Annotated in this window: 56 protein-coding genes, 1 rRNA gene and 1 pseudogene (1 of these 58 cut by a window edge); 20 read left to right on the top strand and 38 right to left on the bottom strand. The window is 69.4% G+C overall.

Annotated elements, in window-relative coordinates; all coding sequences use genetic code 11:
- From resB to hemL, 6 genes are all read right to left on the bottom strand, one after another.
- Positions 1-689, bottom strand: the start of a protein-coding gene (gene resB, locus ACWDZ6_RS11740; RefSeq protein WP_451502732.1) for a cytochrome c biogenesis protein ResB. Its footprint begins 1,000 nt before the window's first position; only the first 689 of its 1,689 coding nucleotides appear in the window; it begins with the start codon at positions 687-689; the stop codon falls past the left edge of the window.
- Between the two features lie 5 nt (positions 690-694).
- Positions 695-1,432 carry a cytochrome c biogenesis CcdA family protein gene (locus tag ACWDZ6_RS11735; RefSeq protein ID WP_326651790.1) on the bottom strand — a complete coding sequence of 246 codons (738 nt, stop codon included), beginning with the start codon at positions 1,430-1,432 and terminating at the stop codon, positions 695-697.
- Between the two features lie 42 nt (positions 1,433-1,474).
- Positions 1,475-2,080: a TlpA family protein disulfide reductase gene (locus ACWDZ6_RS11730; RefSeq protein WP_366731076.1), complete on the bottom strand. Its 606-nt coding sequence runs from the start codon at positions 2,078-2,080 to the stop codon at positions 1,475-1,477.
- Positions 2,081-2,148: 68 nt separating this feature from the next.
- Positions 2,149-3,378, bottom strand: coding sequence for a hypothetical protein (locus ACWDZ6_RS11725; protein ID WP_451502731.1), 1,230 nt, complete (start codon positions 3,376-3,378; stop codon positions 2,149-2,151).
- 113 nt (positions 3,379-3,491) lie between these two features.
- A complete protein-coding gene (locus tag ACWDZ6_RS11720) occupies positions 3,492-4,166 on the bottom strand; it encodes a histidine phosphatase family protein (RefSeq protein ID WP_451502730.1) in 675 nt (224 codons plus the stop codon).
- Entirely contained in the window at positions 4,163-5,479 is a 1,317-nt protein-coding gene (gene hemL / locus ACWDZ6_RS11715) for a glutamate-1-semialdehyde 2,1-aminomutase (protein WP_451502729.1), read from the bottom strand. The genes ACWDZ6_RS11720 and hemL overlap by 4 nt, the downstream gene beginning before the upstream one ends.
- Positions 5,480-5,752: 273 nt before the next feature.
- On the opposite strand from hemL, the gene ACWDZ6_RS11710 reads away from it, so the two are divergent.
- On the top strand, positions 5,753-6,313 hold the full coding sequence (locus ACWDZ6_RS11710) for a hypothetical protein (RefSeq protein ID WP_326655335.1): 561 nt from the start codon (positions 5,753-5,755) through the stop codon (positions 6,311-6,313).
- A gap of 575 nt (positions 6,314-6,888) precedes the next feature.
- Positions 6,889-7,182 carry a hypothetical protein gene (locus tag ACWDZ6_RS11705; RefSeq protein WP_389173889.1) on the top strand — a complete coding sequence of 98 codons (294 nt, stop codon included), beginning with the start codon at positions 6,889-6,891 and terminating at the stop codon, positions 7,180-7,182.
- Positions 7,183-7,200: 18 nt separating this feature from the next.
- On the opposite strand, the gene ACWDZ6_RS11700 is transcribed toward ACWDZ6_RS11705, so the two are convergent.
- The gene (locus ACWDZ6_RS11700; RefSeq protein WP_351454729.1) at positions 7,201-7,773 is read right to left on the bottom strand and encodes a TIGR03086 family metal-binding protein; all 573 of its coding nucleotides are present in this window, start codon (positions 7,771-7,773) and stop codon (positions 7,201-7,203) included.
- A gap of 62 nt (positions 7,774-7,835) precedes the next feature.
- Here ACWDZ6_RS11700 and ACWDZ6_RS11695 point away from each other — a divergent pair, with 62 nt between their 5' ends.
- Positions 7,836-8,774, top strand: a complete 939-nt coding sequence (locus ACWDZ6_RS11695; RefSeq protein ID WP_451502728.1) for an AraC family transcriptional regulator — start codon at positions 7,836-7,838, stop codon at positions 8,772-8,774.
- Here ACWDZ6_RS11695 and ACWDZ6_RS11690 read toward each other — a convergent pair.
- Positions 8,768-9,400, bottom strand: coding sequence for a hypothetical protein (locus ACWDZ6_RS11690; RefSeq protein WP_451502727.1), 633 nt, complete (start codon positions 9,398-9,400; stop codon positions 8,768-8,770). The genes ACWDZ6_RS11695 and ACWDZ6_RS11690 overlap by 7 nt on opposite strands.
- Positions 9,401-9,444: 44 nt before the next feature.
- On the opposite strand from ACWDZ6_RS11690, the gene ACWDZ6_RS11685 reads away from it, so the two are divergent.
- The 3 genes from ACWDZ6_RS11685 to ACWDZ6_RS11675 all read left to right on the top strand — a co-directional run bounded on the left by ACWDZ6_RS11685 (position 9,445) and on the right by ACWDZ6_RS11675 (position 11,829).
- Complete coding sequence (locus ACWDZ6_RS11685; RefSeq protein WP_451502726.1) at positions 9,445-9,966, top strand: GNAT family N-acetyltransferase; 522 nt, start codon at positions 9,445-9,447, stop codon at positions 9,964-9,966.
- A gap of 125 nt (positions 9,967-10,091) precedes the next feature.
- Positions 10,092-10,931: an NmrA family NAD(P)-binding protein gene (locus ACWDZ6_RS11680; RefSeq protein ID WP_451502725.1), complete on the top strand. Its 840-nt coding sequence runs from the start codon at positions 10,092-10,094 to the stop codon at positions 10,929-10,931.
- Between the two features lie 163 nt (positions 10,932-11,094).
- Positions 11,095-11,829, top strand: a complete 735-nt coding sequence (locus ACWDZ6_RS11675; RefSeq protein ID WP_366731086.1) for a Mut7-C RNAse domain-containing protein — start codon at positions 11,095-11,097, stop codon at positions 11,827-11,829.
- Between the two features lie 55 nt (positions 11,830-11,884).
- On the opposite strand, the gene ACWDZ6_RS11670 is transcribed toward ACWDZ6_RS11675, so the two are convergent.
- Positions 11,885-12,367, bottom strand: a complete 483-nt coding sequence (locus tag ACWDZ6_RS11670) for a MarR family winged helix-turn-helix transcriptional regulator (protein WP_451502724.1) — start codon at positions 12,365-12,367, stop codon at positions 11,885-11,887.
- 69 nt (positions 12,368-12,436) lie between these two features.
- The gene (locus ACWDZ6_RS11665) at positions 12,437-13,012 is read right to left on the bottom strand and encodes a TetR/AcrR family transcriptional regulator (protein ID WP_326651777.1); all 576 of its coding nucleotides are present in this window, start codon (positions 13,010-13,012) and stop codon (positions 12,437-12,439) included.
- Between the two features lie 106 nt (positions 13,013-13,118).
- Here ACWDZ6_RS11665 and ACWDZ6_RS11660 point away from each other — a divergent pair, with 106 nt between their 5' ends.
- Entirely contained in the window at positions 13,119-14,627 is a 1,509-nt protein-coding gene (locus ACWDZ6_RS11660; protein WP_451502723.1) for an FAD-dependent monooxygenase, read from the top strand.
- Positions 14,628-14,807: 180 nt separating this feature from the next.
- On the opposite strand, the gene ACWDZ6_RS11655 is transcribed toward ACWDZ6_RS11660, so the two are convergent.
- On the bottom strand, positions 14,808-15,290 hold the full coding sequence (locus ACWDZ6_RS11655) for a hypothetical protein (RefSeq protein ID WP_451502722.1): 483 nt from the start codon (positions 15,288-15,290) through the stop codon (positions 14,808-14,810).
- A gap of 118 nt (positions 15,291-15,408) precedes the next feature.
- Between ACWDZ6_RS11655 and ACWDZ6_RS11650 the strand changes: the two genes are divergently transcribed.
- Together ACWDZ6_RS11650 and ACWDZ6_RS11645 are read left to right on the top strand one after the other, a co-directional pair.
- On the top strand, positions 15,409-15,744 hold the full coding sequence (locus tag ACWDZ6_RS11650; protein ID WP_451502721.1) for a YnfA family protein: 336 nt from the start codon (positions 15,409-15,411) through the stop codon (positions 15,742-15,744).
- Positions 15,745-15,810: 66 nt separating this feature from the next.
- Positions 15,811-16,575 carry an SDR family NAD(P)-dependent oxidoreductase gene (locus ACWDZ6_RS11645; RefSeq protein ID WP_389173858.1) on the top strand — a complete coding sequence of 255 codons (765 nt, stop codon included), beginning with the start codon at positions 15,811-15,813 and terminating at the stop codon, positions 16,573-16,575.
- Between the two features lie 29 nt (positions 16,576-16,604).
- Here the strand turns inward: ACWDZ6_RS11645 and ACWDZ6_RS11640 are convergent, their stop codons facing one another.
- The 8 genes and pseudogenes from ACWDZ6_RS11640 to ACWDZ6_RS11605 form a co-directional block, all read right to left on the bottom strand.
- Positions 16,605-18,638: a SpoIIE family protein phosphatase gene (locus ACWDZ6_RS11640; protein ID WP_451502720.1), complete on the bottom strand. Its 2,034-nt coding sequence runs from the start codon at positions 18,636-18,638 to the stop codon at positions 16,605-16,607.
- Positions 18,639-19,026: 388 nt separating this feature from the next.
- A complete protein-coding gene (locus ACWDZ6_RS11635; RefSeq protein ID WP_451502719.1) occupies positions 19,027-19,233 on the bottom strand; it encodes a hypothetical protein in 207 nt (68 codons plus the stop codon).
- Positions 19,234-19,280: 47 nt separating this feature from the next.
- On the bottom strand, positions 19,281-19,850 hold the full coding sequence (locus ACWDZ6_RS11630; RefSeq protein WP_451502718.1) for a DUF421 domain-containing protein: 570 nt from the start codon (positions 19,848-19,850) through the stop codon (positions 19,281-19,283).
- A 144-nt stretch (positions 19,851-19,994) separates the two neighbouring features.
- Complete coding sequence (locus tag ACWDZ6_RS11625; RefSeq protein WP_451502717.1) at positions 19,995-20,489, bottom strand: MepB family protein; 495 nt, start codon at positions 20,487-20,489, stop codon at positions 19,995-19,997.
- 151 nt (positions 20,490-20,640) lie between these two features.
- Positions 20,641-20,898, bottom strand: a pseudogene (locus tag ACWDZ6_RS11620) (MFS transporter); the annotation flags it as partial.
- 2 nt (positions 20,899-20,900) lie between these two features.
- Entirely contained in the window at positions 20,901-21,365 is a 465-nt protein-coding gene (locus ACWDZ6_RS11615; RefSeq protein ID WP_451502716.1) for an ArsI/CadI family heavy metal resistance metalloenzyme, read from the bottom strand.
- Positions 21,366-21,399: 34 nt separating this feature from the next.
- Positions 21,400-22,767: an NAD(P)-binding domain-containing protein gene (locus tag ACWDZ6_RS11610; protein ID WP_451502715.1), complete on the bottom strand. Its 1,368-nt coding sequence runs from the start codon at positions 22,765-22,767 to the stop codon at positions 21,400-21,402.
- A 32-nt stretch (positions 22,768-22,799) separates the two neighbouring features.
- A complete protein-coding gene (locus tag ACWDZ6_RS11605; RefSeq protein WP_451502714.1) occupies positions 22,800-22,964 on the bottom strand; it encodes a hypothetical protein in 165 nt (54 codons plus the stop codon).
- A 73-nt stretch (positions 22,965-23,037) separates the two neighbouring features.
- Between ACWDZ6_RS11605 and ACWDZ6_RS11600 the strand changes: the two genes are divergently transcribed.
- Positions 23,038-23,403, top strand: a complete 366-nt coding sequence (locus ACWDZ6_RS11600; RefSeq protein ID WP_451502713.1) for an ArsR/SmtB family transcription factor — start codon at positions 23,038-23,040, stop codon at positions 23,401-23,403.
- A gap of 648 nt (positions 23,404-24,051) precedes the next feature.
- Here ACWDZ6_RS11600 and ACWDZ6_RS11595 read toward each other — a convergent pair.
- Positions 24,052-25,245: an RtcB family protein gene (locus tag ACWDZ6_RS11595; protein ID WP_451502712.1), complete on the bottom strand. Its 1,194-nt coding sequence runs from the start codon at positions 25,243-25,245 to the stop codon at positions 24,052-24,054.
- Positions 25,246-25,408: 163 nt separating this feature from the next.
- Here ACWDZ6_RS11595 and ACWDZ6_RS11590 point away from each other — a divergent pair, with 163 nt between their 5' ends.
- From ACWDZ6_RS11590 to ACWDZ6_RS11580, 3 genes are all read left to right on the top strand, one after another.
- Complete coding sequence (locus tag ACWDZ6_RS11590; protein WP_451502711.1) at positions 25,409-26,239, top strand: DUF3558 domain-containing protein; 831 nt, start codon at positions 25,409-25,411, stop codon at positions 26,237-26,239.
- A 124-nt stretch (positions 26,240-26,363) separates the two neighbouring features.
- Entirely contained in the window at positions 26,364-27,083 is a 720-nt protein-coding gene (locus ACWDZ6_RS11585) for a DUF3558 family protein (RefSeq protein WP_451502710.1), read from the top strand.
- A gap of 108 nt (positions 27,084-27,191) precedes the next feature.
- The gene (locus tag ACWDZ6_RS11580; RefSeq protein WP_451502709.1) at positions 27,192-28,631 is read left to right on the top strand and encodes a DUF2637 domain-containing protein; all 1,440 of its coding nucleotides are present in this window, start codon (positions 27,192-27,194) and stop codon (positions 28,629-28,631) included.
- A 106-nt stretch (positions 28,632-28,737) separates the two neighbouring features.
- Here ACWDZ6_RS11580 and lysS read toward each other — a convergent pair whose 3' ends face one another.
- On the bottom strand, positions 28,738-30,471 hold the full coding sequence (lysS, locus tag ACWDZ6_RS11575; protein ID WP_451502708.1) for a lysine--tRNA ligase: 1,734 nt from the start codon (positions 30,469-30,471) through the stop codon (positions 28,738-28,740).
- Between the two features lie 198 nt (positions 30,472-30,669).
- On the opposite strand from lysS, the gene argS reads away from it, so the two are divergent.
- Entirely contained in the window at positions 30,670-32,436 is a 1,767-nt protein-coding gene (argS, locus tag ACWDZ6_RS11570) for an arginine--tRNA ligase (RefSeq protein WP_451502707.1), read from the top strand.
- 22 nt (positions 32,437-32,458) lie between these two features.
- Here argS and ACWDZ6_RS11565 read toward each other — a convergent pair whose 3' ends face one another.
- Entirely contained in the window at positions 32,459-33,796 is a 1,338-nt protein-coding gene (locus ACWDZ6_RS11565) for a helix-turn-helix domain-containing protein (RefSeq protein ID WP_451502706.1), read from the bottom strand.
- Positions 33,797-34,123: 327 nt separating this feature from the next.
- Between ACWDZ6_RS11565 and ACWDZ6_RS11560 the strand changes: the two genes are divergently transcribed.
- Positions 34,124-34,840: a DUF4232 domain-containing protein gene (locus ACWDZ6_RS11560; RefSeq protein WP_451502705.1), complete on the top strand. Its 717-nt coding sequence runs from the start codon at positions 34,124-34,126 to the stop codon at positions 34,838-34,840.
- Between the two features lie 90 nt (positions 34,841-34,930).
- On the opposite strand, the gene ACWDZ6_RS11555 is transcribed toward ACWDZ6_RS11560, so the two are convergent.
- Entirely contained in the window at positions 34,931-35,200 is a 270-nt protein-coding gene (locus ACWDZ6_RS11555) for a DUF1876 domain-containing protein (protein WP_326651744.1), read from the bottom strand.
- A gap of 175 nt (positions 35,201-35,375) precedes the next feature.
- Here ACWDZ6_RS11555 and ACWDZ6_RS11550 point away from each other — a divergent pair, with 175 nt between their 5' ends.
- Positions 35,376-36,128, top strand: coding sequence for a DUF4253 domain-containing protein (locus tag ACWDZ6_RS11550; protein WP_451502704.1), 753 nt, complete (start codon positions 35,376-35,378; stop codon positions 36,126-36,128).
- Positions 36,129-36,281: 153 nt separating this feature from the next.
- Positions 36,282-37,178 (top strand): glycoside hydrolase family 19 protein, encoded by an 897-nt coding sequence (locus ACWDZ6_RS11545; protein WP_389173812.1) that lies wholly within the window; start codon positions 36,282-36,284, stop codon positions 37,176-37,178.
- 70 nt (positions 37,179-37,248) lie between these two features.
- On the opposite strand, the gene hemB is transcribed toward ACWDZ6_RS11545, so the two are convergent.
- The 6 genes from hemB to ACWDZ6_RS11515 all read right to left on the bottom strand — a co-directional run bounded on the left by hemB (position 37,249) and on the right by ACWDZ6_RS11515 (position 44,158).
- Positions 37,249-38,238: a porphobilinogen synthase gene (gene hemB, locus ACWDZ6_RS11540; protein ID WP_366731107.1), complete on the bottom strand. Its 990-nt coding sequence runs from the start codon at positions 38,236-38,238 to the stop codon at positions 37,249-37,251.
- Between the two features lie 240 nt (positions 38,239-38,478).
- Positions 38,479-40,137: a uroporphyrinogen-III synthase gene (locus ACWDZ6_RS11535; protein ID WP_451502703.1), complete on the bottom strand. Its 1,659-nt coding sequence runs from the start codon at positions 40,135-40,137 to the stop codon at positions 38,479-38,481.
- Complete coding sequence (gene hemC, locus ACWDZ6_RS11530) at positions 40,134-41,093, bottom strand: hydroxymethylbilane synthase (protein WP_451502702.1); 960 nt, start codon at positions 41,091-41,093, stop codon at positions 40,134-40,136. The genes ACWDZ6_RS11535 and hemC overlap by 4 nt, the downstream gene beginning before the upstream one ends.
- On the bottom strand, positions 41,090-42,826 hold the full coding sequence (locus tag ACWDZ6_RS11525; RefSeq protein WP_451502701.1) for a glutamyl-tRNA reductase: 1,737 nt from the start codon (positions 42,824-42,826) through the stop codon (positions 41,090-41,092). The genes hemC and ACWDZ6_RS11525 overlap by 4 nt, the downstream gene beginning before the upstream one ends.
- Complete coding sequence (locus ACWDZ6_RS11520; protein WP_327325335.1) at positions 42,823-43,548, bottom strand: redox-sensing transcriptional repressor Rex; 726 nt, start codon at positions 43,546-43,548, stop codon at positions 42,823-42,825. Before ACWDZ6_RS11520 ends, ACWDZ6_RS11525 begins: the two co-directional genes overlap by 4 nt.
- Positions 43,549-43,879: 331 nt before the next feature.
- A complete protein-coding gene (locus ACWDZ6_RS11515) occupies positions 43,880-44,158 on the bottom strand; it encodes a glutaredoxin family protein (RefSeq protein ID WP_451502700.1) in 279 nt (92 codons plus the stop codon).
- Between the two features lie 145 nt (positions 44,159-44,303).
- Here ACWDZ6_RS11515 and ACWDZ6_RS11510 point away from each other — a divergent pair, with 145 nt between their 5' ends.
- From ACWDZ6_RS11510 to ACWDZ6_RS11500, 3 genes are all read left to right on the top strand, one after another.
- Positions 44,304-45,254 (top strand): HAD family hydrolase, encoded by a 951-nt coding sequence (locus ACWDZ6_RS11510; protein WP_326651733.1) that lies wholly within the window; start codon positions 44,304-44,306, stop codon positions 45,252-45,254.
- Between the two features lie 362 nt (positions 45,255-45,616).
- Positions 45,617-46,411, top strand: coding sequence for an ECF subfamily RNA polymerase sigma factor, BldN family (locus tag ACWDZ6_RS11505; protein WP_366731113.1), 795 nt, complete (start codon positions 45,617-45,619; stop codon positions 46,409-46,411).
- A 220-nt stretch (positions 46,412-46,631) separates the two neighbouring features.
- On the top strand, positions 46,632-47,810 hold the full coding sequence (locus ACWDZ6_RS11500) for a DUF5667 domain-containing protein (protein WP_451502699.1): 1,179 nt from the start codon (positions 46,632-46,634) through the stop codon (positions 47,808-47,810).
- A gap of 132 nt (positions 47,811-47,942) precedes the next feature.
- Here ACWDZ6_RS11500 and ACWDZ6_RS11495 read toward each other — a convergent pair whose 3' ends face one another.
- From ACWDZ6_RS11495 to rrf, 9 genes are all read right to left on the bottom strand, one after another.
- On the bottom strand, positions 47,943-49,016 hold the full coding sequence (locus ACWDZ6_RS11495) for a lysophospholipid acyltransferase family protein (RefSeq protein ID WP_451502698.1): 1,074 nt from the start codon (positions 49,014-49,016) through the stop codon (positions 47,943-47,945).
- Positions 49,017-49,108: 92 nt separating this feature from the next.
- Positions 49,109-50,191 carry an NAD-dependent epimerase/dehydratase family protein gene (locus ACWDZ6_RS11490; RefSeq protein WP_326651729.1) on the bottom strand — a complete coding sequence of 361 codons (1,083 nt, stop codon included), beginning with the start codon at positions 50,189-50,191 and terminating at the stop codon, positions 49,109-49,111.
- 183 nt (positions 50,192-50,374) lie between these two features.
- Positions 50,375-50,473 (bottom strand): 30S ribosomal protein bS22, encoded by a 99-nt coding sequence (locus ACWDZ6_RS11485; RefSeq protein ID WP_003948845.1) that lies wholly within the window; start codon positions 50,471-50,473, stop codon positions 50,375-50,377.
- Positions 50,474-50,595: 122 nt separating this feature from the next.
- Entirely contained in the window at positions 50,596-50,808 is a 213-nt protein-coding gene (locus ACWDZ6_RS11480) for a helix-turn-helix domain-containing protein (protein ID WP_014046653.1), read from the bottom strand.
- A 127-nt stretch (positions 50,809-50,935) separates the two neighbouring features.
- Positions 50,936-51,751 (bottom strand): phosphatase, encoded by an 816-nt coding sequence (locus ACWDZ6_RS11475; protein WP_451502697.1) that lies wholly within the window; start codon positions 51,749-51,751, stop codon positions 50,936-50,938.
- Positions 51,752-51,982: 231 nt separating this feature from the next.
- Positions 51,983-53,158 carry an acetoin utilization protein AcuC gene (locus ACWDZ6_RS11470; protein ID WP_366731118.1) on the bottom strand — a complete coding sequence of 392 codons (1,176 nt, stop codon included), beginning with the start codon at positions 53,156-53,158 and terminating at the stop codon, positions 51,983-51,985.
- Positions 53,109-54,350 (bottom strand): MFS transporter, encoded by a 1,242-nt coding sequence (locus ACWDZ6_RS11465; protein WP_451502696.1) that lies wholly within the window; start codon positions 54,348-54,350, stop codon positions 53,109-53,111. Before ACWDZ6_RS11465 ends, ACWDZ6_RS11470 begins: the two co-directional genes overlap by 50 nt.
- A 43-nt stretch (positions 54,351-54,393) precedes the next feature.
- A complete protein-coding gene (locus ACWDZ6_RS11460; RefSeq protein WP_451502695.1) occupies positions 54,394-55,038 on the bottom strand; it encodes an HAD family hydrolase in 645 nt (214 codons plus the stop codon).
- A 63-nt stretch (positions 55,039-55,101) separates the two neighbouring features.
- Positions 55,102-55,218, bottom strand: a 5S ribosomal RNA gene (gene rrf / locus ACWDZ6_RS11455).
- Positions 55,219-55,381: the final 163 nt, after the last annotated feature.

Here is a 55,381-nt window from a genome sequence, read left to right as displayed (position 1 = left end):
TCGACGATCAGCTTGCCGCCCTCGGACTTGAAGAGCTGTCCCGTGGCGAAGGCCACCAGCATCACGATCAGCGCGATGTGGAAGAGGAGATTTCCGGTCTCGCGCAGATACCCCTTCTCGGCGGCGACCGCGTCGCCGACCGTGTGGGCGCGGAAGCGGCGCTTCTTCAGTATCGCGAGCGCGGCCTCACGCACCTGCTCGGGCTCCGCCTGACTGCGCCACGTGGTGTACGCAGGCAGCCTGGTCAGCCGTCCGGGGGCACCCGGCGGCCGGCCGCGGAGCTGGCCGACGAACTGCCAGGAGCGCGGCACGATGCAGCCGATGAGGGAGACGAACAGCAGGATGTAGATCGCCGAGAACCACACCGAGCTGTAGACGTCGAAGAACTGCAGCTTCTCGTAGAGCGGCGAGACCGTCCTGTGGGCCTCCTTGAAGGTCTGCACCTTCAGCTCGTCCACGCTGTTCTGCGGGATGAGGGAGCCGGGGATCGCGCCGAGGGAGAGCAGGAACAGCAGGATGAGCGCGACCCGCATGGAGGTCAGCTGCCGCCAGAACCAGCGGACCCAGCCGATGACGGACAGGGAGGGCCCGGCGATGAGCTCTTCCCTGGGCGCGGTGGAGAGCTGGGCTCCGGCCGCTCCGAGGTCCTTGCCGTCGTCCCTCTGCTCGTCCGTCGCTGTCTTGCTCATGAAACTCAGATCCCCACCGTGAAGCCGTTGGTCCAGCCCTGCATGCCCTGCACCAGGCTGTCCCAGACACCGGTCAGCAGCAGCAGACCGGTCGCGATCATCATGATGCCGCCGATCCGCATCACCCAGGCGTAGTGCCGTTTGACCCAGCCGAAAGCGCCGAGCGCCTTGCGGAAGGCCACCGCCGCGAGGACGAAGGGCATTCCGAGGCCGATGCAGTAGGCGACCGTCAGTATGGCCCCCCGGCCCGCGCTCGCCTGCTCGGCGGCGAGGGCGTTCACGGACGCGAGCGTCGGGCCGATGCAGGGCGTCCAGCCGACGCCGAACAGCGCGCCCAGCAGCGGCGCGCCGGCCAGGCCGGTCACCGGCCGCTTGTGGAGGCGGAATTCGCGCTGCGTGAGCCAGGGCATCAGGCCCATGAAGAACACACCCAGCAGGATCATCAGCCCGCCGAGGACCTTGGAGAGAATCTCCTTCTCACCCTGGAGCGTCGCACCGAAGTAGCCGAAGAGCGCGCCGCCGGAGACGAAGACCGCGGTGAAGCCGAGGACGAAGAGGGAGGCTCCGGCGACCATCCGGCCGCGCTTGGCCTCGGCCAGGTCGCTGCCGCTGACCCCGGTGACGTACGAGAGATAGCCGGGTACGAGCGGCAGTACGCAGGGCGAGAAGAAGGAGACGAGGCCGCCGAGCACGGCGATGGGCAGCGCGACCAGCAGTGCCCCACTGAAGACCGTCTGGTTCACCGAGGCTCACCCCAGGAGGACGGCGTCAGAGCTTCCACAGGGTCACTTCTCCGCGATCAATGGGTCAATGATCTTGTGGAGCTGTGTGGCGTCGAGCGCCTGGAGAGAGCGGGCGGCGATCTTTCCCTCGCGGTCGAGCACGATCGTGGAGGGAATGGCCTGTGGATTGAGGCTCCCCTTGGGGAAGCCATTGACAATCAGCTTGCCCACCGGGTCGTACAGACTCGGGTAGCCGACCTCGAAATCCTTCTCGAAGGCGAGCGCCGGACCCTTGTTGGTGTCGCGGGTATTGATCCCCACGAACTCCACACCCTTCGCCTTCGTCTCCTTGGCGACCTTGGCGAAATGCGGGGCCTCGGCGCGGCAGGGCGGGCACCACGAACCCCAGACGTTCATCACGACGACCTTGCCCCTGAGGTCGGCGACGTCGAGCGGCTTGCCCTCGAGGGTCTCGCCGGTGAGCTCCTTGGTGCTGGTGCGCCGGCCCTTGGCGACGGTGGAGATGCCCCCGGTGTCGGTGACGAAGTTGGTGTCGCCGCCACCGCCGGACTTTCCGTTGTCCCCGCCGCTGCAGGCCGACAGGGCGAGAGCTCCGGCGGCGACCAGGGCGGTCAGCAGCGCGGCACGGGAGGCACGGCTAAGGCTCATGTGAAAAGTTTCGCATGGCCGTTCCGGGGATCTTTCCGCGCCCCCCTGGGTGCCCGGATAGCCCCTTGTCAGGCTGTCTTAAGGAATGTGTTCCAGCCGCCTGCCGGAGACTGACCGACCTCGAGCGAACGGAGCTTGGCGAGCACCTTCGGATCCTGGACGTCGAGCCAGTCGCAGAACTGCCGGAAGGAGACCAGCCGTACGTCCTTCTTGCCGGCCATGCCCTTGAGGGCCTCCTCGACGGCGTCCATGTAGATGCCGCCGTTCCACTGCTCGAAGTGGTTGCCTATGTAGAACGGCGCGCGATTCGACTCGTAGGCGCGCTTGAATCCGGCGAGATAGGCACCGGTGGCCTGCTTCTTCCAGCCTGGATAGCGCTCGGGCATGCCCTTGGTCGAATTCTGCGACTGATTGGCGAGGATGTTGTAGTCCATCGAGAGCACCTCGAAGGAGTGGCCGGGGAACGGCATCTGCTGCAGCGGCAGATCCCAGAGGCCGTGCCGCTTCTCGGGCCACATCTGACGGCCGCCGGGCGAGCTCGCGTCGTAGCGCCAGCCCAGCTTCTTCGCGGTGGGCAGCAGCTTGTCCTGGCCGAGCAGGCAGGGGGTGCGGGCTCCGACAAGTTCCTTGCGGTAGTCGAACGGCAGCGGGTCGATGTCGTTCCAGCCGGTGTTCGTACGCCACTCGGTGACGAACTTCACAGCCTGGTCTATCTCGTTCTGCCAGTCCGTGGGCGACCACTTGCCGACCGTTCCCGAACCGGCGCAGAAGTGCCCGTTGAAGTGCGTGCCTATCTCGTGACCGTCGAGCCATGCCTGGCGTATGTGCTTCAGCGTCGCCTTGATGTGGTCGTCGGTGAGATAACCGATGTCGGACGCGCCGATGCCATTGTTCGGCGGACGGTAGAGCGTCTTCTTCGACTCGGGGAGCAGATAGATCCCGGAGAGGAAGAAGGTCATCGCCGCATCGTGATTCCTGGCGAGTTCGAGGAAGCGCGGGAAGAGGCCGTTGCCGACCTCACCCGCCCCGTCCCAGGAAAAGATCACGAACTGCGGCGGCGTCTGGCCCGGTTCGAGAGGAACGGGCTTCAGCGGCTGATGCGGCTGCTTTCCCGTGTCGGACGTGGAACCGTCGCCGATCGGCCGGCCCTCGAGCCTGGAAGGGGTGCTGCCCCTGCCCTTGCCGGCCCCGGCCTGTCCCGATCTGTCCTGGCCGGTCGAGCCGCAGCCCGCGATCCCCATCGCGGCCGCCGTCCCAAGTCCCGCCCCGAGCAAACCCCTTCGACTGACGTCGCGCATATCGTCCCCATCCGCGCTCTCTTGGTCCAGAGAGCCCATCCACACCGGCACCGGCTTAGATGCCGGGTGGGAGGCGGAGGTTCCGAAGGGATGTCACTTATTTTCGTGAGCAACTAAGCACCGAATGCTTTGGCCTTGCCCTTCACGGGCTTGGCGCCCGCGAGAAGATGCGCCGGTACAAGATCGCGCGCCGGTTCGGTGTAGCCGACCGAGACGATCTTGTCGTCCTGATAGGTGAAGGTGGTCAGGGACGCGAGAGTGCACTGCCGGCGGCGCGGATCGTGCCAGAGCCGGCGCCGCTCGACGAAACTCCGCACGATCCAGATCGGCAGCTGATGGCTGACACAGACTGCCTCGTGCCCGCGGGCCGCGTCCCGCGCGGAGTTCAGCGCGCCCATCATCCGTACGACCTGATCGATGTACGGCTCACCCCAGGACGGGCGGAACGGGTTGGTCAGATGCTTCCAGTTGGCCGGCTTGCGCAGCGCTCCGTCGCCCACTCCGAAGGTCTTGCCCTCGAAGACATTGCCCGCCTCGATCAGCCGCTCGTCGGTGTCGAGGGTGAGGCTGTGGCTCTTGGCGACGGGCGTGGCGGTCTCCTGCGCGCGCTCCAGCGGCGATGAGACGACATGGGTGATGTCGCGGTCCGCGAGATGCTCGGCGACCCGGTCGGCCATCTGACGGCCGAGCTCGGAGAGGTGATAGCCCGAACGGCGGCCGTACAACACCCCGTCGGGGTTCTCGACCTCGCCGTGCCGCACCAGATGGACGACTGTGATCTCGCTCATGCGGACACCTCCGTCGCCTCGGCGGCGGCGCGGGCGGCGGAGGGCAGCGCGGCGGCGATCCGCTCGATCGCCCGCTCGTCGTGGGCCGTGGAGACGAACCAGGACTCGAAGGCGGACGGCGGCAGATAGACGCCCTGGGAGAGCATCGCGTGGAAGAACGCGTTGAAGCGGAAGGACTGCTGCTTCTTCGCGTCCTCGTAGTTCCTGACGTCCCTGTCCGTGAAGAAGACGGAGAACATGTTGCTCGCGGTCTGCAGCCGGTGGGCGACGCCCTCCTTGGCGAGCGCGTCCGTCAGCAGCGTCCGGATCGCCGCCGAGACGGCGTCGATCTTCTCGTACGCGGCGTCGTCGAGCAGCCGCAGCTGCGCGAGGCCCGCGGCGGTGGCGACGGGGTTTCCGGAGAGGGTGCCCGCCTGGTAGACGGGGCCGGCCGGGGCAAGGTACTCCATGACGTCCTTGCGGCCGCCGAACGCGGCGGCCGGGAAGCCGCCGCCCATGACCTTGCCGAAGGTCATCAGGTCGGGCGCGACGCCGTCGACGCCGTACCAGCCGGCCTTCGACGTACGGAAGCCGGTCATGACCTCGTCGGAGATGTACAGCGCGCCGTTCTTGGCGCAGGCCGCCCTGAGCCCCTCGTTGAAGCCCGGCAGTGGCGGCACGACGCCCATGTTGCCCGGCGAGGCCTCGGTGATCACGCAGGCGATCTCGCCCGGATGCGTGTGGAAGGCCTCGTTCACCGCTTCGAGATCGTTGTACGGCAGCACGATGGTGTCGCCGGCCTGCGCGCCGGTGACGCCCGGGGTGTCGGGCAGCCCGAGGGTCGCCACCCCGGAGCCGGCCGCGGCGAGCAGCGCGTCCACATGTCCGTGGTAGCAGCCGGCGAACTTCACGACCTTGGCCCGGCCGGTGAAACCACGGGCGAGGCGGATCGCGGACATCGTCGCTTCCGTACCGCTGGAAACAAGCCGTACCTGCTCCACCGGCTCGACCCGGGCCACGATCTCCTCGGCGAGGGCGACCTCGCCCTCGCCCGGCGTGCCGAAGGAGGTGCCGCGGGCGACCGCGGCCTGCACCGCCTCGATGACGGCCGGGTGGGAGTGCCCGAGGATCATCGGACCCCACGAGCAGACGAGGTCGACATATTCGCGCCCGTCCGCATCGGTGAGGTACGGGCCGGTACCGGACACCATGAACCGGGGCGTACCGCCCACGGCGCGGAAAGCACGGACGGGAGAGTTCACGCCGCCGGGCGTCACGAGTGACGCACGGTCGAAAAGCGTCTGCGAAACTGGGGCTTCGTATGAATACGACACTTTGGTCCTGATCTGCGATGCGGGCGGTCGGGGGGCCGGGACAGATGATCTCGGCCACCGGTGAGCGGACGGGGCGATCTCCTCGTATTACGAAAGGGCGTCATCCCTCTCGCGTCTGCGAAACTGGGGCGACATAGGGAATGCTCACGGAATCCATGGTGTCAGAGGCCCCTAAGTTCTTGCGGACGGGTGTTTCACAGCACTTTCGTGGGGGAGGTCACTGTCACGATGATCGGGTTGCGCGGCGGGGGCTGCGAGTGGTCGGGTGGAGATATGCATCGCGGTGGCGGACTGGGCGAGGGGACCGACGACCTGGGTCCTGAGCCTGCCCGGCGGGGTAAGCATCGGCGAGGCGATGCCGGCGCGGATGAACCCATGGGAAGCAGGAGCGGCCGAGTGGGGGTGACCTACAAATATTTCGGCGCACCTGACGGGGCCACTGCCGCCCGGGTGCCGATTTCGATGCGCCCCGAGGAGCTCGGCGGCGACGAGCTCGGCATGGGCGGAATGTTCGCCAAGATCAAACCGGAGACCATAGCCGCCATGGTGCTCACCGGAATCCAGGGCATGCCGCTGAACAAGGTGCCGCCGCTGGAGCTGGTCGTCCTCCACCCCGACTACGCGGTGGTCAAGCTTCCGATGACGGTGGTCGACCCGCTGCGCGGCATCGGCGAGGAGTCGGTGGGTGCGGCAGCCTTCATCTGGTCGACGGTTCCGGACCGGGGCGGTCCGCGCGACGCTTTCAATGTGTACCAATTGCTCCATGAATGGCAGGATTTCAGCCATCGTCTGCATGAGGCGGGTCACCAGCCATACTGCCTGGTGTGGCCCTGAGCCGACCGGGCTTCGACCGTGGCCGCGGTCGCACTCGTCGCAACGGACGCGGATGCGGATGCAACCGTTGGCTAAGGCTGCGACTGCGACTGCGACTGGATGAACGGCGGACGGCCCCAGCCGGGCCGTCCGCGTCGGCCGCTGCTTCCCGCACTGCGCGCGGACGCCTTCCGCGAAACCGCCGAACCGGCCCGCAGGCAGCCGGGCGCCGACCGGCCTGCGGTCATGCGCTGGCACTCGGCGCGTCGGAAGTCCCGTACGGCGGTGAGTTTGTCCGGATTTATACGATGCCCCGTCGCGTTCGGCCCAGCGCTCCCGCTCCATCGGCGCGTGCGATCCTCACGCCTTCAGGACGACAGAGGCGCATGCCTTCAGGACGCGTGAGCCGCTCGCCCACGACATCGGGGGGACGCCTGACGTCCGGCGACGCCGTCCGCTGCGCCGGACAGATCTTTGCTCGCGCGTGCTTCTCTGTCGCGTGTCTTCTCCGGGCGCCCGGGCAGGGCTAGGTTGGGCGGCGCGGCCGCCCGAGACCCCGGCAGCGTGAACTTCCTGTCCACGCACGGAGGTCCACCGTGAATCCAGTCTTCCTGCTCGTCGTCCTGGTCCTGATCGGCCTCGGGTTCATGGAGCCCGTCCTGTGGGTGGCCGCGGCTGTGCTGATCTTCGGCCAGGTCCGCTACGGCCGCGGCGTCAGCCGTCCCGGAAGCCGGGGCGACATGGAGTACCGGGAGTACCGCGACCGCCGGGACCACCAGGCCCACCTGGAGCGGCGCTACCAGCGGGAGAACCGGGGCCGCCTGGCCCGCCAGGCCCGTCGCCGGAGCACACAGCCGGGCGGCCGGGACGGGAGTCCGCCGGCGAGGTAGTACCACCGGTTCCTGCTGTTACGGCTGCCAGTGCGGGTCCCGGCCGGTCAGGGCGAGCACCCGGTCGAACTCCGAAGCCCGCTCCCCCTCAGCCAGCGGGAACGGCTCGCCGAACACGCCTCCCTTGCGCGCCATCGGCGCCATCTCCGCGAGCGAAGGCCCGAGTTCACCGACCACGACGGGGTCCGGTGTGAACTCCTGCCCCGTGGCGCGGGCCAAGTCCCAGGCGTGCACGGTCAGATCGCCCAGCACCATCTGCCCCACGGTCCTGGCCGGGAGGCCCAGTGTCCCCGCCGTGCCCTCCTCGGCTCCGGGAACCGCCCACGCCGCCACAAGCGCGGCGGTCTCGTCGGCGAACCGGCCTCGCCAGTCGCCGTCGGTGTAGTGCCGAACGGAAGCGAAATCGGCATCCTTCCGCGCCGCCAGGGCCTGGAAGTTGATCACCACCTGGAGGAGGTGATCGATCAGGTCCCGTACGTCGTACTCGGTGCACGGAGTCGGGTCGGCCAGTCGGTCGTCGGCAACGCCGCGCACCACCGGTACCGCACGTTCCACCGCCGATTCCAGCAGTTCACTGATGGTGTTCGTCATGCTTCGACGCTAGGCACGGCCGACGCCCTGCGTATTGAACAAACGCGACATAGGATCCGGGCATGACAGGTCCGCGACGCGACACCCGGGGCATCGTCGAAGCCCAGGAGCTCTTCGCGCGGGTGCGTTTCCGCCGCCGCGAGCCCGCCCCGGCGCTGCGTCCGTACCTCGAGCACTACTGGCTCATCGACTGGGACTTGACGGAGCCGTACGCCTCCCATGTGGTGCCGCATCCCTCGGTGAATGTCGTCTTCCAGCGGTACGGCGGAACGGCCGGCTGGGGCGAGGTGGCGGGCATCGGCCTGCGGCTCTTCACACAGAAACTGGAGGGTCGGGGCAGGGTGTGCGGGGTGCAGTTCCGCCCCGGCGGCTTCAGGCCGTTCGCGCCGGACCGGCCGGTGTCCGACTGGACGGGACAGCGGCTGCCGGTCGCGGACGTACTGCCGGGCGCGGGCCAGGACACCGTCCTCGGCATCCTCGGTCCTGAGGCGGCGGAGGACGGGCCGCCCGAGACCCATGCCCGGGCGCACGCGGAGGCGGAGGCGGAGGACGCGCGTGTCGCCGCGCTGGATGCCTTCCTGCTGGGGCTCGAGCCGGAAGCCGACCCGCAGGCGCTGCGCGCGATGGCACTGGTCGACCTGGTGCGTACGGACCGCTCGATCCGGCGCGTCGCCGAGCTGGCGGCCGCGGAAGGGGTGTCGGCGCGCTCGCTGCAGCGGCTGTTCGCCGCGTACGTGGGGGTCGGTCCCAAGTGGGTCATCCTGCGCTATCGCATCCACGAGGCGCTGGAGCGTGCCGAGTCGGGCGAAGGCCCGGCCGGTGGGGGGCCGGCGGGCGGGGGCCCGGGCGGCGACGAAGGTCCTGGAGCCGGCCTGGACTGGGCGGCGCTGGCCGCCGAGCTCGGGTACAGCGATCAGGCGCATCTCGTAAGGGACTTCACTGCGACGGTGGGCGTCCCGCCGACCGCGTACGCGCGCCCACCCCTTGGCGGCTCTCAATAGCTCTCGGTGACGCCGACCGCGCCCGCGCCGTTGGCCGCCGCGTACCGCAGCACCCGCAGCGGCCCCTCCAGCAGCGTGCTCGCGTCGAATTCCGGGCCGTCGCTCATGGCCGACATCCAGGCGTCGATGCGGGCGAGGACCTCGGTGCGGCGTGGCCCGGTGACGGCGAGTGCGGACTCGGTGTGCGGGAGGACGGCGCGCACCTCGGCGGCGGTCAGCAGAAAGTCACCGAACCAGCCCGGCAGCCGGGCCGTGGCTGCCGCCCCGAGCGCGTAGCAGAGGGCGATGGCCGGGTCGCCCTTGCGCGCCGAGGCAACGAACGCGGCGCTCCCTTCGGTATCGCGCAGCAGGTCCAGGCCGGCCTCTTTCATGGCGGCGACGGCCGGGGAGCTCGGGCCGCCGCTGCGGGCGAAGGCGGCGAAGCGGAGGGCGGCAGGCGTGGGTTCGGGCGTGAAGTAGGGCTCGCGGTCGCCGCCGCCGAGCCACCAGGCCAGATCCTCGGCGTAGCCGGGAGGCGTCGTCCACTCCCCCGCGAGGTCGCCCGCCGGATGGACGAACCGTCCGGGCAGAGCGGCGACTTCGGCGCCGGGAACGGCGCCGACCGCCCATACGCCGGTGAAGCTCATCGTCCGACCCCCGGTTGTCCGGCCCTCGCCCTACAGTGCGTGGCATGGAGATCAAAGCATCGACGGTACGGATCGAGCCATGGTCCGAGGACGACTTCGACCTTCTCCGCGCTGCGAACGCACCTGAGCTGATGGATCACCTGGGGGGCCCGGAAACGGAAGAACAGCTGGTCAAGCGACACCGGCGGTATGTGGATCTGAGCGCGGACCGGACGGGCAGGGGCCGGATGTTCCGCATCGTGCTGGAGGGCAGCGGGGTGGCCGCCGGCACGGTCGGCTTCTGGGAGCAGACGTGGGACGGGGGGCAGGTGTACGAGACGGGGTGGAGTGTCCTGCCCGCGTTCCAGGGGCGGGGCATCGCGACGGCGGGCACGGTGGCGGTCGTGGCGATGGCGCGGGCCGAGCAGAAGCACCGCCATCTGCATGCCTTCCCGTCCGTGGCCAACGGCCCCTCGAACGCGGTGTGCGGGAAGGCGGGCTTCGAGCTGGTGGGCGAGTGCGACTTCGAGTACCCGCCCGGCCGGATCCTGCGGTCCAACGACTGGCGCATCGACCTGATGGACTAGGCGGCAGGGCCCGCTTGACGAGCGGGCCCTTTTCGCGGATATTTATCTGCGTCACGCAGTTTCTGCGCAACGACGAGTGTTTTCGTTGCGGCTGCCCCCTCTCCGAGTCCCGAAGGAATCCCTCCATGCCCATCCTCGTCACCGGAAGCCGCGGTCAGGTCGGCTCCTCCCTCATAGCGCTCCTGCACGAGGCGGGAGTCGACGTCCGCGCCGCCTCCGGCAGCCCCGAGAAGCTCATCCTGCCGTCCGGCGTCAAGGCCGTGAAGTGCGCCCTCGACGACCCCGCGACCTTCCCGGCCGCCCTCGAATCGGTCACCTCCGTGTTCCTCTACGCCGAGCCGTCGCAGATCGGCGCGTTCCTCGAAGAGGCCACGGCTGCGGGCGTCGAGCACATCGTGCTGCTCTCCTCCAGCTCGGTCCTCGACCCCGACGCCGCCGGCAACCCGGTCGCCGCGTCCCATCTCGCGGTCGAGCAGGCCCTGGCGGCCTCACCCATCGAAACGACCGTCCTGCAGCCCGGCGCGTTCGCGAGCAACGCGCGCCCATGGCTCTGGGCACTGCGGTCCACAGGGGCGATCGACCTTCCGTACCCGGGCAGTTACGGCGATCCGATCCATGAGCAGGACATCGCCGAAGCCGCGCTCGCGGTTCTCACCCGGCCGCCGCTGCGCGGCGCGACGTACCACCTGACCGGTCCCGAGTCCCTCACCTTCACCGAGCAGATCGCGATCCTCGAGCAGGCCACGGGCCGCTCCATTCCCTTCAACACCGTGACGCGCGAGGCCTGGAAGGAATCCATGGCCGACTACATGCCCGGCGCCTTCGCGGACGGGCTGCTCGACTACTGGGCCTCGACGGACGGTTCACCCACTCCTCTCACCAGCAACGTCGAGGAGCTGACCGGGCACCCCGCCCGTACCTTCGCCGAATGGGCGACGGAGAACGCGGACTCCTTCCGCGCCTGACCGCAACCCACCGGCCCCGGCCGGGCCGACCCACCGCCGCGCCCACCGCCGCGCCCACCGCCGCGCCCACCGGACCCCGCGGATCCCGCCGGCCCCCGCCGGACCTGGTGGCCGGACCGGAAAGCCCTGGCTGACGCGTGCCGCCCAATGACATGCTTGCCGCGTGAACGGACCGGAAATCACCCTCAGCGTCGCCCCTGAGCTGCGTCTCTTCGTCCCATTGGAGCGCCGCGAGGGCCGTACGACCCTGGTCACCGACGGCTCCTCGACACTCGGCCATGCCATCGAGTCACTCGGCGTTCCGCTCACCGAGGCAGGCCGGCTGCTCGTCGACGGCCGCCAGGTCTCCGTGTCCCACATCCCGCGCGCCGGCGAGAGCGTCGAGGTCCGCGGCGTCGAGCGGCCGCAGCAGGTACCCGGAGCGCCGCTGCGCTTTCTGCTCGACGTCCACCTCGGCACACTGGCGCGGCGGCTCCGGCTCCTCGGCGTCGACGCGGCGTACGAGAACGAGGACATCGGCGACCCGGCCCTGGCGGCGCTCTCGGCGAAGGAGCGGCGGGTCCTGCTCTCCAGGGACCGCGGGCTGCTGCGGCGGCGGGAGATCTGGGCGGGGGCGTACATCTACAGCGACCGGCCCGATGACCAACTCCGGGACGTACTGGAGCGGTTCGCGCCGGCGCTCGCGCCATGGACTCGGTGCACGGCATGCAACGGCCGGCTGACCGACGCCGACAAGGAGTCGGTCCAGGAACATCTGGAGCAGGGGACACAGCGCTCGTACGACGTCTTCGCGCAGTGCACGGCCTGCGAGCGCGTCTACTGGCGGGGCGCGCACCACGCCCGGCTGGAGGCGATCGTCGAGGACGCGCTGCGCGAATTCGGCGGCGCTGCCGCGTAGTGCGGTAGCAGCGCAAGGGCGGTAGCGCCGTAGCTGTACCGCGGTGGTCGGTAGTTCAGAGCTGCCCGCCGCGCAGCCGCTCGACCTGCGCGGCGCTGAGCTCCACGGTCCGTCGCATATGAGCCGTGAGCAGGGCGATCTCGTCGTCGCTGTACGCGTCGAACATCGCGAACCAGGCGCCGTTCAGCTTCTGCCACACCGCACCGAAGTCCGCCATCCGCTCGGGCACGAGGGTCACGAGCACCCGTCGCCGGTCCGCGGTGTCGCGTTCGCGCGTGACATATCCGGCCCTCTCCAGCCGGTCGACGAGCCGCGTCGCGGACCCGGTGGTGAGTCCGGTCAGCTCAGCGACCCGGCCGGTGGTGACAGGCTCCGGCTCCAGGCTGAGCAGATTGAGGCACTGCAGATCGGTGGGGTGCAGCTGCAGATGGTCGGCGAGCGCCTGGTTGAAGAGGGCGTACGAGGCCATGTAGCGGCGTGACGCGGTGCCCAGCTCGTTCATCAGCCCATTGCGGTCGGCCGTGCTCTTCTGCGTCATGCAGAGATTGTACGGCGCAGGCTCGGCGCAACTCGGCCCAGGCTCGACCGCCAGACTCAGAGGCACCGGCTACGGCCGCGCGTCCGTCAGATAGCGCTGGACGGTCGGGGCCAGCCAGCTCACCACCTCCTCACGGGTCATCTCGACGGCGGGCGGGAAGCGGAGCACATAGCGGGCGAGCGCCATGCCCAGGATCTGCGAGGCGACGAGCGCGGCCCGGCGGGGCGCCTCCGCGGGGTCCGGGCAGACGCCGGCGGCGACGGGCCCGAGCTGCCCCTTGAAGATCTGGTGCGCGCGCTCGGCTGCCGCGGCATTGGTGACGCTGGCCCGCAGCAGAGCGGTCAGCACCTCGTCCTGCTCCCACCGGTCGAGGAAGTGGGAGACGAGGACCGCGCCTATGTGCTTGCCGGGCAGAGCGCCCAACTCCGGTAGTCGCAGGTCGAATTCGGAGGCGGCGGCGAACAGCCCCTCCTTGTTTCCGTAGTAGCGCATGACCATCGACGGGTCGATGCCGGCGTCGCGCGCGATGGCACGGATGGTGGCGCGCTCATAGCCGTCGGCCGCGAAGCGCTCGCGGGCGGCTTCGAGGATCGCGGCCTTGGTGGCATCGGAGCGGCGTGGACCGCCGGGGGCTTCCGTCGTCATGCCAACAACTGTAGGCCAACAAGTGTTGACACGCCAGTGTCGAGGGTTCTACATTTGCCAACAAGCGTTGACCAACGATCGTTGGCATCACTCAGGAGGCAAAGCCATGACCGGCAAGCCCAGCACCAGCGGAACATCCAGCACAGCCGATGCGGCGGGCGACATCACCGACGTCCTCGTCGTGGGCGCGGGCCCCACCGGGATGCTGCTCGCGGGCGACCTCGCCGCGGCGGGCATCTCGGTCACGGTCATAGAGCGCCGTGCGCACGAGACCAGCAACATGACGCGCGCCTTCGGGGTGCACGCCCGCACGCTGGAACTGCTCGACGCCCGGGGACTGGCCGACGAGCTGGTCAAGAAGGGCACTCCCATCACCGGCCTGCGGCTGTTCGGCCGGCTCTCGCTGGACCTGTCCAAGCTGCCGTCCCGCTTTCCCTATCTGCTGATCACCCCGCAGTACGAGGTGGAGCACCTGCTGGAGCGCCGGGCGCTGTCCACCGGCGTCGACTTCCGGTACGGGGCGGAGCTGCTCGGCCTGCACCAGTCCGCCGACGCGGGCTCCGGCTCGGGCTCGGGCTCGGCCTCGGGCTCCGACGCGGGCTCCGGGTCGGGCTTGGTCACCGCCGAGATCCAGGACGCCGAAGGCGTGCGTACCACCCTCCGGGCGCGCTATCTGGTCGGCACCGACGGAGTGCGCAGCGCCGTGCGCAAGTCCCTGGGCCTGCCCTTCCCGGGTGTCTCCGTGATCCGGTCCATCGTCCTCGCGGACGTCAAGCTCACCGATGAGCCCGCGGACCTGCTCACCGTCAATGGCACGGGCGACGCCTTCGCCTTCATCGCCCCCTTCGGCGACGGCTGGTACCGGGTCATGGGCTGGAACCGCAAGCGCCAGGTCCCCGACAGCGAGCCAGTCGACCTCGAGGAGGTACGCGAGATCGCCCGCCTCGCCCTCGGTACCGACCACGGCATGCACGACGCCCGCTGGATCTCCCGATTCCACAGCGACGAGCGCCAGGTCCCCTCCTACCGGACCGGCCGCGTCCTCCTCGCCGGCGACGCCGCGCACGTCCACTCCCCGGCCGGGGGCCAGGGCATGAACACCGGCCTCCAGGACGCGGCGAACCTCTCCTGGAAGCTCGCCTCGGTCCTCCGCGGCGATGCTCCCGACCCCGAGGCCCTGCTCGAGAGCTACCAGACAGAGCGGCACCGCGTCGGCGCGATGGTGCTGCGCAGCAGTGGCAGCATCGTCCGCCTCGCCATGGCCCACACCCCGCTTCAGCGCGCGGCCCGCTCCCTCGCCTCCCGGTTCCTGAACGCGGTCGGTCCCGCCGCCGACAAGGCGATGGGCATGATCTCCGGGATCGGCATCTCGTACGGCGCCACGCGCGGCGCCCATCGCCTCACGGGCAGGCGCGCACCGGACCTGGAGCTCGCCGAAGGCCGACTGTACGAACTACTGCGCACGGGAGAGTTCGTGCTGGTCGGCCCGACAGGTGAGACACCTGCCGCCCCGTCCGCCCCCGGCCGCGTCATGCGGGCACACTGGACGACGGACCGCCGCACCGCACTCCTGATCCGCCCCGACGGCTATATCGCCTGGGCAGCCGACCGCTGAACAGCCCGCCGACGCGGACCGCGAGCCGACGCAGACCGCGCCCACCGACGATGCGACGCAGCCGGCGTGAAGCGGCGAGACACCGGCGCGATATGCGATATCGGCACCATAGGGTCAACGGCACCGAGCACCTGTCACGCGGCCCGCCCCCGTTGTGCCGCCCACCGGGAAGGCACCCGCTCAGAAGACGTACGGGTCCCCGGTCGCCGGTACCAGCACCCGGTGCTCGTTGTTCTGCGTGTTCCGGTCGGTCACGCCGCCGTTCCACTGGGTACCGATGGTCACGACCACCTCGTCCGGAGTGCCCACCGTCCTCAGATCGAGCGCGGCCTGCCGTCCGACCCCGCCCGCCCGCAGCTCACCCGTGGCACAGAGCACCACCCGGTCCCCGGACCACAGGCACCCGGGCGGCAGTGCCTGCCCTCCGGCCAGGGGCACCGAGAAGGTCAGCCGCACGGTCGAGTCCGTAAGGCTCGAGGGACCGTAGCTCTCACTCAGCAGCCAGACCGCGAGCCGCCCGTCCGTCAGCGAGACCTGGCCGTGGTGCGCCACATCCGACTCCGGCGCGATATCCCGGTCACCCGCGGCCGCACTCGCCCCCGAGGCGATCACCATCACCGCCGCGGCGGACACCGCCCACAGCGCCTTACGCATCACACACATGGTCAGAAGATACCGATTACTCCCGATTGCACCGGATTAATCATCGGCTCCGGCGAGTCCCCGGCCTCGTGCATCAGCTCCGGCGAGTCCCCGGCCTCGTGGATGACAACCTGCATCCATGCTTGTCGCCCGTTCCGCCGCTCTCTTCCTCGTCGCCGCCCTCTTCGAGATCGGCGGAGCCTGGCTCGTCTGGCAAGGGCTCAGGGAGCACCGGGGCTGGATCTGGATCGGCGCGGGAGTCATCGCCCTCGGCGCGTACGGCTTCGTCGCCACCCTCCAGCCGGACGACGAGTTCGGCCGCATCCTCGCCGCGTACGGCGGAGTCTTCGTGGCGGGCTCGATCGCCTGGGGCATGGTCGCCGACGGCTACCGCCCCGACCGCTGGGACGTGATCGGAGCCCTGGTCTGCCTGGCAGGCATGGCCGTGATCATGTACGCCCCGCGCGGCCGCTGACTCCGCGACCCGCCACAGGGCCGCCTATCCTGGCCGCATATCGATCACACGCGCGAGGAGTACGTCATGACCGCCGCTGGGACCCCCGTCGCCGTCGTCACCGGAGCCAGCAGCGGCATCGGTGCCGCCACCGCACGGCAACTGGCCGCCGCCGGCCACCACGTCATCCTCACCGCCCGCCGCAAGGACCGCGTCGAGGCACTCGCCGCCGAACTCACCGGCGCGGGCTACCAGGCCACCGCATACGCCCTCGATGTCACCGACCGCCCGGCCGTCGACACCTTCGCCGCCTCCCTCGACCGCTGCGACGTCCTCGTCAACAACGCCGGCGGCGCACTCGGCGCCGACCCCGTCGCCACCGGCGACCCCGCCGACTGGCGCACGATGTACGAGGTCAATGTCATCGGCACGCTCCACGCCACCCAGGCTCTGCTCCCGGCGCTCACCAGGAGCGGCGACGGTACCGTCGTCATCCTCTCCTCCACGGCGGGCCACGCCACCTACGAGGGCGGCGCGGGCTATGTCGCCGCCAAGAACGGCGCCCGTGTCCTGGCCGAAACCCTTCGCCTGGAGATCGTCGGCACCCCGGTCCGCGTGATCGAGATCGCCCCGGGCATGGTCAAGACCGACGAGTTCGCCACGACCCGCTTCCGCGGTGACGAGGAGAAGGCGGCCAAGGTCTACGCGGGCGTGGCCCAGCCCCTCACCGCCGACGATGTCGCCGACACCATCACCTGGGCCGTCACCCGCCCCTCCCACGTCAACATCGATCTGCTGGTGGTCCGCCCCCGCGCCCAGGCCTCCAACTCCAAGGTGCACCGCGAGCTCTGACGGCTGCCGCACGCCCCTGCGTCCCGCCGTCAGAGGGGCGTCTGCTCGGTCCAGATGGTCTTGCCTCTCCCCGTGCGTCGGGTGCCCCAGGCCTGGCTGAACTGGGCGACCAGGTACAGGCCGCGGCCGCCCTCGTCGTCGTCCTCGGCATGTCGCAGATGGGGAGAGGCATTGCTGGAGTCCGCGACCTCACAGGTCAGAACAGCGTCACGGATCAGGCGGAGCCCGATCGGCCCTTCGGAGTAGCGGACGGCATTGGTCACCAGCTCGCTGGCGATGAGCCCGGTGGTGAAGTCGAGATCGGTGAGGCCCCATTCCGCGAGCCGACCGCTGACCAGACGGCGGGCCTCGGCGGCACTCTCCGGGGCGTTGGCCAGCGTCCAGGAGGCCAGCTTCTGAGGGCCGAGTGAGCGGGTGCGTGCGAGTAGCAGCAGGGCGTCTTCGTCGGGGGGCTCGGGGAGCAGTACGGCAGCCAGAGCGTCGCACGTGTCCTGCAGGGCTCCCGTAGGTCTGCCCAGGACTTTCCGGTAGAGGGGGAGCCGGCTTTCCGTGGTGCCCTGGATGAGCCCGGCGTTGTGGAGGGCGAGGATGCTGCCCTCGGGCACGTCCACGCGCGTGGTCGTGTACGAGGAGACCCCTCGTCCCAGGACGGGGCCGGTCGGGCAGTCAATGATCCGCACCGTGCCGTCGGGCAGGCCGAGGACGGGCGGAGGGTGGCCTGCACGGGAGAGGACACAGCTGCCGTCGGCGGGGTCGTAGACGGTGTAGAGGCAGGTCGCCGTCAGGGCCGGCCTCTGATCGGCCTGCGCGGGCGTGTAACCGTGTGAGAGTTCCTCGGTCAGGCTGTGCAAGCGCTCGAGAAGCTCGTCGGGCGGCAGGTCCATGGCGGCGAACGCCGTGACTGCGGTGCGCAGCCGTCCCATGGTGGTCACGGTCCCCATGCCCCGCCCGGACACATCGCCGGCCACGAGAGCGACCCGCGCGCCGGACAGCGGGATGACGTCGTACCAGGCTCCACTCGAGGCCACCGGCAAATAGGTGTACGCCGTCTCCACGGCCGTGTGCGTGGGCAGCCGGGTGGGCACCAATGACCGTTGAGTGAGTCGGGCGAGGGTGTGCTCGCGCTCGTAGCGGCGGGCGTTGTCGATGCATACCGCGGCACGGGCCACCAGGTCGACGGCGGCACTCAGGTCCGCTTCCTCGAAGGGCGGTGAACCCTTGGTGCGGAAGAAGGCCGCCAACCCGAGGACCACTCCACGCGCCGCCAGCGGCACGGCAATGAGCGAGTGCGCACCCGCGTCCCGCAGTATCTCGGCGGCAGCCGGATCGCCGGTCGGCCACCGTTCGTCCGCTCCGAGTCTGCGGATGAGACGGGGCCGCAGGTCTGTCAGGGACTGGGCATACGGGCTGCCGTACCGCATCACCCTGACATCACCGACCTCGTACGAGGTCCGGACCGCTTCCGGGGCGGTCGCCCGGAATCCCGCCCGTCGCAGGGTGACCGGGTTGAGCAGGGGCCCCGGAGCGGGGGCTTCGCCATGCAGCACGCTGTCGAGAACGTCCACCGCCACCACGTCGGCCACGCCGGGCGCGGCGATATCGGCGAGCTCCTGCGCCGTACGGAACACATCCAGGGTGGTCCCGATCTGTCCACCGGCGCGGTACATCAGTTCGAGCCGTCGCTGGGCGCGGTGCTGCTCGGTGATGTCGACCACCGTGCCGGCGACTCCCAGCGTGCGGCCGTCGGCGCTCTGGAGGCGGAATGCCGAGACGGTCAGTACCCGCACTCCATCGGGACCACGGGGCATCCGGCCTTCGTACCGGAAGTCGCTGAGCGGTTCCCCGGTGGCCAGCACTTCGCGGAGCATGCGGTCGACCTCGTCCACGACGAACCCGAGGTCCCGCAGGGTATGGCCCACGGCCTCACTCTCACTGAAGCGCTGCGCGCCCGGCGCGGCGGCATTGAACCGCACGATCCGTAGATCGGGGTCCAGTACGTACAGGCCGACAGGGGGCTGGGTGAACAACGCCCGGAGCAGTGCCGCGGCGTAGTCGGGGTGCATGCCGTAAGGGCCTCCTTCGCCACCGGTCGTCGGTCATCCACCGCGTGAGCGGCGCGGTCTCCCGCTCCCATTAGGTGAGCCGTCGGCGGTTCGCACCTCCCCTGAGTGCCGTTTGAGTGAGAGGCGAAGAGATCCCTTGATTGCGGTCTCCGGCCCGAGGATGTGACTGTCCCGGGACCGGGGTCCGGTCGACACGCAGCACGGCCGGCAGCACGGTCAGCATCTGGAGGTTTCCGCGGCGACGGCCGGAGCGCGGGGCCGCTCGGCCTCCAAAACTCCACGGCCGGCCGGGCAGGCGAGCTGTGACACCAGGCTCCGACAATCACCATCACAGCGCAAGGCCCCGGACCACTGCTGGTCCGGGGCCTGTCGATCACTGGCTCTGTCCTCAGGGCGCCGAGCGGGGAGGAAGAGTGTCCATGCCGGTGGCGAGCATGCCAAAGGCGCGATGCGCGTCGACCACTGCCTCCGGAGGGCGGCTCATGGTCAGTTCGATGAGCTGGGTCGAGAGCGCGCCGGCCTCATGGAACAGCAGACCGACCTCCCCCGACGCCTGAGGGCAGGCGAGGGTCAGCCGGGTTTCGCGGCTCCCCAACGAGCAGAACGAACCGATGTTCCGCGACATAGTTGTGGAGGGGCGCGTCAGCGTGGCCCCGTGCCGGATCCGGGCCCGGGGTGTGTGAGCTGCTGCCGCAACGCGGCGATCTCGGCTCTCAGAGCGGCGACGTCGTTCTTGTCGGCCGCCTGGTCGCCCTCGCGCAGGCTGACCAGCAGCGAACCGCTCGGCTCCAGGCTGACCGTGGTGGTCTCGGAGACATCGTCGCCGCCCTGCCGTTTGACCGCGACATCCAGGTCCGCGCGGCTCAGTCCGCTGCGCCTGATCTCGGAGGGCAGCCACTGCCCGTCGCGCGCGAGAACGACGGGCGATCCCTCGAGCAAACGGCCGAGCCGGCTGGACAGCGAGGCTGTCCGGACAACGAGTGCGTTCACCGCGAGCAGTACGGCAGCGCCGAAGACGGCTCCGGCCACGGAATTGTCGGGTCCGATGATGGCGTTCTGCACCACGTTGGCCAGCAGCAGCATGACCACCAGGTCAAAGGTGTTGAGCTGAGCGAGCTCCCGTTTCCCGCTCAACCGGAGCAGCACCAGGATCACCAGATAGACCAGCACGGTGCGCACCACCTTCTCGCCGTACGAGATGCCCGCACTCATCAGGTCATGCCACATCACGTCTCCCGCGTCTCTTCGGTCCGCTCACTTGCTCATCGGCGGCTTGCCCCAACCCTCTTGACCGGCCATCAGGCGGACGGCTCGACTGTCGCCCGCGGCTCATGAGGCAGACCACCCCCGTCTGTGTCAGAGGCGGCCATGGGGGTGAAACAGGGCGCGGGCCCGGGCCCTGTCGATGGGCTCGTCTTCAGGCAACTGCAGGAAGTGGTTCAGCTGCCAGATCTGTGAGTTGCGAGCCTGACGGTTGCTGGTCGTCACCCATGGCGGATAGACGCGGAATGCCCGTTTCCCGGAGGAACCGTTCTCCGACACGATGCCCCGCTTGCAGAGGACGTCTCGCGGGAATACGAACTGTCCGAACCGCCGGCCATCGCGGGTGCTGATGACGAACAGATCAACGGGATCCTCGGCGTCGAACGGCTGGATCGGCCCGCTCGCCGACCTCTTCCACACCGTGACGAACTGACCGACCTTCGTCGGGGTTGTCCTGGCCACACGGAACTTCACCGAGAAGCCGTCCAGGGTGAACTCGCACGCCCCGTACTCAGCGCTCTCCGCTTCAGGCACCGGCCGTGAGCACGTGAACCCACATGGGTCATACGCCAGCCCCTTCGCCGCCAACAGATCACTCGGGATCCCGACCCCGCGCGGCCAAGCCCCAGGGTCACGGGCGCAAGTCTCCGAAGGGACATCACGTTCCAACGCCATCCCACATCCTGTCGCCGCCGGTCATCGAACAAATTAACGAGCCTAGCCTGCGATCCTCGCCTCAAGGCACCCGGACGACGACACACCGGCCCACGGGTATTCCGGCGAGAGCCGAGACCAGCAGTGCGGCGGAGAACGCAGCTGTGGCTGCGGTCACGGACCAGCCGGTGTCCTCTGTCAGGCGCGGCAGCAGCACGGGGAATGCGTAGTAGACGATGCCCCAGCTGGTGACCTGTGTGGCGCAGAGGGCGGGAAGCACGGCGCGGGGCCGCGACCGGTCCCCTGTTCCGGTCGCGGCCCCGCTGGTGTGGAGGTCGGTCATGGTCAGCAACAGCCGCCGGACGCGGCCGGCTCGGGTGCCTCAAGGTCGATGGCTGCGTTTTCGGTGCAGCAGGTGCCGCCCGTCTGCTTGGCGAGGCTGTCGGCGTCGGCTTTGACGACGTAGACCTCCCAGGGTTCTTGGCCGGGTCCGTGGACCCAGACCTTGTCCTGGAGGGCATAGCAGCAGGTGGTGTCCCGTTCCACGTCGGTTTCGAGGCCGGATGCGCCGAGCCGGGCGGTGGCGGCGTTGACCGCCTCGGAGGAGTCGACTTCGACGCCGAGGTGGTCCATACGGGTGGCCTCACCCGGGCTGCCCTGGATGAGGACGAGCTTGAGCGGGGGTTCGGCGACGGCGAAGTTGGCGTAGCCGTCGCGGCGCTTGGCCGGTGCGGTGCCGAACAGCTTGGTGTAGAAGACGACGGACGCCTCAAGGTCGGGCACACGCAGGGCAAGTTGAACGCGGGACATGGTGATCCTCCTGCTGAGTTGGGCGGACCGGCTGTCAACAGCCGCCGGATGCGACCGGTGCGCCGATGCCGATCTGGAGAGTGGTGGGGGTCGCGCAGCAGCCTCCGCCGTCGCTCTCGTTCTTGGTGGTGTCGGGCTCGTCGAAGAGTCCGGCACCTCCGCACACTCCGGTTTCGGGGAGGGTGAGTTCGACCCGGTCGGCCGCTTCGACGTCGCCGGCGATGGCGGCGGCGACTGAGCGGACCTGCTCGTAGCCGGTCATGGCCAGGAACGTCGGGGCGCGGCCGTAGGACTTCATGCCGACCAGGTAGATGCCCTGCTCGGGGTGGGAGAGCTCGCGGTGGCCGTGCGGGTAGACAGTGCCGCAGGAGTGCTGGTTGGGGTCGATCAGTGGAGCGAGTTCGACCGGGGCCTGGAGACGCTCGTCGAGACCGAGGCGGAGCTCGTCGAGGAAGGTGAGGTCGGGGCGGAAGCCGGTGAGCACAATGACCTCGTCCACCGGGTCCAGGCGCTGTCCGTCCTCGCCGACGAGGATCAGTCGGCCGTCGGCGTCGCGCTCGATCGTGTCGGTGCGGAAGCCGGTAACCGCCTCGGCGTATCCGTTGTCGACGGCGGCCTTCGCCGCCAGGCCGAGGGCGCCGCGGGCGGGCAGTTGGTCCGCTTCGCCGCCGCCGAAGGTGGAGCCGGAGATGCCGCGGCGCAGGATCCACACGCCGTGCGTGCCGGTGCCGTCGTCGGCCTGGGCAAGGTCGGCCAGGTAGGCGAGAGCGGTGAACGCGGAGGCGCCGGAGCCGATGACGGCGGTGCGCTTTCCTGCGTAACGGGTGCGGACCGCGGAGTCCTTGAGTTCGGGGACGCGGTAGGCGATGCGGTCGGCTGCCGCCTTCTCGCCGAGGGCAGGAAGACCGCTGCCGCCGGCCGGGCTGGGGGTGGTCCACGTCCCGGAAGCATCGATCACGGCGCGAGCGAAGATACGCTCCTCGCCGCCGTCTGCCGTGCTGACGTGCACGACGAACGGCTGCTTGTCCCGGTCGGCGTCGACGATACGGTCACGGCCGACGCGGGAGACCCCGGTGACGGTGGCGCCCAGGCGCACGCGCTCGCCCAGGACGTCGGCCAGCGGCTGGAGGTACTGCTCGGCCCAGTCCCCGCCAGTCGGATACGTGGCGGCGTCGGGCTTGACCCAGCCGGTCGGGGCCAGCAGCTTCTCAGCGGCGGGGTCGGTGACCTCGCCCCAGGTGGAGAACAGGCGCACATGCGACCACTCGCGCACCGCGGACCCGGCCGTTTCGCCTGATTCCAGGACCAGGGGTTCGAGGCCCTGCTCGATGAGGTGGGCGGCGGCTGCCAGGCCGGCCGGTCCGGCTCCGATGACGATGACGGGGAGCTGCTGCTCGGTCATGGTGGTCAGTCTCCAGAAGTGGGTGCGAGGAATCAGCGGGCAGAGAGGACTCTCAGCTGGGTGCGCTGCTGGTGAACGGCGGCCCAGTAGGTGCTGTCGCACACCTGCCCGCGGCCGTCGCAGAAGCTGACGCCGGCCAGGTGACGGGCCGCGCGGCGAGCCCGGGTGGTGAGCACGGTCCGCATCAGTCCTGCCATGACAACCTCTTATATAGATACCTGTCGATGCCTGGAGCTTGTCACTTGCATCGACAAGTGTCAACATAGACGCATGTCGAAGTCTGAAATTGCGGAGCTGCCACTCCTGGACACCGAGGCCGCAGTGCCGTGCTGCCCGCCGATCACCGCCGGGGAGCTCTCCCAGGGCGACGCGGAGAAGATGGCGGCCATGTTCAAGGCGCTGTCCGACCCGGTGCGGCTGCGCCTGTTCTCGCGTATCGCCTCATACCCGGGCGGGGAGGCATGTGTGTGCGACATCTCCGACGTCGGCGTCTCGCAGCCGACCGTTTCGCATCACCTGAAGAAGCTGCGCGAGGCGGGACTCCTGACCTCCCAGCGGCGCGGGACGTGGGTCTACTACCAGGTGGCCCCGTCCGTGGTGGCGGCCATGGCCGCCATGCTGGACCTGCGCACCTGACCGCCTGCCAGCGTTGAAGACATGGGTCCTGGCGTTCGGCGCCGGTGCTCGGAGGTCTGAACGAATCTTGAGCGGGAGCCCAGTGCCTCGCCCGGCTCAGCCGGCGGCGCGGCTGTCCCGGCCAGCAGGTTGACCGCAACAGGCACGTTCTTCGGCGTCCGGCTTGGGCGCGACGGTGCGTGCCTTGACCTGGATGACCGCGCCGCGTTGGCCGGCGAGGAGCAGCCTGTCGCCCAGTTCGCCCCGATCCCTTGCTGGCGTGTTCGGCCTGCTGGAAGACGAAGTCGGGCATGCCCCAGGTGGCTGCGGCGGTGTGGGCGGCCGCCTCGGCGCCGGGTCCGTGCTCAACATTGGCAGGCAGCGGCAGGGCGGGCGCTATGCGGCGCATGTACGGCCCGTTGGAGGTGTCCACGACGAGCGTGAAGGCGCTCGAATCGTCGTCCTCGATGAAGCGCCACAACGTGGATGAAGGCTGTTCGGTCACGATGCCATGAGACGCGCCGATCGGCTGTCAGTGCTCCGGCTTTTCGGTGTCAGCGCAGGTCGAAGATCTGCCGTGCAGCATCCCGGGCAGCCGGCCGACTCCGATGAGGGGCCGCGGACGCCGCACATTGTGCGGCGTCCACGGCCCCTCGACGGTAGGCGCCCTCAGCCCTTCACGCAGATGACCTGCTTGAGCTTCGCGACGACCTGGACCAGGTCCCGCTGCTGCTCCATCACCTTCTCGATCGGCTTGTACGCACCCGGGATCTCATCCACGACGCCGGAGTCCTTACGGCACTCCACACCCCGCGTCTGCTCCTCCAGATCCTTCGTCGAGAACCGCCGCTTCGCCGCGCTACGGCTCATCTTCCGACCCGCCCCGTGCGACGCCGAGTTGAAGGACTCGGCGTTCCCGAGCCCCTTCACGATGTACGAACCGGTGCCCATCGACCCCGGAATGATGCCGAACTCCCCGCTGCCGGCGCGGATGGCGCCCTTCCGGGTGACCAGCAGGTCCATCCCCTCGTACCGCTCCTCCGCCACATAGTTGTGGTGGCAGGAGATCACCGGCTCGAAGGTCACCTTCGCCTTCTTGAATTCCTTGCGGACCACGTCCTGGAAGAGCCCCATCATGATCGCGCGGTTGTACTTCGCGTACTCCTGCGCCCAGAACAGGTCGTTCCGGTACGCCGCCATCTGCGGGGTGTCCGAGATGAAGACCGCCAGGTCGCGGTCGACCAGGCCCTGGTTGTGCGGCAGTTTCTGTGCCTCGCCGATATGGAAGTCGGCCAGTTCCTTGCCGATGTTCCGTGATCCGGAGTGCAGCATCAGCCAGACCGAACCCGATTCGTCGAGACAGAACTCGACAAAGTGGTTCCCGGATCCAAGCGTTCCCATCTGCTTCGTCGCCCGGTCCTGACGGAACTTGACCGCATCGGCCACCCCGTCGAACCGGCTCCAGAAGTCGTCCCATCCCGCCGTCGGGAAACCGTGCACGCGGCCCGGGTCCACCGGATCGTCGTGCATCCCCCGGCCGACCGGAATCGCCTGCTCGATCTTGGTGCGGAGCCGGGAAAGGTCACCCGGCAGATCGTTCGCGGTGAGCGAGGTCTTCACGGCCGACATACCGCAGCCGATATCGACTCCGACCGCCGCCGGGCAGACCGCGCCGTGCATCGCGATCACCGAGCCGACCGTGGCGCCCTTGCCGTAGTGGACGTCCGGCATGACGGCCAGGCCCTTGATCCAGGGCAGGGTGGCGACGTTCCGCAGCTGCTGCATCGCACCGCCCTCAACCGTCGAAGGGTCGGCCCACATCCGGATCGGGACCTTGGCGCCCGGCACCTCTACATACGACATAACTCCTCGATTCCCCCGTAAAAGCCTAAAACACAAAATCCGGTGCCAAGGACCGCAAAAGACTCAACGGACCGGCATCCACGGCAGCGTGTGCGATAGACATTGTGTCCATCGGCCGCCATCGGGCGGCAACCGCTTTTCCTCCCGAAAGGAGCCTGGGACCGTGCAACGAAAGGCGTACGTACCCGGCCTGGCGGCGCTCCTCGTCGCGCTCGTCGCCGGCTGCACCGCCGGCACCGGCACCGACGGCTCCACCACCGACTCCAAGGCGGGCGGAGCCAAGTCCTCCGCCGCTCCCCCGGGCAAGTACCGCACTCTCCTCGAGCCCTGCCGCTCCGTCGAGCGCTCCACCCTCAAGGACTTGCTGCCCGGCGCCGCCGAGCTCCCCGAGGACCAGCAGCAGAACGTGTACCGCGGTACGGCCGCCGTCACCTACGACACCGACCGCCGCGTCGGCTGCAGCTGGAAGGCCGACGCCCCGGACGCCTCCCATCACCTCACGCTCGACTTCGAGCGCGTCGTCTCCTACGACGGGGCGGTGAGCGACGAGGACCGGGCTCAGGAGGTCTTCGCGAAGAAGCAGGCCGCGGCCTCGCTGCCGGTTGCCGTCGACCCCCGTGGCGGGAAGGGACAGGAATCCACGGCCCCCGCACAGTCCACGGCACCCGCGACTCCGCCGACCACTCCGACCACGCCGTCCACGCCGACCGGCACAGGAACGCCATCGGGCACCGGCACCCCCGACGGACTTGCGCCGCGGGTCCTCGAGAGCCTCGGCGACGCCGCCTTCCTCGACGACGTCCTCACCGGGGCCGGGGCCGGTTCCACCGCCCAGCGCCGCACCGTGAGCGTGGTCTTCCGCACATCGAACGTCATCGTGACCATCGTCTACGCCGAGCAGGCCGCCGTGACGACAGAGGTCCCGGACAGCAAGGAACTGCAGGAAAAGGCACAAGGGCTGGCCCGTGGACTGGTCGAGCAGTTCACCGACTGAGCGGGCCCGAGGACGAACGTACGTATCCGGAGACACACCCGTGGACGGGCCATGTCCGCGTACCGTGGCCTCGCCGACCGGACCCTACGACAACCGGACCGTACGACAATCGACTGAAGGAACCATGCACCGTTCAGCCCCGCGACTCACCCGCATACTCGCCTGCGCAGCCGTCCCGGTGATGCTTGTCGTCGCCGGCTGCTCGTCCGACTCCGCCGGTGACAGCAAGAAGGACTCTTCCTCCTCCTCCGCCTCCTCGTCGGACGTGCAGAAGCCGGCGACCGTCGCACCCGCGAAGTACTCGAGGCTTCCCGAGCCCTGCAAGACGATCTCCGCGAAGACGATCGAGCAGCTGGTGCCGAAGACCAAGGTCAAGTCGGGCACCGCCGGCAAGTCCACGGACATCGCCAACCGCGGCAGTTGCTCCTGGAACGGTCTGGACGACAACGGCGTCAAGGGCTCGCAGTACCGCTGGCTCGATGTCTCCTTCCTCCGGTACGAGTCCGAGTCGTCCCTCGGTATCAGCGGCGAGAAGCGCGCCGAGGACAGCTACGCCAAGGAGATCTCCAAGGCGAAGTCCGTGGAGGGCGCCAAGAAGGTGCGGAGCTCGCCCGCGGCCGGCCTCGGCGAAGCGGCCACGGCCGTCGGCTACGACCTGGAGAAGACCGGCGAGGACTTCACGTATGCGACGGTCGTGGCGCGCACCGGCAATGTCGTGATCACGCTCACCTACAACGGCACCGGCTACGCGGGCGCGAAGAGCCCGTCCGCCTCCGACCTGATGAAGGACGCCATGACGGCGTCGAAGGAGGCTGTGGCCTCGGTCACCGCCGCCAACAAGTAGGTTCCGCACCCGGCCTGTTCACGGGGCCCGTCGCTCCCCGGAGGGACGGGCTCCGCAAGCATGTGCCAGGCTGTGCCCGCTGGATTCGAAAACGGGAGGGGATCGCGGGTGGCCGCGATGCAGCTGACACGCACGCACCGCATACTCATCGGGCTCGTCGTCACGGGCGCGGTCATCATCGCCGCGATCGGTTTCGCGGGGTCGTACGCCGCCGTACGCGAGCTCGCCCTGAAGAAGGGCTTCGGCGACTTCTCCATCGTCTTCCCGATCGGCATCGACGCGGGTATCTGCGTCCTGCTCGCCCTGGATCTGCTGCTGACCTGGCTGCGCATCCCCTTCCCGCTGCTCCGCCAGACCGCCTGGCTGCTCACCGTCGCCACCATCGCCTTCAACGGCGCGGCGTCCTGGCCCGACCCGCTCGGCGTCGGCATGCACGCGGTCATTCCGATCCTGTTCGTCGTCTCGGTCGAGGCGGCGCGGCACGCGGTGGGCCGGATCGCGGACATCACGGCCGACAAGCACATGGAAGGTGTACGCCTCACCCGCTGGCTGCTGTCCCCGATACCCACGTTCAAACTGTGGCGCCGGATGAAGCTGTGGGAGCTGCGCAGTTACGAGCAGGTCATCAAGCTCGAGCAGGACCGGCTGATCTACCAGGCCCGCCTCCAGGCCCGCTTCGGACGGTCGTGGCGCCGCAAGGCCCCGGTGGAGTCGCTGATGCCGCTGCGCCTCGCGAAGTACGGCGTACCGCTGGCGGAGACGGCTCCGGCGGGGCTGGCAGCGGCGGGCGTCGAGCCGGCACTGCTCCCGCCGGCACCGGCACCCCAGCCCCAGCCCCAGTTGCCGCGGGCGCAGGCTCAGGGCCGGGCCCAGGTCCAGGAGCCCGGCGGGCCGGAGTGGCCCCAGGAGCACGAGGAATTCGAGCAGGACGAGCAGTACGCGCAGTACGAGCAGCACGACGGCCAGATGCAGGGCCAGGGCCGGATCCAGGCCCAGGCCCAGGGAGACCAGCAGTACGCGGAGCAGCAGTACCAGCAGGAGAACCTCGAGAGCCCCTGGTTCGCGGCTCCACAGGTCCCGCAGGACGCGTACGAGAGTGCGTTCAACCCGACGTACGTCGAGGGTCTGGAGCCCACCCCGGTACGCGTCCCGGCGGGCCCCGGCCGCACCCGGCCCCTCGGTGGCGTCGTCCCCGGCCAGCGCACAGACGCCCCGGCCCAGTACGCCGAGCCCGGCCCCGCCGCCGGGCAGCAGCAGCCGGCCGAGGAGTACGCCGACCCGGAGTCGGAGGTCGAGGAGCTTCCGACTCCGGGTCTGCCCGACGACCTCACGCGCGAGGAGGCGTACTTCAACGCCTTCCGCAAGTACGTCAGCGAGCACGGCGACTTCCCCAACGCCCGGCAGTTCGGCCTCTATCTGATGGACCTCTACGGCATCACGGGCCGCACCGGCGGCCCGCTGAGCGAGAGCTCGCTCAGGGGCTATCTGCGGGACTTCCGCTACCGCTACCAGACCGAACTGGACGCGGACGCCGAACACATCGCATAACCAGGACGCACCCGACCAGAACCCGAGAACTCGCGTAACCAAGACTCGGGGCAACGCCACAGGGCCCTCGTCCGATCCCGGACGAGGGCCCTGTGTACAGGGGCAGCTACGCGCCGAGCAGCTTCCGCACCCGCTCGGCCCCCACCGCCAGCAGCAGCGTCGGCAGCCGCGGCCCGGTGTCCTTACCGACCAGCAGGTGGTAGAGCAGCGCGAAGAAGGACCGCTGCGCGGCCTTCAGCTCCGGCGTCGGCTTGGCGTCGGGCTCCAGGCCCGCCAGCACCTTCGGCACGCCGTAGACGAGCGTCGTCAGACCGTCCAGCGACCAGTGCGTGTCCAGCCCCTCCAGGAGCAGCCGCAGCGACTCGCGCGCCTGGTCGTCCAGCGAGCCGAGCAGCTCGGTGTCCGGCTCCTCTCGGACCAGGGTGCGCTGGTCGGCCGGGACCTGGGTGGTGATCCAGTTCTCGGCGCGGTCCAGCCGGGGCCGTGCCTCGTCCAGCGAGGACAGCGGGTTCGCCGGGTCGAGATCACTCAGGATCCGGATCGTCTGCTCGTCGTGACCCGCCGTGATGTCGACGACCGAGGCGAGCGTCCGGTACGAGAGCGGGCGCGGCGTACGCGGCAGCTCACGCGCGGCCGTCCGCGCGGCCCGTGAGTGCGCCGCGGCATCCGCCGGCAGCGCGGTCCCGTCCGCGACCTTGGCCTCCAGCTTGTCCCACTCGTCGTACAGCCGCTGGATCTCCTGGTCGAAGGCGATCTTGAAGGACTGGTTCGGCTTGCGGCGCGCGTACAGCCAGCGAAGCAGCGGCGCCTCCATGATCTTCAGCGCGTCGGCCGGCGTCGGCACGCCGCCACGGGACGACGACATCTTCGCCATCCCGGAGATTCCCACGAACGCGTACATCGGACCGATCGGCTGCACGCCGTCGAAGATCTCGCGCACGATCTGCCCGCCGACGACGAACGACGATCCCGGCGAGGAGTGGTCGACACCGCTCGGCTCGAAGATCACGCCCTCGTACGCCCAGCGCATCGGCCAGTCGACCTTCCAGACCAGCTTGCCGCGGTTGAACTCGCTCAGCCGCACGGTCTCGCCGAAGCCGCACGCCGTGCAGGTGTACACGAGCTCGGTCGTCTCGTCGTCGTACGAGGTGACGGTCGTCAGGTCCTTCTCGCACCGGCCGCAGTACGGCTTGTACGGGAAGTACCCGGCGGCGCCCCCGCTGCCGTCGTCCTCGGCGGCCGCGCCGGAACCCTCCGCCGCCTCCAGCTCCGCCTCGTCCACCGGCTTCTGCGACTTCTTGGCGGGCGCCTTCTTGGTCCGGTACTGGTCGAGGATCGCGTCGATCTTGCCGCGGTTCTTCATCGCGTGCAGGATCTGCTCGCGGTAGACACCCGAGGTGTACTGCTCGGTCTGGCTGATGCCGTCGTACTCGACACCCAGCTCGGCCAGCGCCTCGACCATCGCGGCCTTGAAGTGCTCGGCCCAGTTCGGGGAGGCCGACCCGGCCGGTGCGGGCACCGAGGTGAGCGGCTTGCCGATGTGCTCGCCCCACGAGTCGTCCACGCCGGGGACCCCGGCAGGCACCTTGCGGTACCGGTCGTAGTCGTCCCACGAGATCAGATGACGGACCTCGTGACCGCGCCGCCGGATCTCGTCCGCGACCAGGTGCGGGGTCATCACCTCACGGAGATTGCCCAGGTGAATCGGGCCTGACGGCGACAGACCGGACGCGACGACGACCGGTTTGCCAGGCGCACGTCGCTCCGACTCGGCGATGACCTCGTCCGCGAAACGGGAGACCCAGTCGGTCTCGGTGCTGCTCTGAGCCACGATCGGCACGTCCTTGAATGCTTGGGGGTTCTCTTGCGGGTTCTCGACAGGCGTCGTACGCCATTGTCCCAGACGGAACGCCCCACTCGGAGGTTGCTCGTCCCGGACGGAAACCGGACAGAACTCGGGAGAAAGAGGCTGCCGCCCCATGGGACACTTGACAACCGAAATAGACCTCTCGACGAGACTCGACAAGAACGGAAGCTCATGGCCTCGGTCCCTTCCCTCGCTTCGACCGTGCAGCAGCGCCTCGCGGACGCCCTTTCGGCAGCTCTGCCGGAAGCCGGCTCCGCCGACCCCTTGCTGCGACGTAGCGACCGGGCCGACTTCCAGGCCAACGGCATCCTGGCGCTCGCCAAGAAGCTGAAGGGCAACCCGCGCGAGCTGGCGGCCAAGGTCGTCGAGGGCCTGCCCACCGGTGACCTGCTCAAGGAGATCGAGGTCTCGGGCCCCGGCTTCCTCAACATCACGCTCACCGACGAGGCGATCGTGAAGACCCTCGCCGCACGCGCCGCCGACGAGCGGCTCGGTGTCCCGTACGCCGAGAACCCGGGCACCACGGTCATCGACTACGCCCAGCCGAACGTGGCCAAGGAGATGCACGTCGGGCACCTCCGCTCCGCGGTGATCGGCGCCGCGATGGTCGAGATCCTGGAGTTCACCGGCGAGACGGTGGTCCGGCGCCATCACATCGGCGACTGGGGCACCCAGTACGGCATGCTCATCCAGTACCTGATCGAGCACCCGCACGAGCTGGACCACGAGGGCGGCGAGGAGGTCACCGGCGAGGAGGCGATGTCCTCGCTGAACCGCATCTACAAGGCTTCGCGCGCGCTCTTCGACTCCGACGAGGCGTTCAAGGACCGCGCCCGTAACCGGGTGGTGGACCTTCAGGCCGGAGACCCCGAGACGCGCGCCCACTGGCAGCGGTTCGTCGACGAGTCGAAGATCTACTTCTACTCGGTCTTCAACAAGCTCGACATGGAGATCCGCGACCCCGACATCGTCGGCGAGTCCGGCTACAACGACATGCTCGACGAGACCTGCCGCCTCCTGGAGGAGTCGGGCGTGGCGGTCCGCTCGGAGGGTGCGCTGTGCGTGTTCTTCGACGATGTGAAGGGACCGGACGGCAACCCGACCCCGCTCATCGTCAGGAAGAGCAACGGCGGCTACGGCTACGCGGCCACCGACCTCTCCGCCATCCGCGACCGGGTGCAGAACCTCAAGGCGAACACGCTCATCTACGTCGTGGATGCCCGGCAGTCCCTGCACTTCAAGATGGTCTTCGAGACCGCGCGCCGGGCGGGCTGGCTGAACGACGAGGTCAAGGCCGTCCAGCTGGCGTTCGGCACGGTGCTCGGCAAGGACGGCAAGCCGTTCAAGACCCGTGAGGGCGAGACGGTACGGCTGGTGGACCTGCTGAACGAGGCGATCGAACGGGCGACGGCGGTCGTGCGGGAGAAGGACGAGGAGAACCAGCTCACCGAGGAGGAGATCGCGGAGCGCGGTACGCAGGTGGGCATCGGCGCGATCAAGTACGCCGACCTGTCGACGTCGGCGGCGCGGGACTACAAGTTCGACCTCGACCAGATGGTCTCGCTCAACGGCGACACGTCGGTGTACCTGCAATACGCGTACGCCCGTATCCAGTCGATCCTGCGCAAGTCGGGCGACGCCAAGCCGGGCGCACACCCGGAGCTCGAACTGGCCGCGGCGGAGCGGGCATTGGGTCTGCACCTGGACCAGTTCGGCGAGACGCTGGCGGAGGTCGCGGGCTCGTACGAGCCGCACAAGCTGGCCGCGTACCTCTACCAGCTGGCCTCGCTGTACACCACGTTCTACGCGCTGTGCCCGGTCCTGAAGGCCGAGACCCCGGCCCAGGTCGAGAACCGCCTCTTCCTGTGCGACATCACCGCCCGTACGCTCCACCAGGGCATGGCGCTCCTCGGCATCCACACCCCCGACCGTCTCTGAACTCAACGCCCCTCGGAGACTCTCAGGGACCCTCAGGACGCTCCTGCGCGACCCAAGCGCTCTTGTCCGGCCAGTACCCGTACTCGGTCCGTCCCTTGATCGCGCTCGTACGGAACGGCTTCCCGTCGTCGTCGACACGCACCGTCCCCCGCCGGTCCCCGCTGCTCCAGTCGAGCTCGAGGTACCAGCTGACATCGTGTCCCTCGGTGTGGAGGTCGAGGTTGAGCACCTGCGGATCGTTGGACGCGACCTTGTACGGGAAGTCCTTGGCGGGCACGACGGTGTCGCCGTCCTGCCCCGCCACGGGCTTCACCAGCGGCTGCCCGGCATCCAGGTCGATGTCGAAGGCCTGCGGGGTGATGCCACCGCCGCAGCCGTAGGACATCGAGTACGCCTTCCAGTCGAGGGGTGCGCTGCGCGCAACGACCCGTACATGCACGGCGTTCAGCACCACCGAGTCCGCCGTCTTGCCCGTCGCGGTCAGCTGAAGCAGCAGGTGGCCGCCGTCCACCCCGCCCAGCGCACGGGCCCAGCTCCGGTTGTCCTGCGGCGCGGGCGGGGGCGGAACGGCGTCGGGCGCCTGGTCGAGGAGGTAGTACTGACCGCAGGGCTCCTCCCAGTTGTACGAGCTGACGCCCACCCGCAGCGGTACGCCGCCGGACTGGGCCGGAGGCGTGGGGGCCACGCCCGCGGCCGGTGTCGCCGCCCGGCTCCCGCTGGGCGAGGCACTCTTGGCCGGGCTGCCGCTCGGCGAGGCGCTCGGTGACGCGGAACCGGGCGCGGCGGTGCCGGGCGGGGCACTGGCCCCGGCTACGGCGGGGGACTTCTGCTTGTCGTCCTGGTCCTGCGTTGCCGCGTGGCTCGCGATGAAGGCGGCGGGCACGGCCAGGGCGACAACGGCGCCTGCGGCGAGCGCGATCCGCAGCCTCTTGGGGTCGCGGGTGCGACGCCCGGCCCCACCCTCGGGCACCGCTCCCCGCTCGGACGCCACCTCCGGCACGGCCACCTCCGGCACGAGGTCCGGCTCAGGCACAGGGCCCGGCTCAGGCACGGGGCGCGGCTCAGACACCTCCGGCACAGGTTCCACCGCCGCGCCCTCGACCCGCGCACGCCGACGCGCGCCGTCCGCCAGGATCCATCGCCGGTGCAGCTCCACAAGCTCGTCCGGCGTCGCCGCGCAGAGCCGGGCCATCCGCTCCACGGGGGCGTAATCGGTGGGGACGGCGTCGCCGTTGCAGTACCGGTGGAGCGTGGACGTACTGACGTGCAGCTTGCCCGCGAGGATGCCGTAGCTGCGTCCCGAGCGATCCTTCAGTTGCCTGAGCAGGGCCGCGAACTCCTCGGCCTCCAGTGTCGCCACGTGCGGTGTTCCCCCTCGTAAGCGCTGCCGACTGTCCCGGAAAGCCGTTCCAGGGACGGGGTATCCCCCCAGGTCACCGTACGCGCAAGCGTTCCAGCATCCCCAATGGTTCAGGGGCTGTTGCGGCCGGAATCGGCCGCCACGCAGTCTGTGATCACACCGCACAGCCCACCGGGAAGCAGCCGAAGAAGCCATGCCAACCCGCATACGCAATTGCCTCATCGATGTGGTGGCCGTGCTTGTGGTGATCGCAGCGACTGCTGTCGTCACGGCCCTCATCTGCCAGTTCTGATCCACAGACGATCCACACGGGGAGAACCGAACACCATGCGCAACGCCCGTATCCGCACCACCGCCGTCGCCGCCACCGCTCTGCTGGCCGCCTTCTCTCTGACGGCCTGCCAGTCCGGCGACGACAGCGACGCCGACGCAAAGAAGTCGGGCGCGGCGGCCGCGTCCACGAGTACCCCGTCCACGGGCGCCAAGCCCGCGCCCAACCCCACGAACACCCCCGCGGGCAGCGACAACCGCACCGGCAACGGCGGCCGTTCGACGGGCGGCGGCAAGAACAGCAGCAGCGGCGGCAAGGGCACCGGCAAGGCGGACGGCTCCGGCCCCGTCACCGCCGCCTGCATCGGCGAGAACACCAAGGTCACCGTCAGCAAGGTGAGCCGCCCCGTCAACCACCTGCTGCTCACCATGACCAACACCGGCTCGAAGGCGTGCAACGCCTACCACGCCCCGCTCCTGCGCTTCGACGACGCCCAGGCCGTCACGCAGATCATGGACTCCAGCAAGCCGCAGGCGGTCGTCACCATCGCTCCAGGGGAGTCCGCGTACGCCTCGCTCCTCCTGGAGGCCGACGACAGCGGCGAGAACGGACAAACGGTAGAGAAGCTCACCGTCCACTTCGCCCCGCGCAGTGGCTCCGGCTCAACCGAAACGGCCCCCGACGTGCTCACCCTCCCCGCCGGCACGTACGCCGACTCGAACGCCGCCGTCAGCTACTGGCAGAGCACCATGGCGGACGCGCTCACCTACTGAGGCGCGCAGGGCGCGTACGGCGCCCAGGACTCGTGGAGCGCACGGGTGCGTCCCCCGCCGGAAACCCGGCGGGGGCCGTACCGCATCCCGTCACATCAGTGCGTGCGACTTTCTGCCCGAGGCCTCGTCGATCTCCGTGTGGGCCTTCTGCAGCAGTTGCGAGGCCATGTCCATGAGCGCTCGTGCGCCCGCGATCTCCTCGCCGACCCGCAGCTGTTCCGAATCGGACGGGTGGCGCTGGGCATTGCCGTGGCCGCGTATTTCCGTGCCGTCGCCCAGTCTCACCATGGCGGCCGCCCTGGTCCGGTCGCCTTCCTCAGTGAATTCCATCTCTACATGCCATCCGACGAGTGTCTGCATGGCGGATCACCTCCGGTACCTCTTCCAGAGTGCGCCGCCGGAGGCGAGATCACCACTAGTCGTCGGCTCCGGCCCGCCCGGCCCCCATGTCCACCCCCACCACCCCCGCCTGGGCCGCCTTCAGCGCGACCGTGCTCTGGGCCGATTGTCAGTGGCGGCCCCTAAAGTCGCCTGCATGGTGATCAACCCGAACGCACTCGGCCTCGATCTGCCGCCCGGTGCCATGCGCGTCCAGCCGTCCCTCTGGTACGCGAACGAGCCCGCGCAGCCCAGCACTTGGGCGCGACTCCTGCCCGCCCGGGAGGCGTCCGGCATGCATCCTGTGCTGCTTGTGAACGACAAGGGCCACACCTGGGACCGGGATCTCGGGCTCGCCCAGGTGTCGGATCCGGACGACCACGACGCCGAAGAGGTTCTGCCGGCCCTGTGGGACCACGTCCAGGCGGAGGACGGCGACGAGGACGACGCGGACACCATCGCGCCCTTCACGACCGAGTGGCCCGGCCTCGCCCCGGCGGGCGAGCCGGAGGCCGACCCGGACGTCACGGCCGCCGGTGTCGCCGCCGGGCTGCTGGAGGCCGGACAGCTCGGGGACGCCCGGGCCGGGCTGATACCCGTACGCCGCAGCGCGGACATCCCCGCGGCGCTGGGCTGGACCGGCGCCTGCAATCACGCGGACACCGGCCCGCTGTCCGCCGTGCTGCGCTCATGGGAGGACCGCTTCGGCATACGGGTCGTAGCGCTCCACTTCGACCGCCTGGACATCTCCGTCGCGGCCCCGCCCCGCACGATGGCGGAGGCCCTGGCCGTCGCCGCCGAGCACCACGCGTTCTGCCCGGACAACGTATGGCAGGGGTACGACACGATCCGCGAGTACGCGGAGTCGGCTCTGCTCGGCCGACAGCACTGGACCTTCTGGTGGGACTGACGGACATTTTCGGCTGAACTTCCACCGCATTGGTCTATACCTTGACTCGATCACGACAACACGCTTGAGTGTGCGGCACAGCCCCCCACCGCGGCCTGTCCGGACGACAACTGTCGTTCCGGACAAGGCCGTTGCCGCGCAAAGGAGTCACGAGTGCTGAGACACCGCATCATGGCGTTGCTCGTCGCGATCCTCGTCGGGAGCGGAGTGGCGGCAGCCTTCATGCCCGCCGCGTCCGCCGCCTCCGCGGATGCGTGCACGTCCGCGCCGAACTGGTCAGCCGGTACTTCGTACGTCACTGGCAACGTTGTCAAATACACGGACGGCAAGTACTACATAGCCGAGCACGACAATCCGGGCTACGACCCCACCATCAGCACCTGGTTCTGGGACCCGTACACGTGCAGCGGCGGCGGGAACCCGTCCCCCTCCGGCTTCGTCGTGAGCGAGGCGCAGTTCAACCAGATGTTCCCGAGCCGGAATTCGTTCTACACCTACAACGGGCTGAAGGCCGCGCTGAGCGCTTACCCGGGCTTCGCGAACACCGGTAGCGACACCGTCAAGAAGCAGGAGGCCGCGGCCTTCCTCGCGAACGTCAGCCACGAGACCGGCGGTCTGGTCCACGTCGTGGAGCAGAACCAGGCCAACTACCCGCACTACTGCGACTGGAGCCGGCCCTACGGCTGCCCGGCCGGCCAGGCGGCGTACTACGGCCGCGGCCCGATCCAGCTCAGCTGGAACTTCAACTACAAGGCCGCGGGCGACGCGCTCGGCATCGACCTGCTGGGCAACCCCTGGCTTGTGCAGAACGACGCCGCGGTGGCCTGGAAGACGGGCCTCTGGTACTGGAACACCCAGAACGGCCCGGGCACGATGACCCCCCACAACGCCATGGTCAACCAGGCGGGCTTCGGCCAGACCATCCGCTCCATCAACGGCTCGCTGGAATGCGACGGCAAGAACCCGGCGCAGGTCCAGAGCCGCGTCAACAGCTACCAGTCGTTCACCCAGATCCTCGGCGTCGCCCCCGGCGGCAACCTGTACTGCTGACAACCCCCCGAAAACGGGCTGCGGGCCGGGGAGAACAGTCCCCCGGCCCGCAGCCGCACCAGTTTCCGGCTCAGAGCGTGCGCGCGACCTCCGTCGCCCAGTAGGTCAGGATCATCTGCGCACCGGCCCGCCTGATCCCGGTCAAGGCCTCCAGAATCGCCCTGTCCCGGTCGATCCAGCCCTTCTCGGCGGCGGCCTCGATCATCGCGTACTCACCGCTGATCTGGTACGCGGCGACCGGCACATCCACGGCGTCCGCGACCTTCGCCAGCACATCGAGATACGGACCCGCGGGCTTGACCATCACCATGTCGGCGCCCTCGGCCAGGTCCAGTGCCAACTCCCGCAGGGACTCCCTGAGGTTGGCGGGGTCCTGCTGATACGTCTTGCGGTCACCGCGCAGCGAGGACCCGACGGCCTCACGGAACGGCCCGTAGAAGGCGGAGGAGTACTTGACGGTGTACGCGAGGACCGCCACGTCCTCGTGCCCCGTCCGGTCCAGCGCGTCGCGGATGACGCCGACCTGGCCGTCCATCATCCCGCTGGGCCCGACGACATGGACGCCCGCGTCCGCCTGGACCTGCGCCATCTCGGCGTACCGCTCGAGGGTCGCGTCATTGTCGACGCGCCCCTCGGCGTCCAGCACCCCGCAGTGCCCGTGATCGGTGTACTCGTCCAGACAGAGATCGGACATGATGACGAGCTCGTCACCAACCTCGGCCTTCACATCCCGGATCGCGACCTGCAGAATCCCGTCCGGATCCGTCCCCGCTGTCCCGGCGGCGTCCTTCTTCGCGTCCTCCGGCACCCCGAACAGCATGATTCCGGCAACCCCGGCCTCAAGCGCCTCGACGGCCGCCTTCCGCAAGGTGTCGCGGGTGTGCTGCACGACGCCGGGCATCGCGGAGATCGGCACCGGCTCGCTGATCCCTTCCCGCACGAAGGCGGGCAGGATCAGATCGGCGGGGTGGAGCCGGGTCTCCGCGACCATCCGTCGCATCGCGGGAGTCGTGCGCAGCCGCCGCGGCCGCGCGCCGGGAAAGGATCCGTACGCAGTCATGGGAGCAACGCTACGCCGGGCGGGGGTGCGCGGGTGCCGACAGGGTGTCGGGCCCGGGCGGGCCTGCCGGGCTCGGCCCCGGCCCCCGCACCTCAAGCATGTCCGGGAAAACCCGGCCCGTCCGGCGATTGAGGACACGGCCGAAGGCCGTACCGGGGTCTGGGGGCAGCCCCCGGTTACGGGAAGGGGCGGGGTGGGGAAACGCCCCGAAGGCGACCCGCACCCCGCCCCCGCACCGAACTACGTCGTACGCCGCCGCCGTCCGCCGGGACGCCGCTCGCTCGGACGCGTCACGTGCTCGCCCGCCTCCACCGCCGCCGCCCGGCGCTGCGCGCCGAAGTCCGCCAGCGCCTGGGCCAGCTTGTGCACCGACGGCTCCGGCGAGAGCACGTCCACCCGCAGCCCGTGCTCCTCCGCCGTCTTGGCGGTCGCCGGGCCGATGCAGGCGATCACGGTCACGTTGTGCGGCTTGCCGGCTATGCCCACCAGATTCCGCACGGTGCTCGACGACGTGAACAGCACCGCGTCGAACCCGCCGCCCTTGATGGCCTCACGCGTGTCCGCCGGCGGCGGCGATGCCCGCACCGTCCGGTACGCGGTCACGTCGTCGACCTCCCAGCCCAGCTCGATGAGGCCCGCCACCAGCGTCTCGGTGGCGATGTCCGCACGCGGCAGGAAGACCCGGTCGATCGGGTCGAAAACCGGGTCGTACGGCGGCCAGTCCTCGAGCAGACCGGCGGCCGACTGCTCCCCGCTCGGCACAAGATCAGGCTTGACGCCGAAGTCGACCAGCGCGGCAGCGGTCTGCTCGCCCACCGCCGCGACCTTGATACCCGCGAAAGCACGCGCGTCGAGCCCGTACTCCTCGAACTTCTCCCGCACCGCCTTCACGGCATTCACGCTCGTGAAAGCGATCCACTCGTAGCGGCCCGTCACCAGGCCCTTGACCGCGCGCTCCATCTGCTGGGGCGTCCGTGGCGGCTCGACGGCGATCGTCGGCACCTCGTGCGGCACGGCTCCGTAGCTGCGCAGTTGGTCGGAGAGCGAAGCCGCCTGCTCCTTGGTCCGCGGCACGAGCACCTTCCAGCCGAAGAGCGGCTTGGACTCGAACCACGAGAGCTGGTCCCGCTGGGCGGCGGCGCTGCGCTCACCCACCACGGCTATGACAGGCCGGTGACCCTCCGGCGAGGGCAGTACCTTCGCCTGCTTCAGGACCTGCGCGATCGTTCCCAGCGTCGCGGACCACGTCCGCTGCCGCGTCGTCGTACCGGCGACGGTCACGGTCAGCGGCGTGTCCGGCTTGCGGCCCGCGGCCACCAGCTCGCCCGCCGCCGCGGCGACCGTCTCCAGCGTCGCGGAGACGACGACCGTGCCGTCGCTCGCGCCGACCTCGGTCCAGCACCGGTCACTCGCGCTACGGGCGTCCACGAAACGGACGTCGGCGCCCTGCGGGTCGCGCAACGGCACACCGGCGTACGCGGGCACGCCCACCGCCGTGGCGACACCCGGCACGACCTCGAAGGGAATCCCCTCCGCGGCGCAGGCGAGCATCTCCTGACCTGCGTTTCCATCGAGGCCAGGGTCACCGGAGACTGCGCGGACGACCCGCTTGCCGACCCTCGCGGCCTCCATGACAAGATTGGCCGCATCCCTGAGGACGGGGATCCCGGCGGTTGTTGACGCGTCGTCAACAACCGTCAGTTCAGGCGTGCTTACGCTCGCTCGCGCATGGCTGCGTACCACGTCGAGCACATCGGGCTCGGCGATCAGTACGTCAGCACCCGCGAGCGCCTCGACGGCGCGCAGTGTCAGCAGTCCGGGGTCGCCGGGTCCGGCGCCGAGGAAGGTGACGTGCCCGTGTCCGTGTGCAGGAAGGGCCGGAAAGTTGGTGGGGCTCAACGTGCTCGCTCCCCCATAAGACCGGCCGCACCCTTGGCCAGCATCTCGGACGCCAGTTCGCGACCGAGCGCGATGGCGTCGCCGTGCGACGTGGGTACGGGACCGGTGGTGGACAGCTGCACCAGCGTCGAGCCGTCGGTTGTGCCGACGACGCCGCGCAGGCGCATCTCGGTGACAACCTGCCCGTCGGCCAGCAGGTCGGCCAGCGCACCCACAGGTGCGGTGCAGCCGGCCTCCAGGGCGGCGAGCAGGGAACGCTCGGCGGTCACGGCGGCCCGAGTGTACGGGTCGTCGAGCTCGGCGAGCGCGGCGATGAGGTCCGCGTTGACCGCGGCACACTCGATCGCCAGTGCCCCCTGGCCGGGGGCGGGCAGGACGAAGTCGACCGCCAGGAAGTCGGTGACCTCGTCGATCCTGCCGATGCGGTTGAGCCCGGCCGCGGCAAGAACCACGGCGTCCAGCTCCCCGCTGCGTACGTATCCGATCCGCGTATCGACATTCCCGCGGATCGGCACGGTCTCGATTGCCATGCCATGGCTGCGCGCGTACGCGTTGAGCTGCGCCATCCTGCGCGGCGAACCGGTGCCGATCCTGGCTCCGTCCGGCAGCCGGTCGAAGGTCAGTCCGTCGCGCGCCACCAGCGCGTCCCGCGGGTCCTCGCGCGGCGGCACGGCCGCCAGCGCCAGGTCGTCGGGCTGCGCGGTGGGCAGGTCCTTCAGCGAGTGAACGGCGAAGTCGACGTCCCCCCGCAGCAGGGCGTCCCGCAGTGCGGTGACGAAGACCCCCGTACCGCCGATCTGCGCGAGATGCTCACGGGAGGTGTCCCCGTACGTGGTGATCTCGACAAGCTCGACGGCACGGCCGGTCAACTGGCGCACCGCCTGCGCCACTTGCCCGGACTGAGCCATGGCCAGCTTGCTGCGTCTGGTCCCGAGCCTCAGTGCCCTCTCGGTCATACTCGCCCTCGGTTCTTGACGTCGGCGTCATTCAGGTCGGCCCGGCTGACGGAGGCGACCGTCTCCGGGTCGAGGTCGAAGAGTGTCCGCAGCGCGTCCGCGTACCCGGCGCCGCCGGGCTCGCTGGCCAGCTGCTTGACCCGCACGGTGGGCGCGTGCAGGAGCTTGTCGACGACGCGGCGCACGGTCTGGGTGATCTCGGCGCGCTCCTTGTCGTCCAGGTCGGGGAGGCGGCCCTCGAGCCGCGCGACCTCGCCGGCGACGACATCGGCGGCCATGGTGCGCAGGGCGACGACGGTCGGAGTGATGTGCGCGGCGCGCTGGGCGGCGCCGAAGGCGGCCACCTCGTCGGAGACGATGCCGCGCACCTGGTCCACATCGGCGGCCATCGGGGCGTCGGCGGAGGCTTCGGCGAGCGACTCGATGTCGACGAGCCGTACGCCGGCGAGCCGGTGGACGGCACCGTCGATGTCACGGGGCATGGCCAGGTCGAGCAGGGCGAGCCGGACGCGGGCGGTGGCCGCGGCTGTGGCGCCCCGCCCGTGCAGGGCTCCGGCGACCCGAGTGTCCCGGGGCGCGTTGTCGACCCATACCTGGTGCTGCGCGAGCGCGTCGGGTCCGAGCCCGTCGCCGAGCCCGACGGGGCACGCTCCGGCGGTCTCGGCGAGGTTCACCGCGGCGTCGCGGGCGGCCGGCGTCCCGGTGTCACCGACGGCAGCGCCGCCGAGGACGGACGTATCGCCGGACCGGGTGGACGGCGCGCGGTCCGCCACGTCCGCGCCCCCCGCAGCAGACTTGTCGGCCAGGCGGCCGTCGCGCGCCGCGGCCGCGGCGAGACGGGCCACCAGACTTCCGTCCGGAGCGCGCAGGTCGTTCCCCGCACCCGCCACCGGTACCACGTGCTCCGCGAGCGCCGCCGCGACGGACTCGGCCGTCAGGACCAGGCCCGTCGCACCGGTGCAGGACACCGCCACATCGGCACGTGTCAGCTCGTCGGCGACGTCGTCCATGGACACGGCGTGTGCGCTCACCCCGTCGGGCTCCGTCAGTACCGCGGCCAGTCGCTCCGCGCGCTCCAGCGTCCGGTTGGCGATGACGAGTTCACGTACACCAAGGCGCGCCAGCGTCGTCGCGGCGAGTGAGGACATCGAGCCGGCGCCGATGACCAGCGCCCGCTTGTCCGCGGCCCATGCCTCGACGGACGCGCCCGCGGCCAGCTGCTCGAGACCGAAGGTGACGAGCGACTGCCCGGCCCGGTCGATCCCGGTCTCGCTGTGCGCGCGCTTGCCGACGCGGAGGGCCTGTTGGAACAGGTCGTTGATCAGCCGGCCCGCGGTGTGCAGTTCCTGCCCGAGGGCGAGAGCGTCCTTGATCTGTCCGAGGATCTGCCCCTCGCCGACGACCATGGAGTCCAGACCGCAGGCCACCGAGAAGAGGTGGTGCACGGCGCGGTCCTCGTAGTGCACGTAGAGATACGGAGTGAGCTCCTCGAGCCCCACCCCGCTGTGCTGTGCGAGCAGCGTCGAGAGCTCCGCGACACCGGCGTGGAACTTGTCCACGTCCGCGTACAGCTCGATGCGGTTGCAGGTGGCCAGCACCGCCGCCTCGGCCGCGGGCTCCGCGGCGAGGGTGTCCTGGAGCAGCTTGATCTGCGCATCAGCGGACAGCGAGGCCCGCTCCAGCACGCTCACCGGCGCGCTGCGATGGCTCAGCCCGACAACCAGGAGACTCATGCCGGCATCACGGCGGGCATGTCCCCGTCGGGTCCCTTCCGGCCTGCGGCCTCGGCTTCCTCGCCGGCCTTCCGCTGCTCGTGGAAGGCGAGGATCTGCAGCTCGATCGAGAGATCGACCTTGCGCACATCCACGCCGTCGGGCACCGAGAGGACGGTGGGGGCGAAGTTCAGGATCGAGGTGACACCGGCCGCGATCAGCCGCTCGCACACCTGCTGCGCGGCGCCGGCGGGCGTCGAGATGACACCGATCGACACTCCGTTGTCACTGATGATCTTCTCGAGCTCGTCCGTGTGCTGGACGGGCATCCCGGCGACCGGCTTTCCCGCCATCTCCGGGTCGGCGTCGATCAGCGCGGCGACCCGGAAGCCCCGGGAGGCGAAACCGCCGTAGTTGGCGAGTGCGGCGCCGAGATTACCGATACCGACGATGACCACGGGCCAGTCCTGCGTCAGACCGAGCTCGCGCGAGATCTGGTAGACGAGGTACTCGACGTCGTAGCCGACACCGCGTGTCCCGTAGGAGCCCAGGTAGGAGAAGTCCTTGCGCAGCTTCGCGGAGTTCACTCCGGCCGCGGCGGCGAGTTCCTCCGACGAGACCGTGGGAACGGACCGCTCGGACAGCGCGGTCAGGGCGCGCAGGTACAGCGGGAGTCGGGCGACGGTGGCCTCGGGGATTCCTCGGCTACGGGTCGCCGGTCGGTGATTTCGGCCAGTTGCCACGGTGCTCCTGCGGGATGAGCGAGGCTGCAGGCGGCCGTATGTCACAGGGCCGCCCCGTCGAATGCAGGCTATGTCTTTGTGAACGCGTGCACAAAGATGGTGTCCGTTTTGTCCGTGCAAAGTGACCGGGGTCACGCCATCCGATCGCGTGATCCTGGAACTCTGGACCGCAGGGGTCCACCGAAGAGCCGAAGGGGACAAAACCGTACACACTCCTCACGACTACGCCCCCGAGACCGCATACTGTGCCCTGTCCGCATAGCGTCCCGATAGAGGCTGGACCGCGTCCGGGACCCGAGCAGAACGACCCCGATGCTCTCCGGCCGCTCCTTCACGCCCCGAGCGCGCGGCGCAGCCGTCCCGGGTCGACACGCCAGAACGTGTGCTGCTCGCCGTCGACCAGGACGACCGGAATCTGCTCCCAGTACGCCCGGTGCAGCGCCTCGTCCTGGGTGATGTCCTTCTCCTCCCAGGACGCACCGGTCTCGGTGCACACCTCCTCGACCACGGCCCGCGCGTCGTCACAGAGGTGACATCCCGGCTTGCCGATCAGCGTCACCACCCGCTCGTCGGCGGCCTTCTTCTTCGCTCGTCGCAACACAGGACTCATGTGCCCATTCTCCGCCCGCGCCGGAGGGCGGCGGCACGCATCCCGTACGCCCGAATCGCCCGTTTAACGGGTTGGTCGCGGAGAGTTCACGCCATGGCATCCCGGTGGGTCGGGAAGTACCGAACAGACTGGCTATGCTCACGACATGGCCGCACTGGGATGGCTCACCCCCCGTAGGCGCTCCGCCACCGCGCGGAGCGTGCTCGCAGGCGAGGCAGCAGCGGAGGCAGCGCGCAAGTCGTCGCAGCATTTCGAGGCGCTCGATGCACTCGAGGCGCAGGACGGCACCGCCTCGGCCGCCGAACCGGATTTCCCCGTCGCCGGGGACGACCGGGCCGCCGCCTTCTTCGACCTCGACAACACCGTGATGCAGGGCGCTGCGATCTTCCACTTCGGCCGCGGCCTGTACAAGCGGAAGTTCTTCCAGCGCCGCGAACTGGCCCGGTTCGCATGGCAGCAGACCTGGTTCCGGCTCGCCGGCGTCGAGGACCCGGAACATATGCAGGACGTCCGCGAGTCCGCCCTGTCCATCGTGAAGGGCCACCGCGTCTCCGAGCTGATGTCGATCGGCGAAGAGATCTACGACGAGTACATGGCGGACCGCATCTGGCCCGGCACGCGCGCTCTCGCCCAGGCCCACCTCGACGCCGGACAGAAGGTCTGGCTGGTGACCGCGGCCCCCGTCGAGACCGCGACGATCATCGCCCGCCGGCTCGGCCTGACCGGCGCGCTGGGCACGGTCGCCGAGTCCCTCGACGGCGTGTACACCGGAAAGCTCGTGGGCGAGCCGCTGCACGGCCCCGCGAAGGCCGAGGCCGTACGCGCGCTGGCCGCCGCCGAGGGCCTGGACCTGACCCGCTGCGCGGCGTACAGCGACTCGCACAACGACATCCCGATGCTGTCGCTGGTGGGGCATCCGTACGCCATCAACCCGGACACCAAGCTCCGCAAGTACGCGCGAGCGCGCGAGTGGCGGCTGCGCGACTACCGGACGGGCCGCAAGGCCGCCAAGGTCGGCATTCCGGCGGCAGCGGGCGTCGGCGCCATCGCGGGCGGCACGGCGGCCGCGGTCGCCCTCCATCGCCGCCGCCGCTGACTCCTGGGCCGGCGCCGACTCGAACGGCGACGCCCACTCCGGCGACGACAGCGCTTTCCGCGGGCAATCCAGGCCCTTGCCCCTGTGCGCTCCCGCCAGTCCTGTTGCCGCGTGTCGGGCACAATCCACCACCCGACACGACAGATCACGAATCAATTCGATCAACAAGTGCTCACGATCTGCGACTTGATGCGTCTCCTAGACGTAACAGAAGCGACTGAAACGACGATTTGAGCAACTGGGTGTAGCAACGCCTGTACGAAGCGTTATTCTCCTCAGACGCATGACGGACCCCACCAGTCCCCACGACGGGTGAACGGTCCCGCACTGCACGTGATGGAAGCTCTGCCTCTGGGAGTCCCGTGTACCCACACGTCGGGGTTGACGCCTCGGGCCTGGCTACGCTGCGCGCAACGGTCCTCGACCACTTGCGCGGCTTCGTCCCCACCGCGTACGCCGTCCCCGCATTCGCCATGCCCCGCCTTGCCCCAAGCGGCCCGGCCGCCCCCTGCTACGCCCTGGCCGACGGCCGCGCGGCCGTCGGCAGACGAGGCAGCCGGGGCGCCGGCGGCTCCTCGACCGCCGCCCGCCGACCCAGCGCCGACAGCGACAGCGCCCGCATGATGGACCTGGTCGAGCGCGCCCAGGCGGGCGAGACCGACGCCTTCGGCCGCCTCTACGACCAGTACAGCGACACCGTCTACCGCTACATCTACTACCGCGTGGGCGGAAAGGCGACGGCGGAGGACCTCACCAGCGAGACCTTCCTGCGCGCCCTGCGCCGTATCTCCACGTTCACCTGGCAGGGGCGCGACTTCGGCGCCTGGCTGGTCACGATCGCCCGCAATCTGGTGGCCGACCACTTCAAGTCCAGCCGCTTCCGGCTGGAAGTAACCACCGGCGAGATGCTCGACGCCAACGAGGTCGAGCGCAGCCCGGAGGACTCGGTCCTCGAGTCCCTGTCGAACGCCGCACTGCTGGAAGCGGTCCACAAGCTCAACCCTCAGCAGCAGGAGTGCGTGACCCTGCGCTTCCTGCAGGGCCTCTCGGTCGCCGAGACGGCCAGGGTGATGGGCAAGAACGAGGGCGCGATCAAGACCCTCCAGTACCGGGCGGTGCGCACACTGGCCCGGCTCCTCCCCGACGACGCCCGCTGACCGACTCCCAACTCACCATCGGTGACGCCTCAATGACGCACTGGTCACATCATCCTTCGCGCGTAACCCAAGTGCCGCGACGCTCGTTGTGCGGGATGCAGGCTCCCTGTGGTCACGCCATGCCCGCAGCCACTCACTCGATCGTGTGGATGCGTTCAAGGTGTGCAACCATCCGGACCCCCAGGGGAGTCGATCGTCATGACGAGAGGAGGTGCCGCCAGTGATCGCGAACGTTTCGGCGCGCCGGCGGGCGAACGCCTTCGCCCAGGCCTTGGAAGATCAGGCGGCCGCGCAGCCCGAAGAATCGGTCGAACCGACCGCGCCCGGACGGCTGTTGGCTCTGGCGAACGGTCTCGGCGAGCTGCCGAAACCGGAGATGGATCCCGAGGTCAAAGTGGTGCAGCGAGCACAGCTCGTGGCCGCCATGGAAGAGATGTTCGCCTCGGGGGGTGCGTCCGCGGGCCCTACGGTGCCCGAACAGCGGACACCCGGCCGTGGCGCCCATCGGGCCTCCACGCTCCGGAAATTGCGACCACGCTCCCGTTGGTCGAAGGGCCTCGCGGCCGGCGGTCTCACCGTCGGTGTGGCTGCGGGAGCCTTCAGCGGAGTGGCCGCTGCCAGCTCCGACGCCCTTCCCGGTGATTCGCTGTACGGGCTGAAGCGTGGCATGGAAGATTTCAAGCTCGGCCTGGCGGACGACGACTCCGACCGCGGCGGGCTCTACCTCGACCAGGCCTCCACCCGGCTCAGCGAGGCACGCCGCCTGATGGAACGCGGCCGGGCGGGCGCCATGGACCACGAGTCGCTCGGCGAGGTCCGCCGCGCACTCAACGGCATGAGACACGACGTCACCGAGGGCCACCGGCTGCTCCACGAGGCGTACGCGAGGGACGGCTCCCTCGGCCCGATGGCGAGGCTCGACTCGTTCTCCCGGTCCCATCGCGACGCCTGGAACGGGCTCCGCGACCGGCTGCCGGCCCAGCTGACCGACGTCGGCGACGAAGTGAACTCCGTCTTCGACGCCATAGACCAAGAGGTCGGCCCGCTGGCGTCGCTGCTGCCACGCGTCCCGGACAAGGGCGGCCGCGGCTCGCAGCGCCCCGGCGCCACCCAGGACTCGGGCAACGCCTCGGACCCGGGCCGTACGACACAGTCCTCACCGGCCACCGGCAGTGGCCGTACTGGAGACAGCGGCAGTCCGCGTCCGTCCGGTTCGGGCAGCACGGCGGACGACGACCTGCTCGGCGGCGACACGGGCGGCCTGTTCGAGCGTCCGTCGAGCGGCGCCACACCGTCCCCGTCCGGCAGCAAACCCGCACAACCGGAGCCGGACGTCACGATCCCGCCGCTGCTGCCGGGGATCCTGCCGGGCCTCGGACTCGACAGCGAGAACGATTAGCAGGCGGTACGTACGAAGGTGGGGCGTCCCTGAAAAGGGGCGCCCCACCTTCGTACGTCCGGCCGGTACATGTGTTCAGAAAAGCCGCGTCAGAAGAGTCGCGCCGGAAGAATCCGCGTGAGAAGAACCGCGTCAGAAGAACACGGACCGGCGCTGCACCAGCAACTTGTACAGCGTGTGCTGGATCTGCTCCCGTACCTGATCCGTCAGATTGAACATCAGCATCGGATCCTCCGCCGCTTCCGGCGGATACCCGTTCGTCTGGATCGGCTCGCCGAACTGGATCGTCCACTTCGTCGGCAACGGCACCGCGCCCAGCGGCCCCAGCCACGGAAACGTCGGCGTGATCGGGAAGTACGGGAACCCGAGGAGCCGCGCCAGCGTCTTCGCGTTGCCGATCATCGGGTATATCTCCTCGGCACCGACGATCGAGCACGGCACGATCGGTGCCCCCGCCCGCAGTGCCGTCGACACGAATCCGCCCCGCCCGAAGCGCTGAAGCTTGTAACGGTCGCTGAACGGCTTGCCGATGCCCTTGAAGCCCTCCGGCATCACGCCGACGACCTCGCCGCGCTGCAGCAGCCGTTCCGCGTCCTCCGCACACGCCAGGGTGTGCCCGGCCTTGCGGGCCAGTTCGTTGACCACCGGCAGCATGAAGACCAGATCCGCGGCGAGCAGCCGCAGATGCCGGTTGGCCGGATGGTTGTCGTGGACGGCGACCTGCATCATCAGCCCGTCCAGCGGAAGCGTCCCCGAGTGGTTGGCCACCACCAGCGCCCCGCCCTCGGACGGGATGTTCTCGATGCCCTTCACCTCGACCCGGAAGTACTTCTCGTACAGCGGGCGGACCATCGACATCAGGACCTGGTCGGTGAGCTCCTTGTCGTAGCCGAACTCGTCGACCTCGTAGTCACCGGTGACGCGCCGCCGGAGAAACGCCAGGCCGCCGGCGATCCGCCGCTCCCAGCCGCCTCCGCGCGTCGGCTCCTGGCCCACCAGGGGCTGCCGGCCCGCCTCGGGTGCCCGAACCGCTCCCCGGGGCTCTCCGTCCTTCTGCTGCCCCGGCAGCGGGCTGACCGGAACCTCGCGCACCGCCGCGGGCTCGGCCTTCCGACGGCTGCTTCCTGCGGGGCGCCGCCGCGCCGAGCGCTGCGCGCTGCCGCGCGAACGGTCGTCGTCGAACGGAATGACCTTGGCGTCCGCCATCGTTGGCTGCGCTCCTTATTCGGCGTCGCTCTGAGTCGTCTTCATGGTCGTCCTACTCGATCGGCTTCGGCGATCGCCCTCGTCGATCGGAGTCATCGATCGGCTTGGTCCATCGCCTTGCTCGCGGCTGTCGTCCTCGCGCTGCCGGCCAAAGGCAGTGCCGCGGCCACCTGGTCCACAGCCCTGGCGAGCGCGTCCGGCGGCAGCAGCCCCGGCCCGCGGCTGCGTGCGAAGTCCGCGAAGGCCTCCGCTGTCGTGTACTTCGGCACGAACCCGAGCGTCTCGCGCATCTGAGTGGTGCTCACCACCCGGCCGTGCGTGAGCAGCCGGATCTGTTCGGGCGAGAAGTCCGTAATGCCGATCGTACGCAGCGCGGAGCCGACCCAGGTGACCGCAGGCAGCAGAACCGGCATCGTCGGCCGGCCCAGCCGCCGGGAACACTGCGAGAGCAGCAGTACACCATCGCCCGCGACATTGAACGTGCCGCTGTTGAGCGTGCCTCGCCGCGGCTCGTGCAGGGCGATCCGCAGCACATCGATCACATCGTCCTCGTGGACGAACTGCAGCCTCGGGTCGTAGCCGAAGACGGTCGGCATGACGGGCAGCGAGAAGAACTCGGCGAGCGGCGAGTCGGCGCACGGCCCGAGGATGTTCGCGAAGCGCAGTACGCACACCGCCACATCCGGCCGTCGCCGCGCGAAGCCCCGTACGTACCCCTCGACCTCGACCGTGTCCTTCGCGAACCCACCGCTCGGCAGCGACTTGGGTGGCGTGGTCTCGTTGAAGACCGCCGGATCGCGGGGCGCGGAGCCGTACACACTCGTACTGGACTTGATCACCAGCCGCTTGACGGTCGGCGACTTCTGGCAGGCACCGAGCAGTTGCATGGTGCCGATGACATTGGTTTCCTTCACCGTCGTACGGCCGCCGGTGCCCAGCGGTGTACCGGTGACATCCATGTGCACGACGGTGTCGACGGCATGCTCGGCGAGCACGCGCGCGATGGCGGGCTGGCGGATGTCCGCTCGAACGAAGTCGGCCCCGCCAAGATGATGCTCGGGCGCCACCGCATCGACCCCGATCACCCGGTCCACCTCGGGATCCCGCTGGATACGCCGGACGAGCCGGCCTCCGAGCTGCCGGGCCACTCCCGTGACGAGCACGACCTTCCCCAAGATCAGCGCCTTCCTTAGGTCCGCCTAGGTCCACTCTTATGCGTCACCGTAGCGGTTACGTGTTGCGCTGTGATGACCGCACGGCGGTCTTTTGCCACGACCGCTCCTTTGGCCACCCACAAACGCACCGCGGCCCTCCCACCGTGAAGGTGGAAGGGCCGCAGAGACACGTACAGCGGTCGCTTACTTCTTGTTGCGACGCTGAACGCGGGTGCGCTTGAGCAGCTTGCGGTGCTTCTTCTTGGCCATCCGCTTACGCCGCTTCTTGATAACAGAGCCCACGACTACCCTCGCTCACTTCTCTTCACTCGGTGCGGGGCGTCTGGGCCCACACGACCTACGTCGGCCTAGCCTACCTGCCGCCGAGTGAGGGACGTAATCCGAGGGGATTCGCCCGGCTACGGTTACGCGGATTCCACCCCCACGAATGATTCGCGGAGGTACTCGTGAACCGCTTGCTCCGGAACCCGGAAGGACCTGCCCACCCGGATCGCCGGCAGATGACCGCTGTGTACCAAGCGATACACGGTCATCTTCGACACTCGCATCACCGAGGCAACTTCCGCCACGGTAAGAAACTTGACCTCGTTGAGAGGCCTCTCGCTGCCAGCAGCCATGACCCACCTGTACCTTCCGCACCCGACGCGCACCGGCTTCCCCTCCGGTGACTCAACGTCGCTGTGCGCTCACTCCCAGACTAGGGGCGTGTGGTGCGAGTGGGGAAGAGGAGCAGCCATCGGCCGCCTACTGTGACAGACACGCTCGATTGAGTACATACCGAGTAAGCGGTCGGTAGTAATCAGACCGCACCGCGTCATCAAGCGGAACAACGACGGAGATGCGCCCCTCGGCCTCGCCGACGAAGAGGGCCGGATCGTCCGTATCCGCCAGGCCGATGGCCTCAATCCCCAGCTGACCTGCCCCGCAGACCCAGCCATGGTCCCCGACGACCAGCTCGGGCAGCGGCCCGCCACCCTCCGTCACGCCCTCCAGGGCGACCCGAACCGGGAGCGGCGAATGGGTATGTGCGCCGGTCTCACTCCCGGCGCCCCGTGCGCCGGGTTCCCGCACCAGCGCGACTCCTCGTACGTACTCAAGGTTGTACGTACGTACGCCGAACCGGGTCGTTATGTCGACACATCGCCCCTGCGCGGGGGTGAGTACGAGGCAACCTGCCGCCGACAAAGCGTCTGCCAGCCCTGCGTAGAACCCGAGAAGCCGATGCGGATGCCCGGTCCCGAACATCACCGGCGCCCGCCGAGCGGCCGCCTCCCCGAGCCGTTCGGCAAACGCGGCGAGCCCGCTCAACGTCCGCTCCGGATCGATCGCATCGGGCCCGGTCACATACTCGGGATCGTCCGAAACCCCACACTTGTCAGCCATCAGCGCGATCAAATCCCGCTCGCCCCAGGCCCATTCGGGATCAAGCCCGAGAGTCACGCGGGGATCCCTGGCGGCGAAGAGCCGATAGCTGCGCAGGCTCACCTCCCGCGCTGTGGCCACGGTCCCGGCCAACCGGGCCGCCAGCAGATGCGCCCGCAGCGCTCCGGTGCTCAACACCCTGCCGATGCTCCCGCACCGGTAGCCGTCCCGGGCCAAAAGCCCGGGTAGCACCCACAGTTGGCGTAACAGCCGCGCGGCCGAACGCGGAGTGCCGGGCCCCGCGGAACCCCGTTCGGGAAGGGGGCGGGAGGGGAACGCCCAGCGTCCCGCACCTCCATCCGGCCGCCCATCCGCACCGGCCCACCGCCCGCTACGCCCCACCGCGGGTGTTACGCCCCGCCGCCGTGGTCACGCCAACAGGCCCCGCAACGGAAACGCCGCCCGCCGTGTGGCCAGAACCGCCTGGTCCAACCGGTCCGCCGGGTCGTACCCCTGCTCCCACTCCCGCCAGGCCGGCTCCCGCCCATCCGTCATCCGCCCCGGCGCCACCCGCCGCGTCAGCGCGTACACCTCGTCCCGCCACGACGACGGAATGACTGACTCCGGATCCACCGGCGCATGCGCCGCAATCCCCACCAGATGCGTCCACGACCTCGGTACGACATCCACCACCTCGTAGCCCCCGCCGCCGAGCGCCACCCAGCGCCCGCCCTCCACGTACTCGTGCGCCAGGGCATGACACGACTCCTGCACCGCCCGCTGCGCATCCAGCGAGACCGCCAGATGCGCCAGCGGATCCTCGAAGTGCGTATCCGCCCCGTGCTGAGTCACCAGCACCTGCGGCCGGAAGTCCGCCAGCAGCTCCGGCACCACCGCATGAAAGGCCCGCAGCCAGCCCGCGTCGCCCGTCCCCGCCGGCAGCGCCACATTCACCGCACTGCCCTCTCCCGCCCCGGCGGCCCCGGTCTCTTCCGGCCACCCGGTCTGTGGAAACAGCGTCCGCGGATGCTCGTGCAGCGACACCGTCAGCACCCGCGGGTCCTCCCAGAAAGCCGCCTGGACCCCGTCCCCGTGATGTACGTCGACATCCACGTACGCGACCCGCTCCGCTCCCAGTTCCAGCAGGCGGGCGACGGCCAGCGACGCGTCGTTGTAAATACAGAACCCGGAAGCCGACCCCGGCATCGCATGGTGCAGCCCGCCCGCGAAGTTCACCGCATGCTCGGCCTCACCCCGCCACACGGCCTCCGCGGCCCCCACCGACTGCCCGGCGATCAGGGCCGACGCCTCGTGCATCCCGACGAAGGCCGGGTCGTCCACCGTCCCGAGCCCGTACGACTGGTCGGCTGCCCGAGGGTCGAGAGACGCCGCCCGCACGGCCGCCACGTAGTCCTCGTGATGAACGAGTCTGAGCGTCGAGTCCCCGGCCGGCTTCGCGGCCACCACATCCACCGCACGATCCAGTGCGTACGCCCGCACCAACCCCATGGTCAGCGCAAGCCGCACCGGATCCATCGGATGGCCGTCACCGAAGTCATACTTCGTTACCGCCTCGTCCCACATCAACAACCCGCGGCCGCTCATGCACGCCACCGTACCGGGCGGTATCCGCCCCGAACGATCTGGCATACCACAACGTCACCAGCACCAACACCATCGGCACGACCATCGCCCACCGATAGCTCCACACATCACCGAGCGCGCCCACCAGCGGTGACCCGATCAAGAACCCCACATAGTTGAAGACATTCAGCCGCGCCACCGCCGCGTCGCTCGCCCCCGGGAACAACCGCCCCGCCGCCGCGAATGTCTGCGGCACGATCACGCACAGCCCGAGCCCCAGCATGGTGAACCCGAGCATCCCCATCCACGCCCCCGGCGCCACGGCCACCACCCCGAACCCGGCCGCCGCCAGCACCGTCCCGCATCGCACGACCGCCACCGCCCCGAACCGCCGCACCCCCAGATCCCCGACGGCCCGCCCCAGCAGCGTGGTGACCATATAGGCGTTGTACGGGACGGTCGCGAGCTCCTCCGAGCTCCCGAGTACGTCCTGCAGGTACTTCGCGCTCCAATTCGAGACGGTCGAGTCCCCGATATAGGCGAAGGTCATCACCAGACAGAGCGGCAGCAGCAGCTTGAAGGCGCCGGCCTGCCATTCCCCCGCACTCTTCTCCGCGTCCCCCTCGGCTCTCTCCCCTTCCCTCCCGGCCCACTCCCCGTCCGCGTACCAACGGCTCCCGACCAGTGCCGTCGGCAACAGCACCATCGCGACCGGCAGATATGAGATGAGCAGCGACAGGTCCCAGTGCGCCCCGGCCCAGGCGAGGGAGGCACCCGCGATTCCGCCGAGGCTGTACGCGGCGTGGAAGCCGAGCATGATGCTGCGCCCGTACGACCGCTGCAGGCTGACCCCGAGCATGTTCATGGAGGCGTCCAGCGCCCCAACCGCCAGCCCGAACCCGCCCAGTGCGACGGCCACCTGCCATATCTCGCTACCGGCCGCCACCCCGAGGAGCGCCAGCAGGACCACGGGCTGAGCCCACCGGAGCACCACACTCGGCGCGACCCGCTTCACCAGCCGCTCGGTGATCACACTGGCCACACCCGCGAGGATCGGTACAGCGGCCAGGAAGGCGGGCAGCAGGCCGTCGGATATCCCGTACCGGTCCTGGATGGCGGGGATACGCGTCACGAGCAGGGCGAAAGCCACCCCCTGCGCGAAGAAGCTCAACGCCAAGGAGGCCCGCCCGTGCCGCAACCGCGCATCTGTCATGGCCGCACAGCGTAGGGCGCCGATCTACCCATGGGTAGATCGATCACACGAGCAATGCGGGCAACTCCGCCATCCCGCCGAAGTACCCCTTGGCGCCATCGAGCTTGTCTGCAGCCGTCATGGCCGTGAACCCGTACACATCCATCCCGGCCGCCCTGGCCGCCGCCACCCCCAGGGGGCTGTCCTCCACGACGATGCACCGCCCCGGCGTCACCCCCATCCGCTCGGCGGCATGGAGGAACAGATCCGGCGCCGGCTTCCCGCGCCCCACATCCTGCGCGCTGAACACCGTACGGTCCTCGAACCACCGGTCCAGCCCCGTCTTCCGGTGCCCGACTCTGATCCGCTCATGGCTGCCGGAGGAGGCGACGCAGTACGACACCCCGTCCGCGACCAGCTTCTCGAGCACCTCGGTCACACCGTCGACGGCGACCAACTCCCGCTCGAAGGCGGCAAAGACGCGAGCGTGCAGGGTCTCGTCGAAGTCCGCCGGCAACGACTGTCCGGTCCGCTCCCGCACAAGATCGTGTATACGGTGCACAGCGGCGCCCATGTAGTCACGAAGGGAGTCCTCGTACGAAGTGGGATGCCCCAGCTCGGTGAGATAGCCGGCCAGGATGGTGTTGGAGATCGGCTCGCTGTCGACGAGCACACCGTCGTTGTCAAAGATGACGAGGTCGTATCGCATACCTGGACCCTAAACGCAGAAAAGCCCCGCACCATGACGGTGCGGGGCTTTCCCACAATAATTGTTCGGCGGTGTCCTACTCTCCCACAGGGTCCCCCCTGCAGTACCATCGGCGCTGAAAGGCTTAGCTTCCGGGTTCGGAATGTAACCGGGCGTTTCCCTAACGCTATGACCACCGAAACTCTATGAAGATGTACGACCCGGAATCCCCACGAAAGGGGACTCGACAGTTCGTTGCTTCAGAACTAACACAGTGGACGCGAGCAACTGAGGACAAGCCCTCGGCCTATTAGTACCAGTCAGCTTCACCGGTTGCCCGGCTTCCACATCTGGCCTATCAACC

It is taken from the genome of Streptomyces sp. NPDC002926 (genome assembly GCF_053591755.1).
The sequence above is the reverse complement of the archived record's forward strand: the minus strand, read 5'-3'. Positions and strand labels throughout refer to the sequence as shown.

Excerpts from the sequence above, each read along its gene's own strand:
- ACWDZ6_RS11730 (WP_366731076.1), bottom strand. The coding sequence starts at position 2,080 with ATGAGCCTTAGCCGTGCCTCCCGTGCCGCGCTGCTGACCGCCCTGGTC.
- ACWDZ6_RS11665 (WP_326651777.1), bottom strand. The coding sequence starts at position 13,012 with ATGACGACGGAAGCCCCCGGCGGTCCACGCCGCTCCGATGCCACCAAG.
- ACWDZ6_RS11495 (WP_451502698.1), bottom strand. The coding sequence starts at position 49,016 with ATGGCGGACGCCAAGGTCATTCCGTTCGACGACGACCGTTCGCGCGGC.
- ACWDZ6_RS11610 (WP_451502715.1), bottom strand. The coding sequence starts at position 22,767 with ATGACCGAGCAGCAGCTCCCCGTCATCGTCATCGGAGCCGGACCGGCC.
- ACWDZ6_RS11515 (WP_451502700.1), bottom strand. The coding sequence starts at position 44,158 with ATGAGTCCTGTGTTGCGACGAGCGAAGAAGAAGGCCGCCGACGAGCGG.
- argS (WP_451502707.1), top strand. The coding sequence starts at position 30,670 with ATGGCCTCGGTCCCTTCCCTCGCTTCGACCGTGCAGCAGCGCCTCGCG.
- ACWDZ6_RS11585 (WP_451502710.1), top strand. The coding sequence starts at position 26,364 with ATGCACCGTTCAGCCCCGCGACTCACCCGCATACTCGCCTGCGCAGCC.
- ACWDZ6_RS11640 (WP_451502720.1), bottom strand. The coding sequence starts at position 18,638 with ATGCACCCCGACTACGCCGCGGCACTGCTCCGGGCGTTGTTCACCCAG.
- hemC (WP_451502702.1), bottom strand. The coding sequence starts at position 41,093 with ATGACCGAGAGGGCACTGAGGCTCGGGACCAGACGCAGCAAGCTGGCC.
- hemB (WP_366731107.1), bottom strand. The coding sequence starts at position 38,238 with ATGACTGCGTACGGATCCTTTCCCGGCGCGCGGCCGCGGCGGCTGCGC.
- ACWDZ6_RS11655 (WP_451502722.1), bottom strand. The coding sequence starts at position 15,290 with ATGTGTGTGATGCGTAAGGCGCTGTGGGCGGTGTCCGCCGCGGCGGTG.
- ACWDZ6_RS11630 (WP_451502718.1), bottom strand. The coding sequence starts at position 19,850 with ATGAGTGCGGGCATCTCGTACGGCGAGAAGGTGGTGCGCACCGTGCTG.
- ACWDZ6_RS11645 (WP_389173858.1), top strand. The coding sequence starts at position 15,811 with ATGACCGCCGCTGGGACCCCCGTCGCCGTCGTCACCGGAGCCAGCAGC.
- ACWDZ6_RS11600 (WP_451502713.1), top strand. The coding sequence starts at position 23,038 with ATGTCGAAGTCTGAAATTGCGGAGCTGCCACTCCTGGACACCGAGGCC.
- ACWDZ6_RS11460 (WP_451502695.1), bottom strand. The coding sequence starts at position 55,038 with ATGCGATACGACCTCGTCATCTTTGACAACGACGGTGTGCTCGTCGAC.
- ACWDZ6_RS11550 (WP_451502704.1), top strand. The coding sequence starts at position 35,376 with ATGGTGATCAACCCGAACGCACTCGGCCTCGATCTGCCGCCCGGTGCC.
- ACWDZ6_RS11615 (WP_451502716.1), bottom strand. The coding sequence starts at position 21,365 with ATGTCCCGCGTTCAACTTGCCCTGCGTGTGCCCGACCTTGAGGCGTCC.
- ACWDZ6_RS11555 (WP_326651744.1), bottom strand. The coding sequence starts at position 35,200 with ATGCAGACACTCGTCGGATGGCATGTAGAGATGGAATTCACTGAGGAA.
- ACWDZ6_RS11670 (WP_451502724.1), bottom strand. The coding sequence starts at position 12,367 with ATGACGCAGAAGAGCACGGCCGACCGCAATGGGCTGATGAACGAGCTG.
- ACWDZ6_RS11605 (WP_451502714.1), bottom strand. The coding sequence starts at position 22,964 with ATGGCAGGACTGATGCGGACCGTGCTCACCACCCGGGCTCGCCGCGCG.
- ACWDZ6_RS11700 (WP_351454729.1), bottom strand. The coding sequence starts at position 7,773 with ATGACGAACACCATCAGTGAACTGCTGGAATCGGCGGTGGAACGTGCG.
- ACWDZ6_RS11525 (WP_451502701.1), bottom strand. The coding sequence starts at position 42,826 with ATGAGTCTCCTGGTTGTCGGGCTGAGCCATCGCAGCGCGCCGGTGAGC.
- ACWDZ6_RS11695 (WP_451502728.1), top strand. The coding sequence starts at position 7,836 with ATGACAGGTCCGCGACGCGACACCCGGGGCATCGTCGAAGCCCAGGAG.
- ACWDZ6_RS11595 (WP_451502712.1), bottom strand. The coding sequence starts at position 25,245 with ATGTCGTATGTAGAGGTGCCGGGCGCCAAGGTCCCGATCCGGATGTGG.
- ACWDZ6_RS11510 (WP_326651733.1), top strand. The coding sequence starts at position 44,304 with ATGGCCGCACTGGGATGGCTCACCCCCCGTAGGCGCTCCGCCACCGCG.
- ACWDZ6_RS11480 (WP_014046653.1), bottom strand. The coding sequence starts at position 50,808 with ATGGCTGCTGGCAGCGAGAGGCCTCTCAACGAGGTCAAGTTTCTTACC.
- ACWDZ6_RS11725 (WP_451502731.1), bottom strand. The coding sequence starts at position 3,378 with ATGCGCGACGTCAGTCGAAGGGGTTTGCTCGGGGCGGGACTTGGGACG.
- ACWDZ6_RS11690 (WP_451502727.1), bottom strand. The coding sequence starts at position 9,400 with ATGAGCTTCACCGGCGTATGGGCGGTCGGCGCCGTTCCCGGCGCCGAA.
- ACWDZ6_RS11470 (WP_366731118.1), bottom strand. The coding sequence starts at position 53,158 with ATGAGCGGCCGCGGGTTGTTGATGTGGGACGAGGCGGTAACGAAGTAT.
- ACWDZ6_RS11650 (WP_451502721.1), top strand. The coding sequence starts at position 15,409 with ATGCTTGTCGCCCGTTCCGCCGCTCTCTTCCTCGTCGCCGCCCTCTTC.
- ACWDZ6_RS11465 (WP_451502696.1), bottom strand. The coding sequence starts at position 54,350 with ATGACAGATGCGCGGTTGCGGCACGGGCGGGCCTCCTTGGCGTTGAGC.
- ACWDZ6_RS11710 (WP_326655335.1), top strand. The coding sequence starts at position 5,753 with ATGCATCGCGGTGGCGGACTGGGCGAGGGGACCGACGACCTGGGTCCT.
- ACWDZ6_RS11560 (WP_451502705.1), top strand. The coding sequence starts at position 34,124 with ATGCGCAACGCCCGTATCCGCACCACCGCCGTCGCCGCCACCGCTCTG.
- ACWDZ6_RS11660 (WP_451502723.1), top strand. The coding sequence starts at position 13,119 with ATGACCGGCAAGCCCAGCACCAGCGGAACATCCAGCACAGCCGATGCG.
- ACWDZ6_RS11720 (WP_451502730.1), bottom strand. The coding sequence starts at position 4,166 with ATGAGCGAGATCACAGTCGTCCATCTGGTGCGGCACGGCGAGGTCGAG.
- ACWDZ6_RS11680 (WP_451502725.1), top strand. The coding sequence starts at position 10,092 with ATGCCCATCCTCGTCACCGGAAGCCGCGGTCAGGTCGGCTCCTCCCTC.
- ACWDZ6_RS11685 (WP_451502726.1), top strand. The coding sequence starts at position 9,445 with ATGGAGATCAAAGCATCGACGGTACGGATCGAGCCATGGTCCGAGGAC.